The organism is Agromyces sp. CCNWLW213, assembly GCF_037199545.1.
Lineage (GTDB): Bacteria > Actinomycetota > Actinomycetes > Actinomycetales > Microbacteriaceae > Agromyces.
The window spans coordinates 227,426-282,715 of the sequence record NZ_JBBBDX010000002.1 but is presented as its reverse complement, the minus strand read 5'-3'; the positions used below and the strand labels follow the sequence as shown (position 1 = coordinate 282,715).

Here is a 55,290-nt window from a genome sequence, read left to right as displayed (position 1 = left end):
CCACGCCGACGTGCACGCTCGTCGAGGCGAGCGCGGTCTCGGCGCGGCCGTCGAGCACCAGGCGACTGCCGACCCGGAAGCGGTAGAACACGCGCCCGTCGGCGGGTGCGGCGGGGAGCACGACCGAGCTGGCCCAGTTGCGTGACCACGCGAGCGGACCGCCCTGCCGGTTCGGCGGGTCGTAGAGGCTCGCGGTGATCCGGACGGCGCCGTCGGTGCGCGTGGGCGCCGAGCGCAGCGAGCTGTGGCGTTCGCCGTCCGGCGCGACGGTGCGCGCCTGCTCGAACGCGGGCAGGCGCTGGGTGTCCCATTCGCGCAGCCAGGACTGCAGGCGGGCCCGCAGCGCGGCGAAGTCCGGACCGGCCTCCGGCGCGGCGTCGGTGGGCGGGGCCGCGAGCACGGCCGCGAGGTCGCGGGCGGGCAGTGCGCGGTCGGCGGTTCGGGGGGCGTCGAGCATGGTCATGGTGATGGTCCTCCGTCGATGCGGCGCGGGCGCGCCGGGTGACTCGAATGGAGGACACGCTACGAACCGCGGCACCCCGCGGCATCCGCGCACGCCCCGGGACGGCATGGGGGACAACCCTGAACCGGGATGGCGGCGGTCCGCGTCAGACCAGCAGCTGGTGCTCGGCGAGCTCCCGGTAGAGCGGCACCGCCCGGACGAGCTCGTCGTGCGTGCCCTCGCCGATCACGCGGCCCTCGTCGAGCACGATGATGCGGTCGGAGTCGACGACGGTCGACAGCCGGTGCGCGATCACGATGAGCGTCCGGCCCGCCGACACGGCGTCGATCGCCTCGCGCATCATGCGCTCGTTGACGCCGTCGAGGGAGGACGTCGACTCGTCGAGCAGCAGGATCGGCGGCGCCGCGAGCAGGGCGCGCGCGATCGCGAGGCGCTGGCGCTCGCCGCCCGAGAGCATGATGCCGTTCTCGCCGACCTGCGCGTCGAGCCCGGCCGGGTCGCGCTCGAGCACGCCGCCGAGGTTCACGGCGTGCAGCACGTGCACGCACTCGTCGTCGGTCGCGTCGGGGGAGCCGAGCCTGAGGTTGTCGCGGAGGCTGCCGGCCAGCACGGGCGCATCCTGCTCGACGTAGCCGATCTGCGCGCGCAGCTCGGTGCGCTCGATCGAACGGAGGTCGAGTCCGCCCATGCGGATCGTGCCGACGCTCGGGTCGTAGAACCGCTCGATGAGCGACAGGATCGTCGATTTCCCCGCGCCCGACGGGCCCACGAGCGCGATGCGCTGCCCGCGCGGCACCCGGAAGGACACGCCGCGCAGCACCGGCTGGCGGTCGGTCACGTCGGGTTCGGGGAGGTGCTCGTCGGCCGACTCGTTCGCGGGGTCGGCGGGGTCGTTCGGCGTCGTGACCGCGTACGCGAAGTGCACAGCGTCGAATTCGATGGCCGGGGCCTCCGGCAGCAGGCCCTCGTTGGCGGGGCCCACCATGACGGCGCGCGCCGCGATGCGGCGGTCGTGCGCATCCTCGTCGGGGAGGTCGAGGATCTCCTGGATGCGCCCGAGCGCGCCGAGCGCCTGGTTCACCGACGTGATCGCCCCGAACGCCTGCCCGAGCGGGAGGATCATCATGAACAGGAACAGGATGAACGCGACGAGGTCGGCGATGGTGATCGCGCCGGATGCCACGCGGAACCCGCCGACGCCGAGCACGACGAGGAACGACACCTGCATCGCGATGCCCGCGATCGGCACGATGAGCGCGGAGATGCGCGCGACCTGCACGCCCATGCGCCACGCGCCCTCGGCCTGGACTCCGACGTCGGCGACCTCGCGCTCCGTGGCGCCCGCGGCCCGGATGGTGCGCACCGATGAGATCGCGCGCTCGACCGAGGCGGCGACGTCGCCCACCTTCTCCTGCGCGGCGCGCGACGCCTCGCGCACGCGCGCCGAGAGGAGGGTGACGGTCGTGACGGCGATCGCGACCACGAGCACGGTGAGCCCGAGCAGCACGGGGTCGATGACGAGCATCGCGATGATCGCGCCGATGAAGGTGACGGCGCCTCCGATCGCCTCGACGAGGCCCTGCGTGAGGACCGCGCGGAGCATGGTCGTGTCGCTGCCCACCCGCGAGACGAGGTCGCCCGTGCGCCGGGTGTCGAACTCGGCGATGGGCAGGTGGAGGATCTTGGCGACGAGGCGCTTGCGGCTCGAGAGCACGACGCCCTCGCCCGTGCGCTGCAGCAGGTAGTGCTGGTATCCCGTGATGATCGCGCTCAGCACGACGAGCGCGATGAGCGCCCAGACGAGGCCGTCGAGCGGGTCGCCGGCCTCGACGATCGTGATGACCCGGCCGACGAGGAGGGGCTGGGCGAGGCTCGCGATCGCGCCGATGACCGAGAGGACCGCGACGATGATGAGCACCGGTCGGTGCTCGAAGATGAACGGCAGCAGCTGCCGGAAGGTCGCCCGGGGCCCGGGCGGGGTCTCGCCGCGTCGGCCGAAGGGGTCGCGGCGTCCGGCCGGGTCGGCGCGACCACCCTGCGCCTGGTCGGCACCGGCCGCGGACGCGTCCGCGTCGGCATCGGCTCCTGCGGCGCGGCGGCCGGGCAGGGGGATCCCGCCGGTCCGCGCCGAGCGTGCGGCCGCGCGTTCCGCGGCGCGTGCCTCGGCTCGCGTGCCGGGGCGCATCTCGATCTCGCTCATCTCGTCTTCCTGTCGCGTGGGCGCGCGGCGGCGGCATCCGTTCGCGGCGGTCGCGGGCCGCCTTGCAGCATACGGGGGACGGCTGGGAGTTCAGGCGCGCCCGTACTTCTTGTGGACAGCCTGCCTGCTCACCTCGAGTGCGAGCGCGATGAGCTGCCAGCTCGCGCCGGCGGCACGGGCGCGACGCACCGCGGTGGCCTCGGCCCGATCGAGTTCGCGCACGAGTTCGACGCGTGCCGCCCGGATGCGGCGCAGCGCCCGGTAGGGGTCGTCGCCGTCGGCTGCGGCGATCGCGGTCCTGAGCGCTCCGTCGTCCATGGCGTCAACCATAGTTGACGGATGGGCGACAGTCAACCTGTGTTGACGTCTGCGCCGGGCGACGTGATGACGGATGCCGCGGCCGCGAGGTAGCCGGCCGCGAACGCGTCGCCCGCGCCGGTCAGGTCGCGGACGCCGACGACGGGGGCGACGGGCACGCGCGCGACGAGCGCGCCGTCGTCGAACACCTCGGTCGGCTCGGGACCGTGCTTCACGACGAGCCTGCGGCAGACGGACGCCGCGACGGGCCCGCCGCCGGCCACGCCCAGCAGCTCGGCCTCGGTCTCGTTCGCGAGGAGCACGTCGGGCCGCAGCTGCGCGTACCAGGCGAGCACGCGCGCGACGCCGAGGCCGTCGATGAGCCCGGTCGAGGAGGCGTCGATCGACAGGCGGGCACCGAGGTCGCGTCCCCGAGCCGCGAGCCGGCGCACCTCCGAACGCATCGGATCGTGCTCGAACCCGTAGCTCGGCACGTGCAGCCACGCCGCGCCGTCGAGCCAGGCCGGATCGACGCCCTCGAGCCCGGCCGCGGCGGCGCGGTCCGGGAACATGGTCCGCTCCCCGTCCGGCGCCACGATGAGCACGACGGCGCCGGTCCGGCCCGCGCGCTGCACGCGCACGTCGACGCCGGATCCCGCGAGCGCCGCCTCGAGCGTGCGCCCCGCGGCGTCGTCGCCCACCCGGCCGATGAACCGGGTGGGCGTGCGGGCGGCCGCATGCGCCGCGACGTTCGCAGCGCTTCCGCCGCGCGCGCGGAACACGCGCGCGGCCGAGTCGGTCGCGGCGCGGATCGGCTCGGTCGCCCACACCACGACGTCCTCGAGGAGGTCGCCGACGACGACGAGCACGTCGTCGTCGTGCGGCGCGTCAGCCGGCGAGGGCACGTGCGATCTCCGAGCCGAGCCGCGCGTTGCCCCGGTACACGGCGAGGTTCACCTCGAGGCTGCGCCCGCCCGTCGCGCGCTGCACGAAGTCGAGGAGGAAGGGGGTCGTGTCGTGGCCGGTGACGCCCGCGGCATCCGCTGCCGAGAGCGCCTCGGCGAGCACGCGGTCGTGGACTCCGGGGTCGAGCTGCTCGGCCTCCGGGACGGGGTTCGCGATGAGGACGGCCGACGGGAGCCCGAGCCCGTCGCGCGCGCGGGCGAGGTCGGCGGCCTCCGCCGCCGACTCGACGCGTGCCGGGACGGGGAACCCCGAATCGGCCACGTAGAAGCCGGGGTACCGGTCGGTGCGGTACCCGACCACCGTGATGCCGAGCGTCTCGAGCCGCTCGAGGGTCGCCGGGATGTCGAGGATCGACTTCACCCCCGCGCTCACGACCGTGATCGGCGTCGTCGCGAGCGAGGGCAGGTCGGCCGACTCGTCGAACGTGGCGTTCGCGCCGCGGTGCACGCCGCCCAGCCCGCCCGTCGAGAACACGCGGATCCCGGCGCGGTGGGCGAGCCACGCCGTCGCCGCGACGGTCGTGCCGGCGTCGAGTCGTCGTGCCCGCGCGACGGGGAGGTCCCGAGTGCTGGCCTTCACGACGGAGTCGGTGCCGCACAGGCGCTCGATCCCGGCGGCGTCGAGTCCGACCACGGGCACGCCGTCGACCACGCCGATCGTCGCCGGCTCGACCCCCGTCTCGCGCACGAGCGCCTCGGTCTCGAGGCCGACCTCCAGGTTTCGCGGCCTCGGCAGGCCGTGCGTGAGGATCGTCGACTCGAGGGCGAGCACGGGGCGTCCGGCGGCGACGGCGTCGCGCACGCGATCGGCGATGCGGATGCCGGCGGAGGGGGCGGTCTGCATGCGGCTCATGCTATGTCGGCCGCCGGGTCTAGGGTGGTGAACCGTGCCGCAGCCCGTGATCGTCGCCCGAGACCTCGTCAAGCGCTACGGGGACTTCGCCGCCGTCGACGGCCTCACGTTCGAGGTCGCGCCCGGCGAGTCGTTCGGCCTGCTCGGTCCGAACGGCGCCGGCAAGTCGACGACCATGCGCATGATCGGCGCGGTCTCGACGCGCACCGAGGGCGAGCTGTCGATCCTCGGGCTCGACCCCGACCGGCATGGTCCCGACATCCGCTCGCAGCTCGGCGTCGTGCCGCAGGCCGACAACCTCGACATGGAACTGCGCGTGCGCGAGAACCTCCTGGTCTACGGCCGGTACTTCGGGCTGCCGCGCCGGGTGGTCGCCGAGCGCGCCGACGAGCTGCTCGACTTCGCCCAGCTCGCCGATCGCGGCCAGGCGAAGGTCGACGCCCTGTCGGGCGGCATGAAGCGGCGCCTCACGATCGCGCGCGGGCTCATCAACGACCCGCGCATCATCCTGCTCGACGAGCCCACCACGGGCCTCGACCCGCAGGCGCGCCACATCCTGTGGGACCGCCTGTTCCGGCTGAAGGAGCAGGGCAAGACGCTCGTGCTCACGACCCACTACATGGACGAGGCGGAGCAGCTGTGCGACCGGCTCGTGGTCGTCGACCACGGCCGCATCATGGCCGAGGGGTCGCCCGCCGAACTCATCCGGCAGTACTCCTCGCGCGAGGTGCTCGAGCTGCGGTTCGGCTCCGAGCGCAACGAAGAGGTGGCGCGCGCGCTCGAGGGCTCGGGCGACCGCATCGAGGTGCTCCCCGACCGCATCCTCGTCTACACGGCCGACGGCGAGGCCGAGCTCGAGCGCATCTCCGCCGCGGGCCTGCACCCGATCACGAGCCTGGTGCGCAGGTCGAGCCTCGAAGACGTCTTCCTGCGCCTCACCGGACGGACCCTCGTCGAATGAGCGGTTCCCGGTGGTCGAGTCGGAGCGAAGCCCCGCACCGGGACCCGTCGGCGACCGACGAGGCGACGACGGATGACGCGCGCCGGGCGCTCGCCGGCGGCGCGCGCCCGCGCCGGTTCGGGGCGTGGTACGTCGCCGAGCATCGGTTCCGCGTCATGTGGTCCTACGCGCAGACCATCCTCGTCACGGGGTTCGGCGAGCCGATCATCTACCTCTACGCCATGGGCGTCGGGCTCGCGACGCTCGTCGACCAGAACCTCTCGCTCGAGGCGGGCGGGGTCGGCTACCTGGTCTTCGTCGCGCCCGCGCTGCTGTGCAGCGCCGCGCTCACGACCGCGACGATCGAGTTCTCGTATCCGGTCCTGCTCGGCTACAAGTGGAACCCGACGTTCACCGGCATGCACTCGGGCCCCATCAGTCCCGGGCAGATCGTCGACGGGCTCGTCGTCTCGGTGGTGGTGCGGCTCGCGGCGACGGTCGCGATCTACTTCGCGTTCATGCTGTTGTTCGGGGCCGTGCCCTCGCCGGGCGGCTGGCTCGCCATCCCCATCGCGACGCTCACCGGCATGGCGTTCGGCACGCTGCTCATGGCCTACGCGTCGTCGATCCGCGAGGACACCGGGCAGCTCGCGATGGTGCAGCGCCTCGTCGTGCTGCCGCTCACGCTGTTCTCCGGCACCTTCTTCCCGCTCACCCAGCTGCCGTGGTTCCTGCAGTGGATCGGCTGGATCTCGCCGCTGTGGCACGGCACCGAACTGTCGCGGGTGGTCACGTTCGGCTACGCCGAACCAGTCTGGCTCAGCGTGCTGCACGTCGTCGTGCTCGTCGCCATGACCGCCGCCGGCTGGCTGTGGGCCCGCCGGATCGCCGTCCGGAGGCTGGCCGCATGACCCTCGTCGATCACGCCCTCGAGCACCGCGGCGCGGGACGCCGCGGCGTGGGGGCCCTGTACGCGGGCAACTCGCGGGCGGTCATGTACCGCGGCTGGCGCGCGACGCGCTCCACGAACTGGCTCGTGATGGTGAGCGGCCTGTTCGAGCCGGTCTTCTACCTGCTCTCGCTCGGCATCGGCCTCGGCGCACTCGTCGGCACGGTCATGGTCGACGGGCGCGACGTCCCGTACGCCGCGTTCATCGCGCCCGCCCTGCTCGCGGTCGCCGCGATGAACGGCGCGATCTACGACTCCACCTGGAACGTGTTCTTCAAGATCCGCTTCGCCAAGCTCTACGAGGGCATGCTCGCGACGTCGCTCGGCCCGCTCGACGTGGCGCTCGGCGAGATCTCGCTCGCGCTGCTGCGCGGTGCGCTCTACGCAGGCGGCTTCATGCTGGTCATGCAGGTCCTGGGCCTCAACCTGTCGTGGTGGGCGGTGCTCGCGATCCCCGCGGTCCTGCTCATCGCGTTCGGGTTCGCGAGCATCGGCATGGCGGTCACGAGCTACCTGACGACGTTCCAGCAGATGGACTGGATCAACTTCGTCATGCTGCCGATGTTCCTCTTCTCGGCGACGTTCTACCCGCTCACGGTGTATCCCGAGCCGATCCAGTGGGTGATCCAGGCGTTGCCGCTCTGGCACGGCGTCGAGCTCGTGCGCGGTCTCACCACCGGCGTGGTCGGCCCGGCGATGCTCGTGCACGTGGCCTACTACCTCGTCATGGTCGTCATCGGCATGGTCTTCACGACGAAGCGGCTCCGGGCGCTGTTCCTCGACTGAGGTGCCGGTCCGCGAGTGTTTCCGCGTGTGACGGCGCGCGGCGACATCCGCCGGCCGCGCGCGTATCGTCGCCTGCACGCCACCGATCCGCGAGGAGCACCCCATGTCGACCCCGAAGCCGCACGCCGCCGCCGAGTCCCGGCCGGGCCTCGCGATGGGCATGCGCGGCTGCATCGAGGGGCAGGCGTGCTCGAGCCTCCGGCCGGGCCACGACCTGCATCCCATGCAGGAGCGGCTCTCGCGCATCGCCGCGAGCCGGTGGGTCGACGCGGTCGTCGTCGCCGTGCACGGCGACGGATTCGTCGAGCTGGTCGACCTCGACGGCGGCGCCCGCCGGGTGTGGCACCACGAGGGGCTCCGCGGCCGGCTCGGCGCCGGCGACCCCGTCGCGCTCCACGACGTCTACGACGTCCTGGCGCGCGGCGAGGACCGGTTCAGCGTCGCCGCGGCCTGAGGCGGCGTCGCTCGCCTCGGCCGTCGGTCGAGCGGGTCAGCTCGCGGGCATCATCTCCCGCATCGCGCCCATCATCCTCTCCATGGCCGCCACCGCCTGGTCGCACGCCATGGCGCACATGCGGCAGTGCTCGCTCATCTCGGCGTGCTTCGCGCACTCCTCGGAACAGGCGCGGCACATCATGACGCACGTGTCCATCATCGACATCATCACGCGCATGTCGTAGCCGTTCGTGCGGAGCATCATCCGCATCATCGCGTCGCACACGTGGGCGCAGTTGGAGCACATCGCCCCGCAGCGGCCCATGCCATCGGCCGCGTCGGCGTCGGCGCACATCACGCACGCCTGCATGCAGGCCGACAGGGCCTCCATGGCGTCCTGCATCATCGACATGTCCATGTCCTTCATGGGCATGCCCGACCCCGACATCGCGCCCTTCATCATGTCCATCGTCATGTTCATCCGCGTACCTCGCCGTCCGGGGCCGGGCGTCGACGTTGCCGGCTGCGGACCCGGCGACCCTGTCGGGCGTCATGCTACGCCGGGGCCGCAGCCGCCAGTAGGGGGTCGTCGTCAGAGGGACGCGGACTCGGCCTCGCCCTCGGCGACGCGCGCCGCCGGGCGGTCGGCGCCGACGCCCGCGTCGTCGTAGTCGACGTCCTTCGTCTCCTTCGAGAGCAGCAGCGCGACGAGCGTGAGCACGCCCATCGTCGAGAGGTAGATGCCGACCGGCCAGGGCTGGCCGTCGGCGGCCGCCCAGAGCGCCACCGCGATGAGCGGGGCGACGGCCGCGCCGAGGATGGAGGACACGTTGTACGCGACCGCCGAGCCCGTGTAGCGCACGTTGGTCGGGAACAACTCGGGCAGCAGCGCGCCCATGGGCCCGAACGTCGCCCCCATGAGGACGAAGCCGAACACGAGGAACGCCTGCGTGAGCGCGCCCGTGAACTTCGGGTCGAGCTGCGGGAGGAGGAACAGGTTGAAGGTGAGGCCGAAGACGATGATCGCCGCGGTCACCCAGATCAGCAGCCGGCGCCGGCCGATGGTGTCGGCGATGGGACCGGAGAGCAGCGTGAAGATGCCGAAGAAGACGACGCCGATGATCTGCATGGTGACGAAGTCGGCGTAGGCGAAGCCGAGACCGGGGTAGAACTGCGCCGCGAACGCGTTCGCGTCGAACTCGGCGCCGGATGCCGCGGCGGCGGCCTCGGCGGCGGCGGAGGCGGTCTCGAGGTCGGCGGCCTTGGTGCCGTACGACAGGGTGAAGTTCGTCATCAGGTAGAACAGCACGTACGTGGCCAGCATGATGAAGGTGCCGAGGATGAGCTCGCGCCAGTTGTGGCGGAAGGCGGCGCCCAGGGGCAGCTTGCGGATCGCGCCCTTCTCGGCGGCCCTGGTGAAGGTGCTCGACTCGACGAGCCTCAGGCGGACCCAGAGGCCCACGACGACCATGACGGCCGAGAACAGGAACGGCACCCGCCATCCCCACTCGAAGAACCACTCGCGCGACGGGGCGAGCAGGTTGATGGCGAGGAACACGCCGTTGGCGATGATGAACCCGAGCGGCGCCCCGAGCTGCGGGAACGTGCCGTACCAGGCGCGCTTGCCCTTCGGCGCGTTCTCGGTCGCGACGAGCGCGGCGCCCGACCACTCGCCGCCGAGCGCGAAGCCCTGTGCGAGCCGCATGACCAGCAGCAGCAGCGCGGCCCACCAGCCGACCTGGTCGTATGTCGGCAGCAGTCCGATGAGGAACGTCGCGATGCCCATGGTGAGCAACGACGCGACGAGCGTCGCCTTGCGGCCGTGCTTGTCGCCGAAGTGACCGAAGACGATGGCGCCCACGGGCCTGGCCACCATGGCGGCGCCGAACACGGCGAACGAGGCCAGCAGCGCGGTGGTGTCGTCCCCCGTGGGGAAGAACAGGATCGGGAACACGAGCACGGCCGCGGTGGCGTACGCGTAGAAGTCGTAGAACTCGATGGTCGTGCCGACGAGACTCGCGAGGATGACGCGGCCGCGCGAGTTCGCGGGAGCGGCGGGCGACGGCGCCTCCGTCGTCGCGTTCGGGTCGGTGGGGGAGGAGGTTGCGGTCATGGCAGGGCGGGACTCCGGTGCAGGCGATGGGCCGTCGCGGGGCGCCGGGATGGGGCGCGGACCGCGGATCGGGCATGGTCGAACCGCTGCTTGTGGCAACCTGCACACCCTACGGCGCTCGACGGCGGCGAGCGAGCCGGGCGCGACGAGCGGTCGCGGCATGCGACGAACGGCGACGGTGCGCGATTTCGACCGGGGGCGGATGTGACGTAAGGTAAGCCTTACCTGATCTTGCCGATGCTCCGGCGCGACCCCATGAAACGGCCATCCACGTGCGCACGACCCTGACCCGGACCGAGCCCGCCGCGCTCGACCTGCTCGGCGGCGACCCGGACGCGCCCGCACTCGTGACGCCCGCGGCAACCGTCGACTACGGCGAGCTCGCCGATCGCGTCGCCGCCCGGCGGGCCGAGCTCGGCACGGGGCGACGGCTCGTGTTCCTCTCGGGCTCGAACACCGTCGAGACGGTGGTCACCTACCTCGCTGCGCTGGCCGGCGGCCATCCGCTGCTGTTCGTCGCGCCCGACGGCGCCGGCGACGCGAGCCTCGACGCGCTCGCCGGGCGGTACGCCCCCGACGTGGTCGTGACGGCGCGCGGCGGAGGAGACCGCGCCGAGGTCGAGGTCCGGCACTCGGGAGACGGGCGCCGGCACGAGTTCCACCCGGATCTCGCGCTGCTGGCGAGCACGTCGGGATCGACCGGATCACCGAAGCTCGTGCGCCTGTCGCGCGACAACGTGGTCGCCAACGCGCGCAGCATCGCCGAGTACCTGCGGCTCACACCCGCCGATCGCGCCGCGACCACGCTGCCCGTGCAGTACTGCTACGGGCTCTCGGTCGTCAACAGCCACCTCGTCGCGGGCGGCAGCCTGCTGCTCACCGATCGGTCCGTCGTCGAACCGGCGTTCTGGTCCGAGTTCGACGAGCACCGGGCCACGTCGATCGCGGGCGTGCCCTACACCTACGAGCTGCTCGAGTCGACCGACTTCGACCGGCGCTCGCATCCGACGCTCCGCTACATGACCCAGGCGGGCGGTCGGCTCGCGCCCGAGCGGGTGCGCCGCCTCGCCCGGCTCGGCCGAGAACGCGGCTTCGACGTCGTCGTGATGTACGGCCAGACCGAGGCGACCGCGCGCATGGCCTACCTGCCGCCCGAGCTCGCCGAGACCGCCGCGGGCGCCATCGGCGTGCCGATCCCCGGCGGAGCCTTCCGGATCGACGAGGGCGCGGGCGGCGCGGGCCCCGGCGAGGGCGAGCTCGTGTACTCGGGGCCCAACGTGATGATGGGCTACGCGGAGTCGCCGGCCGACCTCGCGCGCGGGCCCGAGCTCGCCGAGCTCCGCACCGGCGACCTCGCCCGGCGGCGCGCGGACGGGCTCTACGAGATCACCGGGCGCCTCAACCGCTTCGTGAAGGCCTTCGGCCTGCGCCTCGACCTCGACCGCATCGAGCGCGGGCTCGCGGACGCCGGCATCGACGCGCGCGCGGTCGGCGTCGACGAGCGGCTCGCCGTGTTCGTCCGCGAGGAGCGGGGCGTCGAGCGTGCTCGGCAGTCGGTCGCGCGGATCACCGGTCTCCCCGCGCACGCCTTCGACGTGCGGACCGTCGCCGAGTTCCCGCGCACGCCGAACGGCAAGCCCGACCATGCGGCGCTCCGTGCGCATGCGGCGCTCCTCCGGTCGACGGATGCCGCGGACGCGCCCTCCGGCGCGACCTCCGCCGACGAGCTCCGCGACGTCTACGCCGAGATGCTGGGCCGTCCCGACGCGACGCCGGACGACAGCTTCGCGAGCCTCGACGGCGACTCCCTCAACTACGTCGAACTGGCGCTGCAGCTGGAGTCACGCGTCGGGGCACTGCCCGCGGACTGGCCGAGCCGCCGGATCCGCGACCTCGCCGAGCCGGTCGCGACGGCGCCCGGGACTGCCGATGCGAGCGCCGACGCCGGGGCGGCGGCGCCGGCGAGGACGCCCCGGCCCCGAAGCGGGAGCGCGCCGGCGCCCCACCGCCGACGCGTCGCGCGCGTCGAGACCTCGGTGGTCCTGCGGGCCCTCGCGATCGTCCTCATCGTGGCGACCCACGCCGACGTCGTCCAGCTGCAGGGCGGGGCGCACCTGCTCCTCGCCGTCGCGGGCTTCAACCTCGCCCGGTTCCGGCTCACGCCGGGTCGCTCGGCGACGGATGCCGCGCCGGGGCGCGCGCGTGCCGCCCGGGCCCTCCGTGTCCGGGGGCTCCTGCGCAGCGTCCGCGCGATCGCCGTGCCCGCGGTGCTCTGGGTGGGCGGCGTCGCCCTCATCGCGCGCACGTACGACCCGGCGACCGTCGCGCTCTCGAACTGGCTCCTCGGCTCCGACGAGGCGTGGAGCGACCAGCGGCACCTCTGGTTCATCGAGGCGCTCGTCTGGGCCGTCCTCGCCATCGCCGCGATCGTCGCCGTTCCGGGGCTGGACGCGCTCGAGCGGCGGCGACCCTACGCGTTCGCCGCCGTCGTGCTGGTCGTGGCGCTCGCGATCCGCTCTGCGGCATCCGGCGGCACCGCCGCCACGTCACCGCTGCACTACGAGCTGCCCGGCGTGGCCTGGCTGATCGCGCTCGGCTGGCTGGTGGCCCGATCGACGAGCGTCCGGCGTCGACTGGTGGCGAGCGCGGTCGTGCTCGCCACCGTGCCGGGCTTCTTCGGCGACCCGCTGCGCGAGGCCGTCGTGGTCGCCGGTCTCGGCCTGCTCGTGTGGGCGACCAGCCTGCCCGTGCCGGCGGTGCTCGCGGGCGGGATCGGCACCGTGGCATCGGCCTCGATGTTCGTCTACCTCACGCACTGGCAGGTGTACCCGCCGATCGAGGAGGTCTCGCCGCCGCTCGCGATCGCGGCCTCGTTCGCCGTCGGGATCGCGGCGTGGTGGGCCTGGACCCGGCTGGGCGGGCGGCTCAGCGCCAGGCGACCGCGACGATCACGTTCAGCAGCGTGAGGCCGCCGATGGCCCAGAGCGCCCACGACGGGGCCGGGTCCTTCTTGCGGAACACGAAGACGAGCACGGTGATGAGGACCGCGACGAGCAGCTTCACCGCGATCTTGATGCTGTCGACGTCGTAGAGGTCGCCCATCTCGGCCACGCCGACGAGCAGGACGCCGGTCACGAGCTGCGTGAGCGCCCCGTGCACCATCGCGACGAGCACCTTCCCCTCGCCGCGCGCGATCGCCTTGGTCTGCACGAGGAACCCCCCGAGCAGCGACGCGAGGCCGACGAAGTGGAGGATGACGAGGATGATGCGGATGACGTCCATGCTCCAGAGCCTACGAGCCGCGCGGCCGCGAGCGACAGCCGAGCGGGTCCGGACACGGCGGATTCGATCGGAAGTCGGGTGCCGAGCGGGACTTTCGGCACATGGGCCCGCCGCCCCGTGCACTTGAATCGTGAGGCGGCGAGTGCCGCGGCATCCTGGGGCAGGGGGAGCGATGGCGGAATTCGAGTACGGGCCGGTCGACATCTACGTGGTGAGCTTCGAGGGGGACCGCCCCGACGACGCGACCCTCTCGGCGCTCGGCGAGCTGATGGTGAGTGACGAGATCAGGTTGCTCGACCTGCTCATCGTCGCGCGCGGCGAGGGCGGGGAGGTGACCGTTCGCGAGTTCGAGGAGTTCCGAGACGAGTACGGTTTCACGGTCGTCGAGCTCGAGGCGACCGGCGTGATCGGCGACGAGGACATCGACGAGCTCGCCGACGCGATCCCGCCCGGCACGGCCGGCGCCGTCATGGCGATCGAGCTGCTGTGGGCGAAGCGGCTCGCCTCGGCGTTCGCGGCGTCCGGCGGCGAGGTCCTCCAAGTGGAGCGGATCCCCGCCTCCGTGGTCAACGAGGTGTTCGCCGCTGCGGCGGCCGAGGAATAGGAGGACGACATGCCACTGGGCAGAGGAGGCCGGCCGGGACTGATCGGCATGGCCGCGCGAACGGCCGTCGTGGCCGGGACGGCGACCGCCGTGAGCGGCAACGTCCAACGGCGCCAGCAGCAGCGCTACGCCGACCAGCAGGCGGAGCAGCAGATGGCGGCGCAGCAGCAGTGGGAGGCGCAGCAGTACCAGGCCCAGCAGGCCGCCGCTGCCGCACCGCCCCCACCGCCTCCGCCGCCGGCCCCGGGCGGGGGCGTCGACGTGGTCGGCGAGCTGCAGAAGCTCGCCGCATTGCGCGAGCAGGGGATCCTCGACGACGCGGAGTTCGCCGCGGCGAAGGCCAAGCTGCTCGGCTGACCCGCTGCCCGTCCGGGCCGGACGACGCGATCGCGTGGTCCACGGGCCGGCCGGGTCCGCATTGCGAGCCGAGCGGGGCGTGCGCGCCGCCGGCGCCGGGAGCGCCCGGGAACGAACGAAAGGGGTTCGGGCATGGACCTGTGGAGCTGGATCTGGTTCTACTTCTGGATGTTCGCCTACGTGGCCTACATCCTGGTGCTCGTCTACATCGTCATCGACGTCTTCCGCGACCACGAGCTGAACGGCTGGATGAAGGCGCTGTGGCTCGTGCTGCTGGTCTTCCTGCCGTGGATCACGGGCCTCGTCTACCTCATCGCGCGCGGCAAGGGCATGGCGGAGCGGTCGGGTCGCAAGCAGGTCGAGTACGAGGAGTACAGCCAGGAGGAGTACCGCCGGATGTCGTTCGCGAACCCCGCCGACGAGATCGCGAAGGCCCAGGCGCTGCGCGACCAGGGCGTGATCACCGACGGGGAGTTCGAGGCGATCAAGGCGAAGGCCCTCGGCTCGAAGTTCTGAGCGCCGGCCGGATGCCGGTGCGGCGTCCGGCCGGCGGGCGCGCCGGGCGGGCGCGCCGACCCCCGTCAGCCGCGCAGGGCGCGCAGCGCGTTCGCGGTGACGATCGCGGCCTCGGCCGCCTCGCGCCCCTTGTCCTCCTTCGAGCCGGGCAGGCCGGCCCGGTCGAGGCCCTGCCGCTCGTCGTCGAGGGTCAGCACGCCGAAGCCGACCGGCTTGCCCGTGTCGAGGGCGACGCGCGTGAGTCCGTCGGTCGCGGCCGACGACACGTACTCGAAGTGCGGCGTGCCGCCGCGGATGATCACGCCGAGCGCCACGACCGCGTCGGCGCCCGCCTCGAGTGCGGCCTTGGACACCACCGGGAGCTCGAAGCTGCCGGGGACCCGGACCAGCTCGAACTCGGCGCCCGCCCGCTCGAGGGTGCCCGTCGCGCCCGCGATGAGGCCGTCGGTGATCTCGTCGTGCCAGCTGCCGGCGACGACGACGACCCGGAGGCCGCGGCCGTCGACGTCGAGTTCGGGGGATCCGGCTCCGCTCATGATGCGTGTCCTCTCAGCAGTGCGTCCGCGGCGGCCTCGGTGAGCTGGCCGTCGTCGATCGAGTGTCCCATGCGGGTGCGCTTGGTCTCGAGGTAGCCCGCGTTCCCGGCCCCCACGCCGACGACGAGGGGCAGGCGATCGGAGACGCGGATGCCGTGCGCCTCGAGCTGGCGCACCTTCTCGGGGTTGTTGGTGAGCAGGCGCACCCGCTCCACGCCCAGGTCGTCGAGGATCGCGCTCGCCGCGGTGAAGTCGCGCGCGTCGATCGGCAGGCCCAGCGCGAGGTTCGCATCGAGGGTGTCGAGCCCGCCCTCCTGCAACCGGTACGCGCGCAGCTTGTTGATGAGCCCGATGCCGCGCCCCTCGTGGCCGCGCAGGTACACGACGACGCCGCCGTGCTCGGCGATCGTGGCGAGCGCCGTGTCGAGCTGTGGGCCGCACTCGCACTTGAGCGAGCCCATGGCCTCGCCGGTCAGGCACTCGGAGTGCACGCGCGCGATGGCGCCCGCCGGGTCGGCGCCGGGGTCGCCCGCGATGATCGCGAGGTGGTCGGCGCCGGTGCTGCGGTCGCGGTAGGCGCGCACACGGAACGTGCCGTGGACGGTGGGCAGGTTCGTCTCGACCTCGAACTGCACGCGCGGCGACTCGGCGATGGGCTCGGGCGCCTCGCCCGCGGCGAGGTCCTCGCCCTCGTGATGCTCGCGGAGCCACGCGATGAGCGCCTCGACCGTCGTGACCGGGAGGCCCTCCTGCTCGGCGAAGGCGATCAGCCTCGGCAGGCGCATCATCTCGCCGTCGTCGTCGACGAGCTCGCCGATGACGCCGACGGGGGAGAGGCCCGCGAGGCGCATGAGGTCGACCGCCGCCTCGGTGTGCCCGGCCCGCTCGCGCACGCCGCCGTCGACGGCGCGCAACGGCAGGATGTGCCCCGGGCGGATGAGCCGGTCGGGGGTCGCCTCGGGGTCGGCGAGGATCCGCAGCGTGTGCGCGCGGTCGGACGCCGAGATGCCCGTCGAGATGCGGTCGGCCGCGTCGACCGAGACCGTGTACGCGGTGCCGCGCGCGTCCTCGTTGCGCTCGACCATGAGCGGCAGGCCGAGGCGGTCGGCCGCGGCGTTCGGCATCGGCGCGCACAGGTAGCCGCTCGTGTGGCGGACCATCCACGCGATCCACTCCTGGGTCGCGAACTCGGCGGCCATGATGGCGTCGCCCTCGTTCTCGCGGCCCTCGTCGTCGGCCACGATCACGGGCTTGCCCGCGCGCAGCGCCTCGAGGACCTCGGGCATCGTCGCGAGGCTCATCGGACGCCCCCGATCGACGGCTCGGCCACCGACGACGGCAGCGCGCGATGGGCGTCGAGTCGAAGCATCCGCTGCACGTGCCGTGCCAGCACGTCGGTCTCGAGGTTGACCCGGTCGCCCGGCGCGAGCCGGCCGAGCGTCGTCGCGGCCAGCGTCTCGGGGATGAGCGAGACCTCGAACCACGAGCCATCGGGCTCGTCGCCGAGCGAACTGACGGTGAGCGAGACGCCGTCGACGGCGATCGACCCCTTGTCGACGACGAGCGCCGCGAGCGCGTCGGGCAGCGAGAACCGGATGACGCGCCACTCGTCGCCCGGACGCACGTCGATCACGTCGGCGGTGCCGTCGACGTGGCCCTGCACGATGTGGCCGCCCAGCCGGTCGCCCACGAGGGCGGCGCGCTCCAGGTTGACGCCCCGTCCTTCCGCGACGTCATCGAGCGTCGACATGCGCAGGGTCTGCGCCATGACGTCGGCCGTGAACGACTCCGCATCGGCGGCGACGACGGTGAGGCAGACGCCCGACACCGCGATGGAGTCGCCGTGACGGACCCCCTCGACGACCTTCGGGCCGCGGACGGTCAGCCGCACGACGTCGGCGTGCGGCTCGACTCGCGCGACGACGCCGAGCTCCTCGATGATTCCGGTGAACATGCTCAGGCCTTCTCTCGGGTGGTGGATTCGGGGTGCGCCGACGTGCGCGGCCGCGCGACGACGAGCAGGTCGTCGCCGAGGCGCACGAGGTCGGCGAAGTCGTAGCGGAGGGCGTCGGCGATGGTCGCGACGCCCACGTCCGCGATGGCGGTCCGGGGGCCGCCGATCACGGCGGGCGCGAGGTACACGAGCAGCTCGTCGGCGAGTCCCGCCGCGACGAACGCGCTCGCGAGCGTCGGTCCGCCCTCGACGAAGAGCGAGCGGACGCCGCGGCGCTGGAGTTCGGCGAGGTCCGCGCCGAGGTCGGCGCCCGGGAACTGCAGGACGTCGTGCGGATGGCGTGCGAGCGCCGCGCCCGCGGGCACCTCGCGCCGGCCGAACACGACGGGGATCGGCTGCGCGTCGAGGAGGGCTCCGTCGGCGTCGCGGGCCGTGAGCGAGGGGTCGTCGGCGAGCACCGTGCCGGTGCCGACGGCGATCGCGTCGGCGGCCGCACGACGCAGGTGCACGTCGGCGCGCGCCTCGGGGCCGGTGATCCAGCGGCTCGACCCGTCGGCCGCCGCGACGCGCCCGTCGAGGCTCGACGCCCACTTGACGGTGATGCGCGGGCGTCGGTGGCGGGCGGCGAAGAGCCAGTCGCCGAGGAACGCCTCGACCTCGTCGGCGAGGAGTCCGCCCTCGACGTCGACGCCCGCGGCGCGGAGCGTTCGGGCGCCGCCCGAGGAGTGGTCGCCCGGATCGTCGACCGCGTACACGACGCGTGCGACGCCCGCGGCGATGAGCGCCTGCGAGCAGGGCCCGGTGCGGCCGGTGTGGTTGCACGGCTCGAGGGTCACGATCGCGGTGGCTCCGCGCGCGTCATCCGGGGCCAGCCGCTCGAGCGCGTCGACCTCGGCGTGCGGGGTGCCTGCGCCGCGGTGCCAGCCCTCGGCGAGGGTTCGGCCGTCGGGTGCGAGGATGACGCAGCCGACGCGGGGGTTCACCCCGCGGGCCGGGCCGCGCTCGGCGAGTTCGAGCGCCCGGCGCATCGCCGCGGCATCCGTCGCCGCTCGCGTGGCCGTGGACATCGGGTGCCTGCCTTCCAGGCTCCGGGGGTCCCGGCGACGCGGGAAACGCCGGTCACGCGCTGCGCGACCGACCCGTGCCGCCTCCCATCCGGACTTTCACCGTCGGTACCGGAGTTCCACCGGTTCAACCGCTCGCGCGCGGCCGGACGGCCACGCGCTCCCGGCTCGCGGACTTTCACCGCCGGTTCGGACTTGCACCGACCCCGGAGCACGTTTCGATTCGATTCTAGGTCAACGCCGTGGGGGCGCCGGTATTCCCGCGGACCGCGGGACCCCGGGCCGCGCGCGCCGTGGTCGGCGTCAGCGGCACGCGGAGGCGGCGGCGATCTGTGCGTCGCTGGGCCGGCCGTAGGCGTCGATGCCCGACCCGGGCACGTCGTAGCCCATGCCGATGGCCCATGCCGTCGCCCAGGCCTCGTGGTCGCCGCCGAACTCCGGCCCGCTGAAGATCTCGTGGCACGCCTCGCGGAGCACCTGCGTGTGGCCGACCTCGTGCACGACCACCGCCTTGGCGTTCTCGTCCCACGACCACGCCTGCTCGATGCTCTCGCTCAGCGAGACGAGCCCCCACCCCTCGCCGTCGTCGAAGAACTCGGCCGTGCCCGAGTACCACCCGTCGCTCGAGTAGCCGCCGACGACGTAGTCCCAGGCGAAGTCGATCTCGACGCCGAAGGCGATCGAGCGCGCGAACGCCTCGATCTCGGCCCGGACGGGGTGGGCCCGACGCCGTTCCTCCTCGGCCGCGTGGGAGTCGCGGACCGCGGTGACCGCCGTCGCGAGGTCGGTGAGCCGCACCGTCGAGCCGGAGCCGCCGGACGAGTCGTCGAGCGCCGCCTCGAGCGCGGCGCGAGTGCGGTACGCGGCCGCGGGGCTGGCGTCGAGCACGGATGCCGCGGTCGCCTCGGCGCCGTCCACGAGCGCGTCGGCGGCATCCGACAGGGCGCGCGTCGCCGCGGCCACGCGGACGGTGGAGTCCTCGATCCGCTCGGCGGCTCGGTGACGGTCGGGGATGAGCTCGGCGAGCTCCCAGAGGTCGGCGTAGCGGTCCCAGGCGGGCGCCGGGTCGTCGGGGGCCGTCAGCGCGGCGATGCCGGTCGCGCCGCCGGACCGGATCGCGACGACCGACGCGGCCTCGGCGACCGCGGCCTCGACCGCGGCGCGGTCGTCCGCGGCGACGAGGTCGCCCGCTGCGACCTCGAGCAGGCCGGTCGCCCGGTCGACCGCGGCCTCGCCGCGGTCGACGGCCGCGGCATGTCCGTCGGTCGCCTCGTCGTACCGGGCGTCGGCGGCCGACCACAGGGGCCACGCCTGCGCGTAGGCGGCGGAGGCGACGAGTTGGTGCCCGGCGAGCGAGACGGCGACGACCGCGACGAGCGCGGCGGTCGCCCGGACGCCGGGGGAGCGGCGCTCGGGACGCCGCGGCGCGGGGGCGGCGCCCGGCTCGTCGGACGGGTGCATGGGGTCCTCTCGTACGCGGCCGTCCGGGGCCGCGAGCCTCACGCTACCGCCCGGCGCCGTCGCCGTGGATCACGATTCCGTCGCGACGCCCCGGACCGCCGGCGGCTCCTCGACGAGGCCCCGCGCGGTCCCCTCGTCCACGATCAGGTCGGTCACGAGCCCCGCCGCGAGCGCGCCCTTCAGGCCGGGCAGCTTCGCGGGCCCGGAGACCACGCAGATCCGCCGGGGCGCGCGGCGCAGCACCGAGAAGTCGGGTCCCGTGGCGCGCGCGTTCAACGCGATGCCGTCGGTCGAGCCGTCGGCCCGGTAGAACACCGTCGCCACGTCGCCGACCACGCCGTCCCGGCTGAGCGCCTCGTAGTCGGCCCGCTCGAGGTAGCCGCCCTGGTAGACGTGGCTCGGCACCTCGGCGAACGGGGAGCCGACGCCGAAGATCGCGACGTCCATGGCCGCCTGGAGGTCGAGCAGCCGGCGCGTGCTCCGCTCGCGCCAGAACGCCTCCTTGGTGGCCGGGTCGTCGAAGAAGGCGGGCACCGGGAACTGCTGCACTCGCGCGCCGAACGCGTCGCCGAACCGGCGCAGCAGCTCGGAGGCGTACAGGATGCCGGTCGTGCGGAGGTTCCCGGCCCCGTTCAGCTGCACGACCTCCGAGTTGTGCGTCGCCTTCGGGGCGAGGTGCCGGCTCATGGCGCTCATGGTCGAGCCCCAGGCGATGCCGATGGTCTGGTTGGAGTCGATGAACCGGTTGAGAATCCGTGCAGCGGTGAGGGCCACGCGCTCGAGTCGGTCGACGTCGCTCGCATGGTCGGGCACCGGCACGACGTGCGCGGAGACCTCGTGCCGCTCGAGGATCTCCTGCTCCAGGCGGCTCGGCAGGTCGAGCGGGGAGTGGATCGAGATCTCCACGAGCCCGGTCGCGCGCGCGTGGCTGAGCAGGCGCGAGACCGACGATCGCGAGGTGTGGAGCTCCTTCGCGATGGCGTCCATCGTCAGGTCCTGGAGGTAGTAGAGGTGCGCCGCGCGCAGCGCGTCGCGGGTCTTCCCGTCGGGGAGGGCGCCGTCCAGTGCGGGCCCCGTCGCATCCGTCACCGTCATCCGAACTCCCTTGCACGTTTGTTCATTCCGGTTGCAAGCATGTGCGCGTGTGCTCACGATGTATTCATCCACAGCCGGGCACCCACCGCAACCCGGCGTGACCAGCTCGAAAGGACAGCGATGTCGCCCACCACGTCGCCGACGACGACCCGCCCCGCCCCCGACCTCCGCTCCGAGATCGCCGAGCTCCTCGCCCGGCCCACCGCCGACGTCGTGATCATCGGCGGGGGCATCAACGGCCTCGCGACGTTCCGCGACCTCGCGCTCCAGGGCGTCGACGTCGTGCTCGTCGAGCGAGACGACTTCGTTTCGGGCGCGTCCTCCGCCTCGAGCCACATGATCCACGGCGGCATCCGCTACCTCGAGAACGGCGAGTTCCGCCTCGTGCAGGAGTCGGTGCAGGAGCGCAACGGGCTGCTGCGCACCGCGCCGCACTACGTCAAGCCGCTGCGCACGACCGTGCCGATCTTCTCGACCTTCTCGGGGATCCTCTCGGCGCCGCTGCGATTCCTGACGCACCGGCAGGGCCGGCCGACCGAGCGCGGCGCGGCGCTCATCAAGACCGGCCTGACGATCTACGACGCGTTCTCGCGTGACGGCGGCAGCGTGCCCCGCCATCGGTTCCTCGGCCGGAAGGCCTCGCTCGCCGAGCTGCCCGCCCTGAATCCCGCCCTGAAGTACACCGCGACCTACTACGACGCGAGCATGCACGACCCCGAGCGCCTCGCGCTCGACGTGCTGCACGACGGCCTCGCCGCCGGCTCCCACGCCCGGGCGGCGAACCACCTCGAGGCCGTCGGATTCGGCCCGCGCGGCGTTCGCGTGCGCGACGCGGTCACGGGTCGCGAGTTCGACCTCGCGGCCGACGTCGTCGTCAACACCTCGGGGCCGTGGACCGACCTGACCAATGCGCAGCTCGGTCGCGAGACGCGCTTCATGGGCGGGACCAAGGGGTCGCACATCGTGCTCGACCATCCGGAGCTGCTCGAGGCGACCGGCGGCCGCGAGATCTTCTTCGAGCACGAGGACGGACGCATCGTGCTCATCTACCCGCTCAAGGGCCGGGTCATGGTCGGCACCACCGACCTCGAGCACGACATGCGCGAGCCGGCCGTCTGCACCGAGGACGAGGTCGACTACTTCTTCGACCTCGTCGCGCACGTTTTCCCAGGCATCGCCGTCGACCGGTCGCAGATCGTCTACCGGTTCTCGGGCGTGCGACCGCTGCCGCGCCACGACGACACGCAGCCCGGCTTCGTCAGTCGCGACTACCGCATCGAGCGGGCGGACGTCGCCGAGCGGCCCGGTACGACCCTGCTGAGCCTCGTCGGCGGCAAGTGGACCACCTTCCGCGCCCTCGCCGAGCACCTCGCGGACGAGGTCCTGGGGCTCCTCGGCCGGGAGCGCGCGCGATCCACCGAAGGCCTGCCGATCGGCGGCGGCGCCGGGTATCCGACGACGGATGACGCGCGGCTCGTGTGGGTCGCCGGCCACGGCGACGGCGTCGGCCGCGAGCGGGCGGAGCAGCTCCTGGAGCGGTACGGCACTCGCGCGGCCGCGCTCATCGCGGAGGTCGAGGGCGGCCCCGAGACGCCGCTCGCCGACCACGACGCGTACAGCCGCGAGGAGATCGCCTGGATCACGCGCCACGAGCGCGTGGTGCACCTCGCCGACGTCGTGTTCCGGCGCACGAGCCTCGCCTTCACCGGCGGGCTCACCCCGCGACTGCTCGACGAGCTCGCCGACGTCGTCGGCGACGAGCTGGGGTGGGACGCGGCCGCGCGCCGGGCCGAGGTCGACGCCACCCGGCGCGTGCTCGCCGAGCGCCACGGCGTCGTGCTCGACGAGCCGGCCTCGCTGGTCGAGTAGCGCCCGGCGGAGCCGCCCGCGTATCGAGACCCCGCGCCGGGCGGTCTCGATCCGCTCCGGCCCCCGGTCGGTGCCACTCGACCAGCACCGTCGAATCTGCACAGACGTGCACGCCGGACCGCCCGATCCGGGCTGGTTCGGCGGGTACGTTTCATCCGGGCCGAGAGGCCCTGCCCCCCGACCGGGGCGCCGACGGCGGCGTTCCGGGTGATTGAAAGAAGGTCAACGTGGACAATCTCGGTGTCGTGTTCCTCTCGGAACTCGTCGGCACGGCCATGCTGCTGCTGCTCGGCTGCGGCGTGGTCGCCAACGTCGCCCTGGCGAAGACGAAGGGCTTCGCCGGCGGCTTCCTCATGGTCAACTTCGGCTGGGGCCTCGCGGTCTTCGCCGGTGTCATCGTCGCCTACGCCTCGGGCGCCCACCTCAATCCGGCGGTCACGCTCGGGCTCGTGGCCAACGGCGCGACCGAGTTCGGACAGGGTGTCCCGGTGAACGCGCTCTCGGTGGCCGCCTACATCGCCGCGCAGCTGATCGGCGCCTTCCTCGGCGCGGTGATCTGCTGGCTCGGCTACAAGCAGCACTTCGACGAGGAGCCCGAGCCCGCCAACAAGCTCGGCGTCTTCTCGACCGGTCCCGCCATCCGCTCGTACGGCTGGAACCTCGTGACCGAGATCATCGGCACGTTCGTGCTGGTGTTCGTCGTGATCGGCTTCGGCCGCAACGGCGACGCGTCGGGCCTGGCAGCCCTCGGCGCCCTTCCCGTCGCCCTCCTCGTGGTCGGCATCGGCGCCTCGCTCGGTGGCCCGACCGGGTACGCGATCAACCCGGCCCGCGACCTCGGGCCGCGCATCGCGCACGCGGTCCTTCCCATCAAGGGCAAGGGCTCGAGCGACTGGTCCTACTCGTGGGTGCCGGTCGTCGGGCCGATCATCGGCGGCGTGCTCGCCGGCCTCGCCGCGATCCCGCTCCTGCCGCTGCTCGGCTGACGCCGCGGCGTCCGATCGCTCCACCCACCCACCACCCCCTGAACACAACGGAGTCCTCAGATGGCTGACCACATCCTCGCGATCGACCAGGGCACGACCTCGTCGCGCGCGATCATCTTCGACAAGTCCGGCTCGATCGTCGCGACCGGGCAGCTCGAGCACGAGCAGATCTTCCCCAAGGCCGGCTGGGTCGAGCACGACCCGATGGAGATCTGGCGCAACACGCGCGAGGTCATCGGGCAGGCGCTCGGCAAGGCCGACCTCACCCGCCACGACATCGCCGCGGTCGGGATCACCAACCAGCGCGAGACCGCGGTGGTGTGGGACAAGAACACGGGCGAGCCGGTCTACAACGCGATCGTCTGGCAGGACACCCGCACGCAGCCCATCGTCGACCGGCTCGCGGCCGACGGCGGCGTCGAGCGCTTCAAGGCCAAGGTCGGCCTGCCGCTCGCGACGTACTTCTCGGGCACGAAGATCGTCTGGATCCTCGAGAACGTCGAGGGCGCGCGCGAGAAGGCCGAGGCCGGCGACCTCCTGTTCGGCACCACCGACACGTGGGTGCTGTGGAACCTCACCGGCGGGGTGGACGGCGGCGTGCACGCGACGGATGTCACGAATGCGAGCCGCACCCTGTTCATGGACCTCGAGACCCTGCAGTGGGACGACGAGATCCTCGGCGTCTTCGGCGTGCCGCGCTCCATGCTCCCCGAGATCAGGTCCTCCTCCGAGGTCTACGGCACGGTCGAGGAGTCGAGCCTGCTGCGCGAGACGCCGATCGCGGGCATACTCGGCGACCAGCAGGCGGCGACGTTCGGCCAGGCGGCCTTCGCGGCCGGCGAGGCGAAGAACACCTACGGCACGGGCAACTTCCTCATCTTCAACACGGGCGAGGAGATCGTCCACTCGAAGAACGGCCTGCTCACGACCGTCGGGTACAAGCTCGGCGACCAGCCCGTGCACTACGCGCTCGAGGGATCGATCGCGGTCACCGGGTCGCTCGTGCAGTGGCTGCGCGACAACCTCGGCCTCATCTCGTCGGCCGCCGAGGTCGAGGAGCTGGCGAAGACGGTGGACGACAACGGCGGCGCCTACTTCGTGCCGGCGTTCTCGGGCCTGTTCGCGCCGTATTGGCGGCCGGACGCGCGCGGCGCGCTCGTCGGCCTCACGCGCTACGTGAACAAGGGGCACATCGCGCGGGCCGCACTCGAGGCGATCGCGTTCCAGACGCGCGACGTCGTGGAGGCGGTCAACGCCGACGCGGGCATCGACCTGACCGAGCTGCGCGTCGACGGCGGCGCGACCGCCAACGACACCCTGCTGCAGTTCCAGGCCGACATCCTCGGCGTGCCGGTCGTGCGGCCGGTCGTCGCGGAGACCACCGCGCTCGGTGCCGCCTACGCGGCGGGCCTCGCGGTCGGGTTCTGGTCGGGCCTGGACGACCTCGCGAAGAACTGGCAGGAGGACCGTCGCTGGACTCCCTCGATGGACGAGAGCGAGCGCGGCCGCCTCGTGCGCAACTGGAAGAAGGCCGTCACGAAGACCCTCGACTGGGTCGACGACGACGTGCGCTGACCCCGGCGCGGGTCGAGGAGCGGGCGCAGCCCGTGTCTCGAGACCGGGTCGGTCCCACCGGCGAGGTCTCGAGACGCCGCTCAGCGGCTCCTCGACCCGCGGGGGCGTCTCCGCCTCCGGCAGGCGCTACTCGACCACCAGACGGTGCGCGAGCAGGTCGGGCAGCTCGGCGAGCGTTCGGATCTCGAGCACGCCCGCGGCCGCGGCCTCCGTCCCCTCGGTCCCGGTCGGCCGGACGCCCGGCCGGTTGAGCCACACGCCGACCAGCCCCGCTCGGGCCGCGCCGATCGCGTCGGTCCGAAGACGGTCGCCGACGTAGGCCGCACGCGAGACCGGCGCCCCGGCCGCGAACCGGTCGAGCGCGACCTCGAAGATGCGACGGTCGGGCTTCGTCACGCCCTCGGCGCCGGATGCCACGAGGTGCTCGATGCGACCCGGGTGGCCGACCTCGAGCCCGAGCCGGACGAGCTTGGCCAGCTGGAACTCCGGCTCGCCGTTCGTGATGATGCCGAAGCGCACGCCCGGCAGTGCCGCCTCGAGCGCGTCGAGCGCGGGCTCGACGTCATCGTGCAGGGACCACGAGTCGCGGTAGCGCTCGAAGTAGCGTGCGAACCAGTCGCCGGCTGCCTGGTCGTCGATCTCGTCGCCGTGGGCGAGCGCGAAGTCGGCGGCCCGGGCGCGACGCTGCCCCTCGAAGGTCAGCTCGCCCGCGAGGTAGGCGTGGTAGTGCCGCTCCTCGAGCTCGTGCCAGAGCGCCTGCCCGGCTGCGACGTCGTCCCCGTACTCCCGCTCGCGCAGGTGCAGCTCGATGCCCCTCGCGACCGCCTCGCGGTGCGCCATCAGCGTGTCGTCGAGGTCGAACAGCACCACCGGTCGCGCGCCGCCCGCGCCGCGGGCGACCGGCGAGGGCGGGCCCGCGCTCACCGCCGCCGCAGGAAGCCGACGCGGTCGTAGACCGTCGCCAGCGTGCGCTCGGCGCGCTCGGACGCCTTGTCGGCCCCGATCGCGAGCAGCCGGTCGAGTTCGCCCGGGTCCTCCATGAGCTCGAGCGTGCGCTCGCGCATCGGCGAGATGCGCTCGACCACGACCTCGGCCAGGTCCTTCTTCAGGTCGCCGTAGCCGCGACCCTCGTAGTCGGCCTCGAGCTCGGCGATCGACCGGCCGGTGATCGTCGCGTAGATGTCGAGCAGGTTCGCGATCCCGGGCTTCGACTGCGGGTCGTAGCGGACCTCGCGCTCGGTGTCGGTGACCGCGCTCCTGATGCGCTTGGCGATGACCTTGGGATCGTCCATGAGGTTGATGAGACCGTTGGGGCTCGCCGCCGACTTCGACATCTTGGCGGTCGGTTCCTGCAGGTCGTAGATCCGCGCCGACTCCTTCGGGATCATCGCCTCGGGCACGACGAACGTGTCGCCGTAGCGCGAGTTGAAGCGGCCCGCGAGGTCGCGGGTGAGTTCGAGGTGCTGGCGCTGGTCGTCGCCGACCGGCACGAGATGGGTGCCGTACAGGAGGATGTCGGCCGCCATCAGCACGGGGTAGGTGAAGAGCCCGACGGTCGTGGCGTCCGCGCCGTACCGCGCGGACTTGTCCTTGAACTGCGTCATCCGGCTCGCCTCGCCGAAGCCCGTGAGGGTGCCGAGCACCCACGCGAGCTCGGTGTGCGCGGCCACGTGCGACTGCACGAACAGCGTCGAGCGGCCCGGGTCGACGCCCGCGGCCAGGTACTGCGCCGCGGTCCGGCGCGTGGCGTCGCGCAGGACCGCCGGGTCCTGCTGGACGGTGATCGCGTGCAGGTCGACGACGCAGTAGATGGGGTCGTGGTCCTCCTGCAGGGCGACCCAGTTCACGAGCGCGCCGAGGTAGTTGCCGAGGTGGAGGGAGTCGCCCGACGGCTGCATGCCGGAGAAGACGACGGGACGTGCGGTGTTCATGGGTTCAGGAGTCCTCTGGGGTCGGAATGGCGTAGTCGACGACGACGGGAGCGTGGTCGGACCATCGCTCGTCGTAGGCGTCGGCCCGGTCGACCGAGTACGCCTGCACCAGCCCGGCGAGCGCCGGGGTCGCGAGCTGGTAGTCGATGCGCCAGCCGCTGTCGTTGTCGAACGCCTTGCCGCGCCACGACCACCACGTGTAGGGGCCCGGAACCTCGCCGGCCACGCGGCGGCCGACGTCGACCCAGCCGAGGCCCGCGCCCGCGTTGTACCGCTCGTCGCCTTCGGCACCGAGGAACCGGTCGAAGTAGGCGCGCTCCTCGGGAAGGAAGCCCGCGCGCTTGACGTTGCCCTTCCAGTTCTTGATGTCGAGCGTGCGGTGGCCGACGTTCAGGTCGCCGACGACGACGGCCAGCTCGTGCCCGGCGAGCTGCGTCATCCGCTCGGTCATCGCATCGAGGAACCGGTACTTCTCGACCTGCTTGGGGGAGTCGGCCACGCCCGACGGCACGTAGCAGCTCACCACCGTCACGATGCGACCGCCGACCTCGTAGTCGGCCTCGAGCCAGCGGCCCGCGGTGTCGTGGTCGGTCTCGCCGAGCTCGACCCGATGGATGTGGGCGTCGGCGCGGCTCGCGATCGCGACTCCCGCGCGGCCCTTGGCGCTCGCCGGGTCGTGGAGGAGGTTCCACTCGTCGCCGAGCAGCGCCGCGAGGTCGTCGGTCGAGGCGCGCACCTCCTGCAGCGCGAGGATGTCGACGTCGCGAGCGGCGAGCCACTGGACCATGCCGCGCCGGAACGCCGCCCGGACCCCGTTCACGTTGGCAGTGGCGACGCGGAGCAGGGAGGCGGGGGGCATGCCTTCGATCCTAGGCGAGCCCCCCGACGTCGCGGGGCCGCCGTCGGCGCCGCCGGCGCTGCGCCCGCGCCTCGGCCGACGCGAGGTCGAGCGCGCGCTCCGCATCGGCGACCGCGAGCTCGGCGTCGGCCAGGTCGAGCTCGGCGCGCGTGAGCCGGCGGCGCCCCCGGAGCCACCCGAACCAGCCGGCCTCCTCCATCGCGTCGCGGACGGCGCGCACCTCGCGGCGCCGCTCCGCCGCGTCCGCCCGCCGCTGGGCGAGCAGCGCCTCGGCCGCCCGCTGGTCGGCGGTCACGGGCCGGAGGGTGTCGTTCGCGTCGGCCGTCTCGATCGCGATCCATGCGGCGGCGACGAGGATCACGATGCTCGCGATGCGGAACCACAGCAGGAGCCCGATGAAGACCGTGAACGTGGCCAGGAGCGGGTTGTTCGTCGTGGCCGTCACGAGCACGCCGCCCAGCACGTGCAGCACGCTCAGCGCCGCCGATCCGAGCAGCGAGCCGATCCACATCCGCCGCCACGGCACCGCCGCACCCGAGAGGAACCGGAACAGCACGGCCAGGGCGACGGTGTCGATGACGAACACCACGGCGAGCGAGCCGAACCGCAGCCCGCCGGCCATCACGGGCGAGGCCGCCTCGTCGGTGAGCCCGAGCACGTCGAGGAACGCGTCGAGCAGCGTGGTCGCGACGATGGAGAGCAGGGCGGCCACGACCAGCGCGAGCCCGAACCCGAGCGACGCGAGGAAGTCCCGCGTCTTCAGCAGGACGTACGGCCGGTCGTCGCGCGGCAGGCCGAACGTGCTCCGGACGGCGAGCCGGGTGTAGGTGATCCAGCTGATCGCGGTCCATACCAGGCCGGCGAGCGCGACCGCGCCCGTGAGGCCGAACAGGCTCGTGCTCGCCTCGGTCACCTCCACGAGGTCGGCGGTCGTGATGAGCCCCTCCGGTCCGATCAGGCCGGGCGCGTAGGTGTTGATCAGCGTGACGAGTGCGTTCAGGGTGTCGGGGCTCGACACGAGCCAGAGCCCGGCGATCGCGAACGCCACGTAGATCGCGGCGAAGGTCGCGAACAGCGCCTGGTAGCTCATGCCCGCCGACAGCAGGAAGCCGTTCCGCTGCAGGAAGTGCCGCCAGACCCGCACGGGGAAGAACTCCATCGTGCGGCGCGTGAGGTCGGTCACGCGCGCGATCGGCTCGTCGAGCCGCAGCCGCAGGTCGCGGCCGTTCGCCGCCGGCTCGCCACGCCCCGCGGCCGCCGAGGCGTGCGCGTCGGCGTCCCGTCCTTCCGGCACGCGTCGTCCCACGCGATCACCCTAGCCAGTGCGCGCCGCCGGACACGACGACGGGGCCGGCGTCCACGACGCCGACCCCGTCCGCAGCGGGCTGCGCCCTAGGGCTTGCCGCGCATGATGGCCTGCTTGACCTCGGCGATCGCCTTGGTCACCTCGATGCCGCGGGGGCACGCGTCGGTGCAGTTGAAGGTCGTGCGGCAGCGCCACACGCCCTCCTTGTCGTTCAGGATGTCGAGGCGCACCTTGGCCTCGTCGTCGCGCGAGTCGAAGATGAACCGGTGGGCGTTCACGATCGCGGCCGGGCCGAAGTACTGCCCGTCGGTCCAGAACACCGGGCACGACGACGTGCACGCGGCGCACAGGATGCACTTGGTCGTGTCGTCGAATCGCGCGCGCTCGGCCACGTTCTGGATGCGCTCCTTGCCGGGCTCCGGCGTGGTGCGGGCCTGCAGGAACGGCTGCACCTCGCGGTAGCTCGCGAAGAACGGCTCCATGTCGACGACGAGGTCCTTCTCGAGCGGCAGGCCCTTGATGGCCTCGACGTAGATCGGCTTCGAGATGTCGAGGTCCTTGATCAGCGTCTTGCACGCGAGGCGGTTGCGCCCGTTGATGCGCATCGCGTCGGAGCCGCAGATGCCGTGCGCGCACGACCGGCGGAAGGTCAGCGAGCCGTCCTGCTCCCACTTGATCTTGTGGAGCGCGTCGAGCACGCGGTCGGTCGCGTACATCTCGACGTCGAAGTCCTGCCAGCGCGGCTCGGCGTCGACCTCGGGGTCGAACCGGCGGATCAGCAGCGTGACCGTGAACGACTGCGCGGCGGCATCCGTGCCGGTCGACGACTTCTCGAGCGTGGCGGTCGTCACGTCAGTACTTCCTCTCCATGGGCTGGTATCGGGTGATCGTCACCGGCTTCCAGTCGAGCCGGATGTGATCGGTGACGACCGACGAGTGGGCGTCGCCCGACAGGTAGGCCATCGTGTGCTGCATGAACTTCTCGTCGTCGCGGTCCGGGAAGTCGTCGCGCATGTGCCCGCCGCGGCTCTCCTCGCGGTTCGCGGCCGACGCGACGACGACCTCGGCGAGGTCGAGCAGGAAGCCGAGCTCGACGGCCTCGAGCAGGTCGGTGTTGAACCGCCTGCCCTTGTCTTGCACGGCGATGTTGCGGTACCGCTCGCGGAGCGCGGCGATGACGGATGCCACGTGCGCGAGCGACTCGGCGGTGCGGAACACCTGCGCGCCCTTGTCCATCTCGTCCTGGAGCTCCTTGCGGATCGCGGCGATCCGCTCCGTGCCGTCGGACTCGCGCAGCATCTCGAGCATGCGGCGCACGTCGCCGGCCGGGTCGGCCGGAAGGGGCGTGAAGTCGACGCCCGAGTTGACGTACTCGACGGCGTTGCGGCCCGCGCGCTTGCCGAAGACGTTGATGTCGAGCAGCGAGTTGGTGCCCAGGCGGTTCGAGCCGTGCACCGACACGCACGCGCACTCGCCGGCCGCGTAGAGGCCCGGCACGACGGTGGTGTTGTCGCGGAGCACCTCGGCGTTCACGTTCGTCGGGATGCCGCCCATCGCGTAGTGCGCGGTCGGCATCACCGGGACGGGCTCGTAGACCGGGTCGACGCCGAGGTAGGTGCGGGCGAACTCGGTGATGTCGGGCAGCTTGGTCTCGAGGACCTCGGCGCCGAGGTGCGTGCAGTCGAGCAGCACGTAGTCCTTGTTCGGCCCGGCGCCGCGTCCCTCGGCGACCTCCTGGACCATGCACCGGGCGACGATGTCGCGAGGGGCGAGGTCCTTGATCGTCGGGGCGTAGCGCTCCATGAACCGTTCGCCCGAGGCGTTGCGGAGGATCGCGCCCTCGCCGCGGGCGCCCTCGGTGAGGAGGATGCCGAGCCCGGCGAGCCCGGTGGGGTGGAACTGGAAGAACTCCATGTCCTCCAGCGGGAGGCCCTTGCGCCAGATGATGCCGACCCCGTCGCCCGTGAGCGTGTGGGCGTTCGACGTCGTCTTGTAGATCTTGCCGAACCCGCCGGTCGCGAAGATCACGGCCTTGGCCTGGAACACGTGCAGCTCGCCCGTCGCGAGCTCGTACGCCACGACCCCGGACGGCTGCGGCACGCCGTCGACGTCGGTCATGACGAGGTCGAGCGCGTAGAACTCGTTGTAGAACTCGATGCCGAGCTTGACGCAGTTCTGGAACAGCGTCTGGAGGATCATGTGGCCCGTGCGGTCGGCCGCGTAGCACGAGCGACGGACGGGCGCCTTGCCGTGGTCGCGGGTGTGGCCGCCGAACCGGCGCTGGTCGATCTTGCCGTCGGGCGTGCGGTTGAAGGGCAGGCCCATGTTCTCGAGGTCGATGACCGCGTCGATGGCCTCCTTCGCGAGGATCTCGGCCGCGTCCTGGTCGACCAGGTAGTCACCGCCCTTGACGGTGTCGAACGTGTGCCACTCCCAGCTGTCCTCCTCGACGTTCGCGAGCGCGGCGGCCATGCCGCCCTGCGCCGCGCCGGTGTGCGAGCGCGTCGGGTAGAGCTTCGAGATGACGGCGGTGCGCGCGCCGGGGCCGGCCTCGATCGCGGCGCGCATGCCGGCGCCGCCGGCGCCCACGATGACGATGTCGAACTGGTGGTGGTGCACGCCGTCGACGACCGTCGACTCGGCGCTGGCGTTCTGGGGGTTCACGTGACTCCTATGCGGCGGGGCAGAACGAGGGGAGCAGGTCGGCGGGGGATCCGGCGGGGCACGGGTCGAACGTGAACACGACGAGGGTCCCGAGCACGATGAGCACGGCGGCGGATGCCACCAGCGCGAGCTTCAGGAGCTTCTGCACGGGCCCCGGGGCGGTGTAGTCGTTCACGAGGGTCCGCATGCCGTTGGCGCCGTGGATGAGCGCGAGCCAGAGCATCAGGACGTCCCACCACTGCCAGAAGGGCGAGGCCCACTTGCCGGCGACGAAGCCGAAGTCGATCGCCTTGACGCCCTCGCCGACCATGAGGTTGGCGATCAGGTGGCCGAAGATCAGCACGAGGAGGATCACGCCGGAGGCGCGCATGTAGATCCAGCCCCACTTCTCGACGTTCACGCCGCGCCGGGGCGCGGGACGGGCGGGGGTGCGCGGGGATTCGATGACGGTCATCTCGGCGCTCCTAGTGGCTGAAGACGTTGATCAGGTGCCGCGGGGTGAAGGCGAGCATGGTCAGCACCCACAGGCCGATGACGACGTAGAAGAGGACCCTCTGGTTGCGCGTGGCCCAGGACCAGAAGTCGACCAGGATGACGCGCAGTCCGTTGAAGGCGTGGAAGACGATCGCGCCGACCAGGGCGACCTCGCCGAGGCCCATGATCGGAGTCTGGTAGGCGGCGATCACCGCGTTGTACGCCTCGGGGCTGATCCGCACGAGGGACGTGTCGAGGATGTGCACGAGGAGGAAGAAGAAGATCGCGACCCCCGTGATGCGGTGCAGCACCCACGACCACATTCCCTCGCGGCCGCGGTAGAGCGTGCCGCCCGGCTTCTCGGTCGCCGGCTTCTCGGGTGCGGTCGGGGTCCGTGTCGTCGTTGTTGACATGGACAACCCTCCTGGCGGTGTGCGTCGCCCGACTGTGGGCGTGACGGGACCGATGGCCCGGGTCGAGTCTAATCCCGCCGGACGGGTGCTCCGGTCGCCGCCGTGTCCAGCCGACGCCCCGCCGCTATCCTGAGCGGATGCGACAGGCACCCCTCGACCGCTTCTACAGCGTCATCCCCGCGGGCGGGGTCGGCTCCCGGCTCTGGCCGCTCTCGCGCGCCGACGCCCCCAAGTTCCTGCACGACCTCACCGGCTCCGGCCAGACGCTGCTGCGCGACACCTGGGATCGGCTCGCCCCGATCTCGGGCGAGCAGCGCATCATGGTGGTCACGGGCCGTGCGCATCGCGCCGCGGTCGAGGCGCAGCTGCCCGAGCTGGTCGACGAGAACATCGTGCTCGAGAGCGAGCCGCGCGACTCGACCGCCGCGATCGGACTCGCCGCCGCGATCCTCGAGCGGCGCGAGCCGGGCGTCATCATCGGGTCGTTCGCGGCCGACCACGTCATCTCGGGCGCGGCGCTCTTCCGCGAGGCGGTGACGGCCGCCGTCGCGGTGGCCGACGCCGGTTACATCGCGACGATCGGCATCACGCCCACCGAGCCCGCCGTCGGCTTCGGCTACATCGAGTGCGGCGAGCCTCTGGAGCTGGGCGGCCACCAGCACGTGTCGGCCGTCTCGAGCTTCGTCGAGAAGCCCGACCTGGAGACCGCGAAGCGCTACCTCTCCGGCGGGCGCCACCTCTGGAACGCCGGCATGTTCATCGCTCGCGCCGACCTCCTCCTCGCCGAGATCGCGCGATCGAAGCCCGAGTTGCACGCTGGACTCGTCGAGCTCGCCGAGGCGTGGGACGACCCGGCGACGCGCGGCCCCGCGGTCGACCGCATCTGGCCGACGCTCGAGAAGATCGCGATCGACTACTCGGTCGCCGAGCCGGCCGCCGCGGCCGGCCGGATGGCGGTCATCCGCGGCCACTTCCAGTGGGACGACGTGGGCGACTTCGCCTCACTGGCCAAGCTCAACACGGCGGGGCGCTCGGGCGAGCTCGCGATCCTCGGCGAGCACGCGCGCGTTCTGGCCGACGCGTCGAGCGGCATCGTCGTGAGCCGCACCGACCGGGTGATCAGCCTCATCGGCGTCCGCGATATCGTCGTGGTGGACACGCCCGACGCGCTCCTCGTCACCACGAGCGAGCATGCGCAGCGGGTGAAGGCGGTCGTCGACGCGATGCGGCTCGGCGGCTCGAACGACGTGCTGTAGGCACGGGAAGGCGGTCGACGGATGCGCGTGCGCAGGTCCCTCTGGTTCGGAGCCGCCCTCGTCGCGGCATCCGTCGCCCTCGCGGGCTGCGCGCCCGCGCCCGAGTCGGACGACGGCGAGGCCGCCGCCGACGGCTGCGTCCGGATGGTGACGAACTCGGGCGGACTCGAGGACCGCTCGTTCAACCAGTCGAGCTGGGAGGGCCTGCAGCAGGCCGAGGAGGAGCACGGCGTCGAGGCCGAGGCGCTCGTGTCCACGAGCGAGACCGACCTCGCGCCGAACGTGCAGCAGGCCGTCGACTCCGGCTGCGGGCTCGTCGTGACCGTCGGGTACGAGCTCGCCGACGCGACGCTCGACCAGGCCGGCCGCAATCCCGACATCGCCTTCGCCATCGTCGACGAGTCGGTCGAGGCCGACAACGTCAAGCCGGTCGTGTTCGACACGGCGCAGGCGTCGTTCCTCGCCGGATACCTGGCGGCCGGCGTCACGAAGACGGGCGTGGTGGCCACGTTCGGCGGTGGCAACCAGCCTCCCGTGACGCTCTTCATGGACGGATTCGTCGACGGCGTCGCGCGCTACAACGAGGTGCACGGCACCGACGTGCGCGCGCTCGGCTGGAACAAGGACGCGCAGGACGGCTCGTTCACCGGGGACTTCGAGGACATCAACAAGGGCAAGGTGCTCACCGAGGGCTTCATCGACCAGGGTGCCGACGTGATCCTCCCCGTCGCGGGCCAGGTCGGCGAGGGCGCCGCGGCCGCGGCGGTCGAGCGCGAGGGCGTCTCGGTCATCTGGGTCGACAGCGACGGGTACGAGACGCTCCCCGCCGAGTTCCGCCCGGTCCTCCTCACGAGCGTGCTCAAGAACACGCAGCAGGCCATGGTCGAGATCGTGGGCGACGTGCAGGCCGGCGAGTTCGGCAACGAGCCGTACGTCGGCACCCTCGAGAACGGCGGCGTCGACCTCGCGCCGTTCCACGACCTCGAGTCGCTCGTCCCGCCCGAGCTGCAGGGCGAGCTCGAGGGGATCCGGCAGGCGATCATCGCGGGCGAGCTCGTGGTGGAGTCGCCCTCCACGCCCTGAGCGGATGCCGCGACCCCCGCTCGGGGGTGAGTCCACGCTGCTCATATGAGCAGAAGGTCGCGGCTTCATAACCATTGCCCGTGGTCCGCCGGGGGACCCGTCGCGCCCGGCGCAACTTTGGGTAACGTGACCTCACGGTCCCCGAGACCCGTTCGGGGTGCGTCTTTTGGAGGACACAGTGACGTTCACGTTCAAGAAGGCCGCGGTCAGCGGCCTGGCGACGCTCGGCGCGGTCGCGCTGCTCGCCGGTTGCGCTTCGGCACCCGAGGAGTCGGAGGAGGCCGGTGGCGGCGAGGAGCTCGACTACCTGCCCTGCATGGTCTCCGACGCGGGCGGCTTCGACGACAAGTCGTTCAACCAGCTCGGGCTCGAGGGCATGCAGCGCGCGGCCGAGGAGCTCGGGACCGAGTACATCGAGGTCGAGTCCGCCGCCGAGACCGACTACCCCTCGAACCTGCAGAACCTCGTCGACCAGGGCTGCAACACGATCGTGACCGTCGGCTTCCTGCTCGCGCCGGCCGCCCTCGAGTCCGCGACCGCCAACCCCGACCTCGAGTACGTCTCGATCGACGACACCGTCGACCAGGACTTCGACGGCACGACCGACGCCGAGAACATCAAGCCGGTCATCTTCGACACCGCCCAGGCCGCGTTCCTCGCGGGCTACCTCTCGGCCGGCATGTCCGAGACCGGCGCCGTCGGCACCTTCGGCGGCATCAACATCCCGACCGTGTCGATCTTCATGGACGGCTTCGCCCAGGGCGTCGAGTACCACAACGAGCAGAAGGGCACCGACGTCCAGGTCATCGGCTGGGACCGCGCCGCGCAGGACGGCTCCTTCACCGGCGGCTTCGAGGCGAACGACACCGCCCGCCAGGTCGCGCAGGGACTCATCGACCAGAACGTCGACGTGCTCCTTCCCGTCGGCGGCCCGATCTACCAGAGCGCCGCGGCCGCCATCCGCGACGCCGGTCGTGACATCGCCCTGATCGGCGTCGACGCCGACGTGTTCGAGACCGACCCGTCGGTCGGCGACCTCCTCCTCACCTCGATCCGCAAGGGCATCGACGTGGGCGTCTACGAGGCGCTCGTCGCCGCGGGCAACGGCGAGTTCTCGGCCGAGCCGTTCATCGGCACGCTCGAGAACGAGGGCGTCGGACTCGCGCCGTTCCACGACTTCGAGGACGCCGTCTCCGACGAGCTCAAGACCGAGCTCGAGGACCTGCAGGAGCAGATCATCGCCGGCGACATCGTCGTCGAGTCGTACCTGTCCGCGCAGGAATAGGGACACCGCACGGAGGGGGGTCGGCGCTGCCGGCCTCCCTCCGTCGTTTCCACGCGGATGCGCGACATCCGCAACATCTGAGCGGCCCCGGCCGCGCATCCGCGCACTTCGGCGCACGACCGCGGCGAATCGCGGTCCGAGAACCTAGGATCGGTGGCATGAAACTCGAACTCCGAGGAATCACGAAGAAGTTCGGTTCCCTGGTGGCGAACGACCACATCGACCTCACCGTCGAGGCGGGGGAGATCCACTGCCTGCTCGGAGAGAACGGCGCCGGCAAGTCCACGCTGATGAACGTGCTGTACGGCCTGTACCAGGCCGACGAGGGCGAGATCCTGCTCGACGGCGAGGTCCGGCAGTTCGCCGGTCCCGGCGACGCCATGCGCGCCGGCATCGGCATGGTGCACCAGCACTTCATGCTCATCCCCGTGTTCACGGTCGCCGAGAACGTCATGCTCGGCCACGAGCAGACGAAGGCGGCGGGCGTCCTCGACCTCCAGGCGGCTCGCGCCAAGGTGCGCGAGATCAGCGAGCGCTTCGGCTTCGACGTCGACCCCGACGCCCTCGTCGACGACCTGCCGGTCGGCGTGCAGCAGCGCGTCGAGATCATCAAGGCGCTGTCGCGCGACGCGCGCGTGCTCGTCTTCGACGAGCCGACCGCCGTGCTCACGCCGCAGGAGACCGACGAGCTCATGGGCATCATGCGCCAGCTCAAGGAGTCCGGCGCCTCGATCGTCTTCATCACCCACAAGCTCCGCGAGGTCCGCGAGGTCGCGGACCGCATCACGGTCATCCGGCTCGGCAAGGTCGTCGGCGAGGCGTCGCCCGTGGCATCCAACGCCGAGCTCGCCTCGCTCATGGTGGGTCGCTCCGTCGAGCTCACCGTCCAGAAGGAGGAACCGCAGCTCGGCGACGAGGCGCTCACGGTCGAGCACCTGAGCGTGGTCGACCCGATCGGCCAGCTCGTGGTCAACGACGTGAGCTTCAGCGTGCGCCGCGGCGAGGTGCTCGCCGTCGCCGGCGTCCAGGGCAACGGCCAGACCGAGCTCACCGAGGCGCTCGTCGGCCTCCAGCCGCGCGTGCAGGGCACCATCCGGCTCGACGGCGACGACATCACGAAGCACCCCGTCCGCCGCATCCTCGACGCGGGCGTCGGATTCGTCCCCGAGGACCGCAAGGAGGACGGCCTCGTCGGCGAGTTCACCGTGGCCGAGAACCTCATGCTCGATCGCGCCGAGGGGGCGCCGTTCGTCAAGGGCGGCAACGTGCAGCGCGGCTTCCTGGCCGAGTTCGCCCGGCAGAAGGTCGAGGAGTTCGACATCCGCACGCCGGCCATCGACACCCTGGCCGGCCGGCTCTCCGGCGGAAACCAGCAGAAGGTCGTGCTCGCCCGCGAGCTGAGCCGCGACCTTCGCCTCCTGGTCGCCGCGCAGCCGACCCGAGGGGTCGACGTCGGCTCCATCGAGTTCATCCACAAGCGGATCATCGAGACGCGCGACTCCGGCGTGCCGGTCGTCGTGGTCTCCACCGAGCTCGACGAGGTCACCGCGCTCGCCGATCGGATCATGGTCATGTACCGGGGCCGCGTCGTGGGCATCGTCCCGGGCGACACGCCCCGCGACGTGCTCGGCCTGATGATGGCCGGAGAGGCGCCGCCCTCCGCGCCCGCCCCGAACCCCGAAGGAGCCGTCGCATGAGCAACGCCCACGACCCCGACGTGGCCCTCGAGACGGGCACGAAGGTCCCGCCCGGCGAGCCCGTGCGCGAACCCGAGCCCGACGTCGAGCCGACCTCGCGCTGGCACGAGGCGTTCCAGCGCGTCACGACCGGCAACGCGATCATCTCCGTCCTCGCGGTCCTCCTGGCGCTCATCGTCGGCGCGATCATGATCGCGTTCACCGACGAGCGCGTGCAGGCGGCGTCCGGGTACTTCTTCGCTCGGCCGACCGACACCTTCGTCGCGATCTGGGATGCGGTGGGCGGCGCGTACGCGGCGTTCTTCCAGGGCTCCATCTACAACTTCCGGCGCGACGACTTCATCGCGGGTATCCGCCCGCTCACCGAGACGCTGAAGTTCTCGGCTCCGCTCATCGCCGCCGGCCTCGGCGTGGGCCTCGCCTTCCGCGTCGGCATGTTCAACATCGGCGGCCGCGGGCAGATGCTCCTCGCCGCGGCGGGCGCGGGCTGGGTCGCGTTCTCCTTCGACCTCCCGTGGGGCCTCCACATGGCGGTCGCGGTCATCGTCGGCATCCTCGCCGGAGCCCTCTGGGCCGGGATCGCGGGCCTGCTGAAGGCGCGCACCGGCGCGCACGAGGTCATCGTGACGATCATGCTCAACTACGTCGCGCTCTACCTCGTGTCGTGGATGCTGCGCACGCCCGGTCTCCTCCAGGCCCCGGGGTCGAACAACCCGAAGACGCCGCCCATGAAGGAGACGGCGATCTTCCCCGACCTGCTCCCCGGGCCGCAGCTGAACCTGCACTTCGGATTCCTGCTGTCGATCGCGGCCGTGTTCCTCGTCTGGTGGATCCTCGACCGCTCGAGCCTCGGCTTCAAGTTCCGCGCGGTCGGCCTCAATCCGAACGCCGCGCGCGTGGCGGGCATCAACGTCAGGTCGATGTACGTCTACGCGATGCTGATCTCCGGCGCGCTCATCGGCCTCGCCGGAGTCCACCAGGTCCTCGGCACGGTCACCACGGGCTTCTCGTCCGGCATCGACGCGGGCATCGGCTTCGACGCGATCACCGTCGCGCTGCTCGGCCGATCGACGCCGTTCGGCATCCTCGCGGCCGGGTTGCTCTTCGGCGCGTTCAAGGCCGGCGGCTTCGCGATGCAGGCCGCCGAGGGCGTCCCGATCGACATCGTGCTCGTCGTGCAGTCCCTGATCGTCCTCTTCATCGCGGCGCCGCCGCTCGTGCGGGCGATCTTCCGACTGCCGCAGCCCGGCGCCAAGCCGAAGCCCAAGCGAACGCGGACCCCCAAGGAGGAGGTGGCGGCGAAGTGACCGCTCCCACGCAGCACCACGCCACGACGTCCGCACCCGGACTCGACACGACCGTCGTCGTGAGCTGGAAGGCGCCCATCGCCTTCGCCGCCGTGACGGTCCTGCTCGCCATCCTGTTCATCGCGGCGCCGCACTCGGGCGACGCCACGTTCCGCCTCTCGACGGGCACCGACGTCATCCAGCTGCCCGAGCTGGTGCTCAACGGCATCGTCTTCACGTGGATCAGCGTCGCGGTGCTCGCGGCGATCACGATCGCCGCGGCCGCGCTCGTGCGAGCCCGCCGACGCGTGCCGCTGTGGCTGCTCGTGGTCTTCGCCGTGATCGCGCTCATGGCGTTCCTCACGTGGGCCGCCGCGGGCGCGCGCACCCCGATCATCCCCATGCCGGGCCTCCTGGCGGGTGCGCTGAGCCTGTCGGTGCCGCTCATCTTCGGCGCCCTCTGCGGCGTCATCTCCGAGCGCGTCGGCGTCATCAACATCGCCATCGAGGGCCAGCTGCTCGCGGGCGCCTTCACCTCGGCCGTCGTGGCGTCGGTGATCGGCCAGCAGTTCCTCGGACCGCTCGTCGGCCTCGCGGCCGCCGCCGTGGCGGGCGTGCTCGTCTCGTTCGTCCTCGCGGCGTTCGCGATCAAGTACTTCGTCGACCAGGTCATCGTCGGCGTCGTCCTGAACGTGCTCGTCATCGGACTCACGAGCTTCCTGTTCTCCCAGGTCCTCGCGCCGAACGCGAGCCTCCTGAACTCGCCGCCGCGCCTCGAGCGCCTGCCGATCCCGATCCTCAGCGAGATCCCCCTCATCGGCCCGATGTTCTTCCGCCAGACGATCATCGTCTACGTGATGTACGCCATCGTCGCGCTGGTGTACTTCGGGCTGTTCCACACCAAGTGGGGCCTCCGGGTCCGCTCGGTGGGCGAGCACCCGCAGGCGGCCGACACGGTCGGCATCAACGTCCCCCGCACGCGGTTCTGGAACGTCTCGCTCGCGGGCGCGATCGCCGGACTCGGCGGCGCGTTCTTCACGCTCGGCGCGGTGGGCGCGTTCAACAAGGAGATGACCGCGGGCGCGGGCTTCATCGCCCTCGCGGCCGTCATCTTCGGGCAGTGGGACCCGATCAAGGCCACGCTCGCGGCGCTCCTGTTCGGCTTCGCGTCGAACCTGCAGAACACGCTGTCGGTCATGGGCTCGCCCGTGCCGAGCGAGTTCATGCTCATGCTGCCCTACGTGGTGACGATCCTCGCCGTGGCCGGCTTCGTCGGCAAGGTGCGCGGTCCCGCCGCGGCCGGCAAGCCGTACATCAAGTCCTGACGACGGGAGCACCATGACCGCCCAGCACGCGATCGACTGGGACCACCTCCGCGAGATCGCCCGCGAGGCGATGGCGAAGGCCTACGTCCCCTACTCCCAGTTCCCCGTCGGGGCGGCGGCCGTCGCCGACGACGGCCGGGTCGTGAGCGGATGCAACGTCGAGAACGCCTCGTACGGCGTCACCCTGTGCGCCGAGTGCTCGCTCGTCTCGGCGCTCGTGATGTCGGGCGGCGGCAAGCTCACGGCCTTCACGTGCGTGGACGGGCACGGCAACGTGCTCATGCCGTGCGGCCGCTGCCGCCAGCTGCTCTACGAGCACTCGGCCGAGGGGATGTTGCTCGAGACCGTCTCGGGCGTGAAGACCATCGACCAGGTGCTGCCCGACGCGTTCGGACCCCGCCAGCTCGCCGAGTTCCGAGGAGAGACCGAATGACCGCAGTCGAGGCCTTCGACGCCGTCGACCTGATCCGCACCAAGCGCGACCGCGGCGAGCTCTCGACCGCGCAGATCGACTGGCTCGTCGACGCCTACACGCGCGGCTACGTGGCCGACGAGCAGATGTCGGCGATGACGATGGCGATCTTCCTCAACGGCATGACCCGCCGCGAGATCCGCGACCTGACGATGGCGATGATCGCCTCGGGCGAGCGGATGGACTTCTCGGGCCTCGGCAAGCCGACCTCCGACAAGCACTCCACGGGCGGCGTCGGCGACAAGATCACGCTGCCGCTCATGCCCCTCGTGGCGACCTTCGGCGTCGCCGTCCCGCAGCTCTCCGGCCGGGGCCTCGGGCACACCGGCGGCACGCTCGACAAGCTCGAGTCCATCCCGGGGTGGCGCGCCGACCTCTCGAACGACGAGATGTTCGCGCAGCTCCGCGACGTGGGCGGGGTCATCTGCGCCGCGGGCGCGGGCCTCGCCCCGGCCGACAAGAAGCTCTACGCGCTCCGCGACATCACCGGCACCGTCGAGGCGATCCCGCTCATCGCGTCGTCGATCATGTCGAAGAAGATCGCCGAGGGCACCGGCGCGCTCGTGCTCGACGTGAAGTTCGGCTCGGGCGCCTTCCTCCAGGACATCGAGCGCTCGCGCGAGCTCGCGCGCACCATGGTCGAGCTCGGCGAGGACGCGGGCGTCGCGACGAGCGCACTCCTGACGAACATGAACGTGCCGCTCGGCCTGACGATCGGCAACGCGAACGAGGTGCGCGAGTCCGTCGAGGTGCTCGCCGGGGGCGGACCGGCCGACGTCCGCGAGCTCACCGTCGCGCTCGCGCGAGAGATGCTCGCACTGGCGGGGCGTCCCGACGCGGACGTCGAGGCGGCGCTCGACGACGGCCGCGCCATGGACACGTGGCGCGCGGCGATCCGCGCGCAGGGGGGCGACCCCGACGCCGACCTCCCGGTCGCGAGGGAGCAGCACGTGGTCACCGCCGACCGCGACGGCGTGCTCGTGCGGCAGGAGGCGCTCCCGTTCGGCATCGCCGCGTGGCGCCTCGGCGCGGGCCGCGCCCGCAAGGAGGATCCGGTGCAGCACGCCGCGGGCATCGACCTGCACGCCAAGCCCGGCGACTCGGTCCGACGCGGTGAGCCGCTCTTCACGCTCCACGCGGACGAGCCCGCACGGTTCGCCCGCGCGCTGGAGGCGGTCGAGGGCGCCTGGTCCATCGGCGACCCGGGCGACGCGGTGCAGGACGGCGGTCCCCTCATCGCCGATCGCGTCGGGCGCTGACGCTTGCGGAAATCCCTCGCGTCCTCGGCGGCTTCCGCCGGTATCGTGATGGGGTGGATACGCATGCGACCGACTACCGGCTCGAGGGGGACGGCACCGACATCCGGTCGCTGCCCAAGATCTCGTTGCACGATCACCTCGACGGCGGGCTGCGGCCGCAGACGCTGATCGAGCTCGCCGACGAGATCGGGCTCGAACTCCCCGCCGCCGATGCGGACTCGCTCGCGACGTGGTTCTCCGACCAGTCGAACTCCGGTTCGCTCGTCGAGTACCTCACGACCTTCGACCTCACCACGGCCGTCATGCAGACGAGCGACGGCCTCGCCCGCGTCGCGCGCGAATTCGTGCACGACCTCGTCGCCGACGGGGTGATCTACGGCGAGGTGCGCTGGGCGCCCGAGCAGCACCTGACGCGAGGGCTCACGCTCGACGAGGCCGTCGAGGCCGTGCAGGCCGGCCTCGACGAGGGCGTGGAGGACGCGCGACGCCAGGGCAGCCGCATCCGGGTGGGCCAGCTCGTGACCGCCATGCGCCACGCCGATCGCGGTCTCGAGATCGCCGAGCTCGCCGTGCGCCACCGCGACCACGGCGTCGTGGGCTTCGACATCGCCGGCGCCGAGGCCGGATTCCCGCCGAGCCGCCATCGCACCGCGTTCGACTTCCTCGCAGGCCGGTTCATGCCCGTCACGGTGCACGCGGGCGAGGCCGACGGTCTCGAGTCCATCCGCAGCGCGCTGTTCGACGGGCGTGCGCTGCGGCTCGGCCACGGCGTCCGCCTGGCCGAGGACCTCACGATCGAGCGCCAGGACGACGAGAACACCTACGTCTCCCTCGGGCCGGTCGCGCAGTGGGTGCGCGACCGCGAGATCGCGCTCGAGACCAGCCCGTCGTCGAACCTGCAGACGGGCGCGATCGCGGCGTGGGGCGACGAGCTCGTCGACCACCCCTTCGACCTGCTCTACCAGCTCGGGTTCCGCGTCACGGTGAACACCGACAACCGGCTGCAGTCGGGCACGTCGCTGACCCGCGAGCTCGCGCTCCTCTCCGACGCGTTCGGCTACGACGTCGACGACTTCGAGATCTTCCAGCTCAACGCCGCCGCCGCCGCCTTCCTCCCGCTCGACGAGCGGGAGGACCTCGCCGAGCAGATCCAGGACGGCTTCGACGAGGCCTGACCCGGCACGCTGCCACCGGCACCGCACCACCCCGAACGGACCCCGATGACCCTTCCGCCGCTTCCCGACTCCGCGATCGTCCTTCGCGACGACGCGACCGAGTGGCGCGCCGCCGTGCGCGCGGCCGGCCGCGCGCTCACCCGGTCCGGGGCCACGCGCGAGGCGTACACCGACCGGATGATCGGCGTGCTCGAGGAGTTCGGCGCCTATGTGGTGATCGCGCCGGGACTCGCGCTCGCGCACGCCCGACCCGGACCCGACGTGGTCCGCAACGGCCTCGCGGTGGTGACCCTCGCCGAGCCCGTTCCCTTCGGGCACCCCCACAACGATCCGGTGCGCGTGGTCGTCGGACTCGCCGTCACGGGGGCCGACGAGCACGTCGCGAGCGTCGCCGGACTCGCGAACGTGTTCAACGAGCGGTCCGCCATCGAGCGGCTCGCGTCGGCGGCGACGATCGCCGATGTGCGCGACGTCCTCGACGGCGCGGACCGGACCGCCCCGTCCAGCGAGGCGACGGGAGACCCCGCATGAGGATCGTGGCGGTGTGCGGGCTCGGCGTCGGCACCTCGGCGATCCTCAAGGCCAACGCCGAGCGCGCCCTCGACCGCCTCGGGTTGACCGCGGACGTCGATGCGAGCGACCTCGCGGGCATCGCGTCGGCCGCCGCCGACGCGCAGGTCGTCCTCACCTCGACCGAGCTCGCCGCGCGCGTGCGCGAGGCCCTCGGTCGCACCTGGGCCGAGATCATCGAGGTCGAGAACTACTTCGACGTCGACGAGATCGGCCGCAAGCTCGACGCGTCGCTCGGCTGAGCGGCCGGCCGGCAGGGCGTCAGGCGACGAGCCCGCGCATCCCCGCCTCGACGCGGCGCACCACGTCGGATGCCGCGGCACGCCGCTCGGCGACCGGACCCTCGGTGGCGGCGGCGTCGATGTAGACCTTGAGCTTCGGCTCGGTGCCGCTCGGCCGCACCATGACGCGGGCGCCGCCGTCGAGGCGGATGCGGAGCACGTCCGACGGCGGAAGCCCGTCGAGTCCGAGCGCGAGGTCGTCGACGGCGCTCACCCGGATGCCGCCGACCTCGGCCGGCGGCTGGGCCCGCAGCCGCGCCATGACCTCGGCGATGCGCGACAGGTCGGTCACGCGGATCGACACCTGCGCCGACGCGAAGGAGCCGAAGCGCGCCACGAAGTCGTCCAGGTGGTCGGCGACCGTGCGGCCCTCGGCGGCGAGCCCGGCGGCGAGCGAGAGGAACGCGACCGCCGCCGAGATGCCGTCCTTGTCGCGCACGGTCTCGGGGTTCACGAGGTAGCCGAGCGCCTCCTCGAAGCCGAAGACCAGCCCGGGAGCCCGGGAGATCCACTTGAACCCGGTGAGGGTCGCCCGGAAGTCGAGCCCGTGCGCACGCGCGACGGCGTCGAGTCCGGGGGAGGAGACGATCGAGCACGCCAGCGTGCCGCCCGCGCCGGACGCCGCGACCTGCTCGGCGACCTGCCACCCGAGCAGCAGGCCGACCTCGTTGCCGCTGAGGCGGCGCCATCCGTCGGGCTCGGCCGGGTCGGGGATCGCGATCGCGAGGCGGTCGGCGTCGGGGTCGTTGGCCACGACCAGGTCGGCGCCGGACTCGCGCGCCGCCTCGAACGAGAGGTCCATGGCGCCCGGCTCCTCGGGGTTCGGGAACGCCACCGTCGGGAAGCGGCCGTCGGGCTCGATCTGCTCGCCGACGAGGGTCGGGGCCTCGAAGCCCGCCGTCTCGAGGACGCGGCGGAGCGTCTGCCAGCCGACCCCGTGCATGGCGGTGTAGACGACGCGCGGCTGCGCCCGCGGAACGGCGGCCACGGCCGCGGTGGCCCGCACGTAGGCGTCGACGACCGACTCCGGGGCGATCTCGACCCCGCCCCGGGGCAGCTCGGGCACGCGCGCCGTCTCGGCGACCCGAAGGATGTGCGCGGCGATCTCGGCGTCGGCCGGGGCGACGATCTGCGTGCCCTCGTCGTCGCCGCCGAGGTACACCTTCATGCCGTTGTCGTTCGGCGGGTTGTGCGACGCCGTCACCATGACGCCCGCCGACGTGGTGAGGTGCCGCACCGCGAACGCGAGCACGGGCGTGGGCAGCATCCGGGGGAGCAGGATGGCGCGGACGCCCGCGCCGGCCATGATCTCGGCGACGTCGTTCGCGAACACCTCGGAGTTGCGACGACCGTCGTAGCCCACGACGACCGAGGCGGCCGCGGCATCCGTCGCCCGTTCGAGCAGGTAGGCGGCGAGCCCCGCGGCGCCCTGCGACACGAGGACGCGGTTCATGCGGTTCGGACCGGCCGCGATCTCGCCGCGCAGCCCGGCCGTGCCGAAGGCGAGCCGCGTGTCGAACCGGTCGGCGAGGTCGGCGGACGCCGCGGCGTCGCCCTCGCGGACGGCGGCGAGGATCGCGGCGAGCTCGTCGCGCGTCTCGGGGTCGGGGTCCTGGGCGATCCACGCCTCGGCGAGCGCGATGCGCTCGTCGTCGGTGAGCTGCGGCATCCGGTGCCTTCTCTCTCGAGTGCGGGCGCCGCGCCGGGCGCCGGGGACGGTGGAGCGGGAGCAGGTGCGGCTAGACCGTCGCGACGATCTTCGCCAGCAGGTCGGAGATGCGCGCCTCGGCCGCGCGGCCGGCCTCGATGACCTCGTCGTGGCTCAGCGGTGTCGACTGGATGCCCGCCGCGAGGTTGGTGATGAGCGACATGCCGAGCACCTCCATGCCCGCCTGCCGGGCGGCGATCGCCTCGAGCGCGGTGGACATGCCGACGATGTGGCCGCCGATGGCCCTGGCCATCCGGACCTCGGCGGGGGTCTCGTAGTGCGGCCCGCGGAACTGCACGTACACGCCCTCGTCGAGCGAGGGGTCGACCTCGTGCGCGAGCGCGCGCAGTCGCGCGGAGTACAGGTCGGTCAGGTCGATGAACGTCGCGCCCTCGAGCGGCGAGTCGGCCGTGAGGTTGATGTGGTCGCTGATCAGCACGGGCGTGCCCGGCGACCAGGTCTCGCGGATGCCGCCCGCCCCGTTCGTGAGGATCATCGTCGTCGCGCCGGTCGCGGCGGCGGTGCGCACCGAGTGCACGACCCGGCGGACCCCGTGGCCCTCGTAGTAGTGCGTGCGCGCGCCGATGACGAGGGCGCGGCGACCGTCGGGCAGTGCGACCGAGCGCAGCGTGCCGACGTGCCCCTCGAGCGCCGGCTTGGAGAAGCCGGGCACGTCGTCGGCGGGGATCGTGTGGGTCGTCTCGCCGATGAGCTCGGCGGCGGCGCCCCAGCCCGAACCGAGCGTGAGGGCGAGGTCGTGGCGCTCCACGCCGGTGAGCTCCGCGATGCGGGCGGCCGCGTCGCGCGCGACGGCGAACGGGTCGGCGGCGGGGTCGTCGAGCGGGTTCTGCTGCTGCATCCCCTCATGGTACGCAAGCGACGGATGCCGCGGCGCGGCGTGAGCGGCCCGGTGCTCGCCTGCGCGCGGCGTGCGCCGGCCCGCCCGCGTTCGCGCGCCCGCGCCTGCGTGGGAGGATGGACGCCATGCACACCACCTTCGAGCGCACGCAACGGATCGCGGTCCTCGGGGGCGGACCCGGCGGGTACGAGGCGGCGCTCGCCGCCGCGCAGCTCGGCGCCGAGGTCACGCTCGTCGAGCGCGCCGGCGTCGGCGGCTCGGCCGTCCTCACCGACGTCGTCCCGTCGAAGTCGCTCATCGCGACCGCCGAGGCGTCCAACGCCGTGAAGGAGGCCGCCGACCTCGGCGTGCAGTTCTTCGCCAAGGGCGCGAACGACAAGGCCGTGAAGCCCGACGTGGCCATCAACCTGCAGGCCGTGAACAAGCGCCTGCTCGGACTGGCCGCCCAGCAGTCGGAGGACATGCGCTCCAACCTGCTCGAGGCGGGCGTGAACCTCGTGCAGGGCGAGGGCCGGCTCGACGGCGCCAACGCCCTCATCGTCGCGACGGCCAAGGGCGGCACCGACTTCGACCGCATCGAGGCCGACACGCTCGTGATCTCGACCGGCGCGACGCCGCGCGTGCTGCCGACGGCGGTGCCCGACGGCGAGCGCATCCTGACCTGGACGCAGCTGTACCACCTCGCGCAGGTGCCCGAGCACCTCATCGTCGTCGGGTCGGGCGTGACGGGCGCCGAGTTCGCGTCGGCGTACCGTGCGCTCGGGGCGAAGGTGACCCTCATCTCGAGCCGCGAGCAGGTGCTTCCGGGCGAGGACGCCGATGCGGCATCCGTCATCGAGAAGGTCTTCAAGCGCAACGGCATGAAGGTGCTGTCGAAGTCGCGCGCCGAGTCGGTCGTGGTCGACGGCGACGGCGTCCTCGCGACGCTCTTCGACGGGCGCGAGGTGCGGGGCAGCCACTGCCTCATGGCGGTCGGTTCGGTGCCGAACACGGCCGACCTCGGTCTCGAGGAGGCGGGCGTCCAGCTCGCCGAGTCGGGGCACATCCGCGTCAACCGCGTCGCGCGCACGTCGATGCCGAACATCTACGCCGCGGGCGACTGCACGACCTTCCTCCCGCTGGCCTCCGTGGCCTCCATGCAGGGCCGCACGGCCGTGTTCCACGCGATGGGCGACATCGTGAACCCGCCCGAGAACCGCAACATCACCTCGAACATCTTCACGCAGCCCGAGATCGCGACCGTGGGCTGGACCGAGAAGGAGATCGACGAGGGCGTCGTGCCCGGCACGGTCTACAAGCTGCCGCTGTCGTCGAACCCGCGCGCCAAGATGATGGGCATCCGCGACGGCTTCGTGAAGTTGTTCGCATCGGCCGGCTCGGGCGCCATCATCGGCGGCGTGATCGTGGCGCCCAAGGCGTCCGAGCTCATCTTCCCGCTCGCGCTCGCCGTGGAGCACCGCCTCACGGTCGACCAGTTCGCCGAGGCGTTCCCGGTCTACCCGTCGCTGACGGGCTCGTTGACGGATGCCGCGAGGGCCATGCACGTCGTACGCTGACCCTGCGCCTGCGCGACGCGACGGCGCGTTCGGAGCGTGGCACCGTCCGGTGCCGGGAGGGGGAGGCTCATGGACTGGCGGGTGAAGTCCGTCGAGGCGACGATCGCCGATTCGGCCGACGTGGAGCGCAGCCTGAAGCGGTCGCTCGGCACCTGGGACCTGGCCCTGATGGGCATCGCGGTCGCCGTCGGCGCCGGCATCTTCTCGGTCGGCGCGCAGGCGGCGGCGAACTTCGCCGGGCCGAGCGTGATCGTCTCGTTCATCCTCGCCGCGATCACGTGCGGCCTCGCGATCATGTGCTACGCCGAGTTCGCCTCGACGGTGCCGGTCGCCGGCAGCGCGTACACGTTCACGTACGCGACCATGGGCGAGCTGCTCGCGTGGATCATCGGCTGGGACCTGATCCTCGAGATGTTCACGGGCGCGGCCGTCATCGCGAAGTACTGGGGCGTCTACCTCGGAGAGGCGCTGCTCGCGTTCGGGCTGCCGTTCCCGGCGACGCTCACGCTGGGCGGTATCGAGGTGAGCTGGCCCGCCTTCCTCATCGTCGCGGTCTTCACGGCGCTCCTCGTCGCCGGCACCAAGCTGACGGCTCGGGTGGGCTCGGTCTTCACGATCATCAAGGTCGCGATCGTGCTGTTCGTCATCGTCGTCGGCTTCGCCTTCGTCGACGCGGCCAACTTCACGCCGTTCATCCCCGAGGCGGTGCCCACCGAGGGCGGCGACGCCGACGTGTGGACGCAGTCGCTCTTCTCGTGGGCGACCGGCGCCGCTCCGGCGCAGTACGGCGTCTTCGGCATGCTCTCGGCCGCGTCGCTCGTGTTCTTCGCGTTCATCGGGTTCGACGTCGTGGCCACGAGCGCCGAGGAGGTGCGGGACCCGCAGAAGCGGCTGCCGCGCGGCATCTTCCTCGGGCTCGGCATCGTGACGGCGCTCTACGTGCTGGTGTCGATCGTCATGACCGGGATGGTCTCGTACCGGGACCTCGCGGCCGAGGAGGCGCCGTCGCTCGCGACCGCGTTCCGGCTCGTCGACCAGGACTGGGCCTCGGCGGTCATCTCGGTCGGCGCGCTGGCGGGGCTCACGACGGTGATCATGGTGCTCCTGCTCGGGCTCTCGCGGATCGTGTTCGCCCTGAGCCGCGACGGGCTGCTCCCTCGGTGGCTCTCCAAGACGACCGAGCACACCAAGACCCCGGCGCGCATCCAGATCATCGGCGGCACGGTCGTGGCGCTCGTCGCCGCGTTCACCGACGTCGGGCTGCTCGAGGAGATGATCAACATCGGCACGCTCTCGGCCTTCGTGCTCGTGAGCCTCGGGATCGTCGTGCTCCGTCGCACCCGCCCCGACCTGCCGCGCGGCTTCCGCGTGCCGTGGTCGCCGGTGCTGCCGATCCTCTCGGCCGTGCTGTGCCTCTGGCTCATGCTGAACCTCACGACGCTCACGTGGGTGCGGTTCCTCGTGTGGCTCGCGATCGGCGTGGTGATCTACCTCATCTACGGACGCCGTCGGTCGCGCCTGATGGGCGAGCAGGTCAGCGAGGTCGAGCTGCCCTCGCCGCAGGGCACCCCGCCCATGTGAATGCGTCGCGAGCGGGCCGGGGGCGGACCCCGGCCCGCGTCGACGCGCGCGTGCGGCTCCGGACCGGACCGGGGCCGCGGGTCAGGCCGCGGGCGCGTCGGTGATCGCGAGCAGCAGGTGGCCGCTGGAGACGGTGACGCCGGGCTCGGCGTTGACGAGGCCGATCACGCCGTCCTTGTGGGCCAGGATGGGCTGCTCCATCTTCATGGCCTCGAGCACCAGGACCAGGTCGCCCTTGACGACTTTGTCGCCCTCGGCGACGGCGACCTTGACGACCGTGGCCTGCATGGGCGCCTTCACGGCGTCGCCCGTCGAGGTGTCGACCGAGTGGTGCAGCGCGCGGCGTCGCGGAGCGGGACCGGCGGTCGCGGAGGACGAGCCGCGCGCGCCCGCGAGCCGCCGGGGCAGCGACACCTCGACGCGACGCCCGTCGACCTCGACCACGACGCTCGTGCGCGCGGCCGGGCCCTTGGCCTCCTCGAGTTCGCCCGTCCAGGGCTCGAGGGTGTTGTCGTACTCGGTCTCGATCCAGCGCGTGTAGACCGTGAACGGCTCGTCGCCGGCGGGCGCGAACGCCTCGTGGCCGACGATGTCGCGGTGGAAGGGCAGCACGGTCGGCAGACCGGCGACCTCGAACTCGTCGAGCGCCCGCCGCGCGCGCTCGAGCGCGTCCTTGCGCGTCGCGCCCGTGACGATGAGCTTCGCGAGCAGCGAATCGAACGCGCCCGAGATCTCGTCGCCGCTCGTGACGCCCGAGTCGACGCGGACGCCGGGGCCGCCGGGGAACCGGAGCTGGTGGATCGGACCGGGAGCAGGGAGGAAGTTGCGGCCCGGGTCCTCGCCGTTGATGCGGAACTCGATCGAGTGGCCCGTCGCCTCGGGGTCGGGGTAGTCGAGCACGCCGCCCTCGGCGAGGCGGAACTGCTCGCGCACGAGGTCGAGGCCCGTGACCTCCTCGGAGACGGGGTGCTCGACCTGGAGGCGCGTGTTCACCTCGAGGAACGAGACGGTGCCGTCCTGTCCGATGAGGAACTCGCACGTGCCGGCGCCGACGTAGCAGACCTCCTTGAGGATGGCCTTCGAGGCGTCGTACAGCAGCCGGTTCTGCTCCTCGGTCAGGAACGGCGCGGGCGCCTCCTCCACGAGCTTCTGGTGGCGGCGCTGGAGCGAGCAGTCGCGCGTCGACACGACGACGACGTTGCCGTGCTCGTCGGCGAGGCACTGGGTCTCGACGTGGCGCGGCTTGTCGAGGTACTTCTCCACGAAGCACTCGCCGCGGCCGAACGCGGCGACGGCCTCGCGCGTGGCGGAGTCGAACAGCTCGGGGACCTCCTCGCGCGTGCGCGCGACCTTGAGGCCGCGCCCGCCGCCGCCGAACGCCGCCTTGATGGCGACGGGCAGGCCGTGCTGGTCGACGAACTCGAGCACCTCCGCGGCATCCGCGACGGGGTTCAGGGTGCCGGGCGCGAGCGGAGCGCCCACCTTCTCGGCGACGTGGCGTGCCGAGACCTTATCGCCGAGGCGCTCGATCGCCTCGGGTGACGGGCCGATCCAGATGAGGCCCGCCGCGATCACCGCGCGCGCGAAGTCGGGGTTCTCGGCGAGGAAGCCGTAGCCGGGGTGCACGGCGTCGGCGCCCGAGCGGCGCGCGACCGAGAGCAGCTTGTCGATCACCAGGTACGTCTCGGCGCTCGTGGTGCCGTCGAGGGCGTACGCCTCGTCGGCGAGCTTCACGTGGCGCGCATCGCGGTCCTGGTCGGCGTAGACCGCGACCGAGCCGATCCCGGCGTCGCGGGCGGCCCGGATGACGCGGACGGCGATCTCTCCACGGTTGGCGATGAGGACCTTGCTGATGCGGCGCATGACTCCCAAGCCTATTGGCGGATGCACGCCGCACTTTGGGTGCGGTCGACAAAAAAGAGCGGGACGTGTTTCGGTGCTCGACAAGTCCGTGGGATCAGTGCAGGTCCCACAGGTCGGTCCACGTCGCGCCGAGCTCCCGCACCAGCTCACGGAGCGTGGAGAGGGAGAGCCCGACGACCGTCGACGGGTCGCCGGTCACGGACCGGATGAATGGCCCGCCCAGGCTGTCGACCGTGAAGGCCCCGGCGACCGAGAGCGGCTCGCCCGTGGCGATGTACGCGTCCACCTCCGCGTCGTCCAGGCGGGCGAACTCCACGAGCGCCGAGGCCGGACGACCGGCGGCCGCCCGCGGCGCCCCGCCGCGATGGTCGATCACCCAGTGCCCGGACCAGAGCACGCCCGACCGTCCGTTCTGGCGATCCCACCGCGACCGTGCCACCTCCGGGCGATGCGGCTTGCCGAACAGCTCGCCGTCGACGAGGAACGCGGAGTCGCCGCCGAGCACGAGTCCGTCGATCGCGTTTCCGTCGACCGTGCGACCCACGATGGCCTCGGCCTTCAGGCGTGCCAGGAGCTGCACCAGGTCCTCGGGCGCGAGCGGGCCGTGCTTCGCCTCGTGTGCCGCGACGGCCGCCTCCTCGTCGACGCCGGGAGCGAGGAGGACGGGTTCGATGCCGGCCTGCCGCAGCAGCTGGAGCCTGGCGGGCGAGGTCGAGGCGAGGTACAGGCGCATGGCGTCCATCCTGCCCCGGGGACCGCGCCTCTGGCTCGGCGCGTGCGGTGTGGGATGCTCGGATGATGGCAGCCCCACGTCGTCGACGCCCGACCCGCGCGGCGGGGAACCCGCCCCGCCCGCGTCCGAGCGAGCCCGGTCCCGTGCTCGAGCTCGAGGTCGAGCGCATCGCGCACGGCGGCGTCGCGGTCGCCCACCACGAGGGCCGGGTGGTCTTCGTCGCCGACGCCGTACCCGGCGAGCTCGTCCGCGCGCGCGTGGTCGACGCCGCCCGTGAGCGCTTCTGGCGCGCCGAGACCGTCGAGGTCCTCCGCGCGTCGTCCGATCGCCGCGAGCACGTCTGGCCCGAGGCCGCCCTCGACCGTTCGCCCGAGGCGAGGGCCGGCGGGGCCGAGTTCGGCCACATCCGGATGGCGCGGCAGCGCGCGCTCAAGGGCGAGGTCCTGCGCGACGCGCTGGCCCGGTTCGGCGGCGTCGAGGTCGACGTCGAGGTCGACGCGGTGGATGCCGCGCTCGCGCCCGGCGTCGACGCGGAGGCGGGCACGGGCTGGCGCACCCGCGTGCGACTGCACGTCGCGCCGGACGGCGCCGTGGGCCCGTACGCGGCGCGGAGCCACACGGTCGTGCCGGTGGCGTCGCTGCCGCTCGCCGTGCCCGAGCTCGCCGGACTCGCGCCGCTCGACCGCTCGTTCCCCGGGGCCGCGTGGATCGACCTCGTGGCGCCGTCGGACGGTGCACCCGAGGTCGTCGTCCGGGACGCGGAGCCGCACCCCGGCCGCGGCGGCCGCGGCGGGCGCGCCCAGCGGTCCGACGCGGCGCGCCCCGTCGTCGCGGAGCTCGTCGGCGCGCGGCGCTTCGCCGTCGACCGCGACGGGTTCTGGCAGGTGCACCGCGGCGCGGCCGCGACGCTCACCCGAGCCGTGCAGGAGCTCGTCGACCCCGACCGCTTCGATGCCGCGGCCGAGCACCACGACCTGTACGGCGGCGTCGGTCTGCTCGCGGCGGCGATCGGCGACCGATTCGGCCCGTCGGTCCGGATCACGACCGTCGAGGCCGACGCCCGCGCGACGCTCCATGCCGGGGAGAACCTCGCCGAGTGGGTCGGGGCGCGTGCGGTGACCGCGCGCGTCGACCGGTACCTCGACGAGCTCGCGGGGGTGTCGGACGGCGCGCGGCCCGCCCTCCGCGGCGCGACGGTCGTGCTCGACCCGCCGCGCTCCGGAGCCGGACGCGACGTCGTCGAGCGCATCGCGGCACTCGCCCCGGCCCAGGTGGTCTACGTCGCGTGCGACCCGGTCGCGCTCGCCCGCGACGTCGGGCTCTTCCGGGAGCGCGGCTTCGAGCTGGAGGCGGTCCGGGCCTACGACCTGTTCCCGAACACCCACCACGTCGAGGCCGTCGCGCGACTGGGCGCCGCTAGGGTGTGATTCGACCGTGGAGCCGAGTGAGGGGGGCGCAGTGAGCGCGGATGCCGCAACCGTGCCGTCGCGCACGACGGTCGCGATCGTCGACGACCGCGAGGCCGTCCGCCTGGGCCTGCGCGCCGCGTGCCGCGACGCGGGTTACGACGTGGTCGCCGAGGCCGCCGACGTGGCCACGCTGCTCGCCGGGTTCCGCGACCCCGAGTCCGAGCCGCCGCGGGTCGTGCTGCTCGACCTCTCGCTGGGCGACGGCTCGAGCGTGACCGACAACGTCCGCGCGGTGCTCGCCTCCGGCAGCATGGTGCTCGTGCACAGCATCGCCGACCGGGTCGCCGCGGTGCGCGAGGCGCTCGCGGCCGGCGCCGCCGGCGTCATCCCGAAGTCGTCGCCGACCTCGGCCGTGATCGCGGCGATCGCGACGGTCGCTCGCGGCGAGGCGCTGAACAACGTCGAATGGGCGAGCGCGATCGAGGCCGACCAGGACTTCGCGAAGGCGCAGCTCGGCCGTCGCGAGCGCGACGTCCTGCACCTGTACGCGTCCGGGCTCCCGCTGAAGCTCGTCGCCGAACGGCTCGGGATCGCGCATTCGACCGCGCGCGAGTACCTCGACCGGATCCGTGCGAAGTACGTCGAGGTCGGCCGGCCGGCGCCGACGAAGGTCGACCTGCTGCGTCGTGCGGTCGAGGACGGCATCCTCCCCGGACTCGATCCGGAAGGCGGGGATGGCCGGCGCTGACTGGCGCGCGGCCCGGCTCGTCCCGCGTCGCGCGGCGATCAGCCGGGCGCAGGTCGAGACCGTCTCCGGACGGGCGCTCGGCGTCTTCGGACTCGTGTTCGGCGGCCAGACGGTGCCCTTGGCGGTGACGCAGTCGTCCGCGCTGGTCGACGGCGCCGGCACCGCGATGATGGCCGTGCTGTACGGCGCGCTGGCGG

The 55,290-nt window shown here is 72.4% G+C and carries 53 protein-coding genes and 1 riboswitch (2 of these 54 only partly in view); of the genes, 27 read left to right on the top strand and 26 right to left on the bottom strand.

Annotated elements, in window-relative coordinates:
- From WBQ80_RS05600 to WBQ80_RS05580, 5 genes are all read right to left on the bottom strand, one after another.
- Nucleotides 1-463, bottom strand: partial view of a hypothetical protein gene (locus WBQ80_RS05600; RefSeq protein WP_337282485.1) — the 5' portion only. The gene continues 326 nt to the left of window position 1, outside the view; the window shows 463 of its 789 coding nt (coding positions 1-463); its start codon is at nucleotides 461-463; its stop codon lies off the left edge, out of view.
- A 145-nt stretch (nucleotides 464-608) separates the two neighbouring features.
- Nucleotides 609-2,663, bottom strand: coding sequence for an ABC transporter ATP-binding protein (locus WBQ80_RS05595; RefSeq protein ID WP_336572930.1), 2,055 nt, complete (start codon nucleotides 2,661-2,663; stop codon nucleotides 609-611).
- A gap of 90 nt (nucleotides 2,664-2,753) precedes the next feature.
- Nucleotides 2,754-2,981: a hypothetical protein gene (locus WBQ80_RS05590; protein ID WP_336572929.1), complete on the bottom strand. Its 228-nt coding sequence runs from the start codon at nucleotides 2,979-2,981 to the stop codon at nucleotides 2,754-2,756.
- A 32-nt stretch (nucleotides 2,982-3,013) separates the two neighbouring features.
- A complete protein-coding gene (locus WBQ80_RS05585) occupies nucleotides 3,014-3,865 on the bottom strand; it encodes a carbohydrate kinase family protein (RefSeq protein WP_337282484.1) in 852 nt (283 codons plus the stop codon).
- Nucleotides 3,849-4,769 (bottom strand): pseudouridine-5'-phosphate glycosidase, encoded by a 921-nt coding sequence (locus WBQ80_RS05580; protein WP_336572927.1) that lies wholly within the window; start codon nucleotides 4,767-4,769, stop codon nucleotides 3,849-3,851. Before WBQ80_RS05580 ends, WBQ80_RS05585 begins: the two co-directional genes overlap by 17 nt.
- Nucleotides 4,770-4,812: 43 nt before the next feature.
- Between WBQ80_RS05580 and WBQ80_RS05575 the strand changes: the two genes are divergently transcribed.
- The 4 genes from WBQ80_RS05575 to WBQ80_RS05560 all read left to right on the top strand — a co-directional run bounded on the left by WBQ80_RS05575 (nucleotide 4,813) and on the right by WBQ80_RS05560 (nucleotide 7,907).
- Entirely contained in the window at nucleotides 4,813-5,739 is a 927-nt protein-coding gene (locus WBQ80_RS05575; protein ID WP_336572926.1) for an ABC transporter ATP-binding protein, read from the top strand.
- On the top strand, nucleotides 5,736-6,629 hold the full coding sequence (locus WBQ80_RS05570; protein WP_336572925.1) for an ABC transporter permease: 894 nt from the start codon (nucleotides 5,736-5,738) through the stop codon (nucleotides 6,627-6,629). Before WBQ80_RS05575 ends, WBQ80_RS05570 begins: the two co-directional genes overlap by 4 nt.
- A complete protein-coding gene (locus WBQ80_RS05565) occupies nucleotides 6,626-7,453 on the top strand; it encodes an ABC transporter permease (protein WP_336572924.1) in 828 nt (275 codons plus the stop codon). Before WBQ80_RS05570 ends, WBQ80_RS05565 begins: the two co-directional genes overlap by 4 nt.
- Before the next feature lie 103 nt (nucleotides 7,454-7,556).
- Nucleotides 7,557-7,907, top strand: a complete 351-nt coding sequence (locus WBQ80_RS05560; RefSeq protein ID WP_336572923.1) for a hypothetical protein — start codon at nucleotides 7,557-7,559, stop codon at nucleotides 7,905-7,907.
- Between the two features lie 36 nt (nucleotides 7,908-7,943).
- On the opposite strand, the gene WBQ80_RS05555 is transcribed toward WBQ80_RS05560, so the two are convergent.
- Complete coding sequence (locus WBQ80_RS05555; RefSeq protein WP_336572922.1) at nucleotides 7,944-8,351, bottom strand: hypothetical protein; 408 nt, start codon at nucleotides 8,349-8,351, stop codon at nucleotides 7,944-7,946.
- Between the two features lie 129 nt (nucleotides 8,352-8,480).
- The gene (locus WBQ80_RS05550; protein WP_336572921.1) at nucleotides 8,481-10,001 is read right to left on the bottom strand and encodes an MFS transporter; all 1,521 of its coding nucleotides are present in this window, start codon (nucleotides 9,999-10,001) and stop codon (nucleotides 8,481-8,483) included.
- Nucleotides 10,002-10,273: 272 nt separating this feature from the next.
- Between WBQ80_RS05550 and WBQ80_RS05545 the strand changes: the two genes are divergently transcribed.
- Nucleotides 10,274-12,967 carry an AMP-binding protein gene (locus WBQ80_RS05545; protein ID WP_336572920.1) on the top strand — a complete coding sequence of 898 codons (2,694 nt, stop codon included), beginning with the start codon at nucleotides 10,274-10,276 and terminating at the stop codon, nucleotides 12,965-12,967.
- Here WBQ80_RS05545 and WBQ80_RS05540 read toward each other — a convergent pair.
- The gene (locus WBQ80_RS05540) at nucleotides 12,927-13,283 is read right to left on the bottom strand and encodes a hypothetical protein (RefSeq protein WP_336572919.1); all 357 of its coding nucleotides are present in this window, start codon (nucleotides 13,281-13,283) and stop codon (nucleotides 12,927-12,929) included. The genes WBQ80_RS05545 and WBQ80_RS05540 overlap by 41 nt on opposite strands.
- A 172-nt stretch (nucleotides 13,284-13,455) precedes the next feature.
- Here WBQ80_RS05540 and WBQ80_RS05535 point away from each other — a divergent pair, with 172 nt between their 5' ends.
- From WBQ80_RS05535 to WBQ80_RS05525, 3 genes are all read left to right on the top strand, one after another.
- Nucleotides 13,456-13,887: a DUF6325 family protein gene (locus WBQ80_RS05535; RefSeq protein ID WP_336572918.1), complete on the top strand. Its 432-nt coding sequence runs from the start codon at nucleotides 13,456-13,458 to the stop codon at nucleotides 13,885-13,887.
- Between the two features lie 9 nt (nucleotides 13,888-13,896).
- A complete protein-coding gene (locus WBQ80_RS05530; protein WP_336572917.1) occupies nucleotides 13,897-14,244 on the top strand; it encodes an SHOCT domain-containing protein in 348 nt (115 codons plus the stop codon).
- Between the two features lie 132 nt (nucleotides 14,245-14,376).
- Nucleotides 14,377-14,760: an SHOCT domain-containing protein gene (locus tag WBQ80_RS05525; protein ID WP_336572916.1), complete on the top strand. Its 384-nt coding sequence runs from the start codon at nucleotides 14,377-14,379 to the stop codon at nucleotides 14,758-14,760.
- A gap of 65 nt (nucleotides 14,761-14,825) precedes the next feature.
- On the opposite strand, the gene ribH is transcribed toward WBQ80_RS05525, so the two are convergent.
- From ribH to WBQ80_RS05495, 6 genes are all read right to left on the bottom strand, one after another.
- Nucleotides 14,826-15,296 (bottom strand): 6,7-dimethyl-8-ribityllumazine synthase, encoded by a 471-nt coding sequence (ribH, locus tag WBQ80_RS05520; protein ID WP_336572915.1) that lies wholly within the window; start codon nucleotides 15,294-15,296, stop codon nucleotides 14,826-14,828.
- Entirely contained in the window at nucleotides 15,293-16,597 is a 1,305-nt protein-coding gene (ribB, locus tag WBQ80_RS05515) for a 3,4-dihydroxy-2-butanone-4-phosphate synthase (RefSeq protein ID WP_336572914.1), read from the bottom strand. The genes ribH and ribB overlap by 4 nt, the downstream gene beginning before the upstream one ends.
- The gene (locus WBQ80_RS05510) at nucleotides 16,594-17,250 is read right to left on the bottom strand and encodes a riboflavin synthase (protein WP_336572913.1); all 657 of its coding nucleotides are present in this window, start codon (nucleotides 17,248-17,250) and stop codon (nucleotides 16,594-16,596) included. Before WBQ80_RS05510 ends, ribB begins: the two co-directional genes overlap by 4 nt.
- A gap of 2 nt (nucleotides 17,251-17,252) precedes the next feature.
- The gene (gene ribD, locus WBQ80_RS05505; protein WP_336572912.1) at nucleotides 17,253-18,317 is read right to left on the bottom strand and encodes a bifunctional diaminohydroxyphosphoribosylaminopyrimidine deaminase/5-amino-6-(5-phosphoribosylamino)uracil reductase RibD; all 1,065 of its coding nucleotides are present in this window, start codon (nucleotides 18,315-18,317) and stop codon (nucleotides 17,253-17,255) included.
- A gap of 70 nt (nucleotides 18,318-18,387) precedes the next feature.
- Nucleotides 18,388-18,533, bottom strand: a riboswitch (FMN riboswitch).
- 84 nt (nucleotides 18,534-18,617) lie between these two features.
- On the bottom strand, nucleotides 18,618-19,775 hold the full coding sequence (locus tag WBQ80_RS05500) for a hypothetical protein (RefSeq protein ID WP_336572911.1): 1,158 nt from the start codon (nucleotides 19,773-19,775) through the stop codon (nucleotides 18,618-18,620).
- Between the two features lie 69 nt (nucleotides 19,776-19,844).
- Nucleotides 19,845-20,870, bottom strand: a complete 1,026-nt coding sequence (locus WBQ80_RS05495) for a sugar-binding transcriptional regulator (protein WP_336572910.1) — start codon at nucleotides 20,868-20,870, stop codon at nucleotides 19,845-19,847.
- Between the two features lie 120 nt (nucleotides 20,871-20,990).
- Here WBQ80_RS05495 and WBQ80_RS05490 point away from each other — a divergent pair, with 120 nt between their 5' ends.
- The 3 genes from WBQ80_RS05490 (at nucleotide 20,991) to glpK (ending at nucleotide 25,300) form a co-directional block, all read left to right on the top strand.
- A complete protein-coding gene (locus tag WBQ80_RS05490) occupies nucleotides 20,991-22,739 on the top strand; it encodes a glycerol-3-phosphate dehydrogenase/oxidase (protein ID WP_337282483.1) in 1,749 nt (582 codons plus the stop codon).
- A 275-nt stretch (nucleotides 22,740-23,014) separates the two neighbouring features.
- Nucleotides 23,015-23,725: an MIP/aquaporin family protein gene (locus WBQ80_RS05485; RefSeq protein WP_442893185.1), complete on the top strand. Its 711-nt coding sequence runs from the start codon at nucleotides 23,015-23,017 to the stop codon at nucleotides 23,723-23,725.
- A 60-nt stretch (nucleotides 23,726-23,785) separates the two neighbouring features.
- Nucleotides 23,786-25,300: a glycerol kinase GlpK gene (gene glpK / locus WBQ80_RS05480; protein WP_337282481.1), complete on the top strand. Its 1,515-nt coding sequence runs from the start codon at nucleotides 23,786-23,788 to the stop codon at nucleotides 25,298-25,300.
- A 126-nt stretch (nucleotides 25,301-25,426) separates the two neighbouring features.
- On the opposite strand, the gene WBQ80_RS05475 is transcribed toward glpK, so the two are convergent.
- The 8 genes from WBQ80_RS05475 to sdhC form a co-directional block, all read right to left on the bottom strand.
- The gene (locus WBQ80_RS05475) at nucleotides 25,427-26,224 is read right to left on the bottom strand and encodes an HAD family hydrolase (RefSeq protein WP_336573156.1); all 798 of its coding nucleotides are present in this window, start codon (nucleotides 26,222-26,224) and stop codon (nucleotides 25,427-25,429) included.
- Nucleotides 26,221-27,231: a tryptophan--tRNA ligase gene (gene trpS, locus WBQ80_RS05470; protein WP_336573157.1), complete on the bottom strand. Its 1,011-nt coding sequence runs from the start codon at nucleotides 27,229-27,231 to the stop codon at nucleotides 26,221-26,223. Before trpS ends, WBQ80_RS05475 begins: the two co-directional genes overlap by 4 nt.
- Nucleotides 27,232-27,235: 4 nt before the next feature.
- Nucleotides 27,236-28,090: an exodeoxyribonuclease III gene (locus WBQ80_RS05465; RefSeq protein WP_336573158.1), complete on the bottom strand. Its 855-nt coding sequence runs from the start codon at nucleotides 28,088-28,090 to the stop codon at nucleotides 27,236-27,238.
- Between the two features lie 10 nt (nucleotides 28,091-28,100).
- Complete coding sequence (locus WBQ80_RS05460; RefSeq protein WP_336573160.1) at nucleotides 28,101-29,396, bottom strand: YihY/virulence factor BrkB family protein; 1,296 nt, start codon at nucleotides 29,394-29,396, stop codon at nucleotides 28,101-28,103.
- An 86-nt stretch (nucleotides 29,397-29,482) separates the two neighbouring features.
- A complete protein-coding gene (locus WBQ80_RS05455; RefSeq protein ID WP_336573161.1) occupies nucleotides 29,483-30,247 on the bottom strand; it encodes a succinate dehydrogenase iron-sulfur subunit in 765 nt (254 codons plus the stop codon).
- Between the two features lies 1 nt (nucleotide 30,248).
- Entirely contained in the window at nucleotides 30,249-32,060 is a 1,812-nt protein-coding gene (gene sdhA / locus WBQ80_RS05450; RefSeq protein WP_336573162.1) for a succinate dehydrogenase flavoprotein subunit, read from the bottom strand.
- Nucleotides 32,061-32,067: 7 nt separating this feature from the next.
- Nucleotides 32,068-32,514 carry a succinate dehydrogenase hydrophobic membrane anchor subunit gene (locus WBQ80_RS05445; protein ID WP_336573163.1) on the bottom strand — a complete coding sequence of 149 codons (447 nt, stop codon included), beginning with the start codon at nucleotides 32,512-32,514 and terminating at the stop codon, nucleotides 32,068-32,070.
- A 10-nt stretch (nucleotides 32,515-32,524) separates the two neighbouring features.
- Nucleotides 32,525-32,947, bottom strand: a complete 423-nt coding sequence (gene sdhC / locus WBQ80_RS05440) for a succinate dehydrogenase, cytochrome b556 subunit (RefSeq protein WP_336573164.1) — start codon at nucleotides 32,945-32,947, stop codon at nucleotides 32,525-32,527.
- Between the two features lie 137 nt (nucleotides 32,948-33,084).
- Here sdhC and WBQ80_RS05435 point away from each other — a divergent pair, with 137 nt between their 5' ends.
- The 11 genes from WBQ80_RS05435 (at nucleotide 33,085) to WBQ80_RS05385 (ending at nucleotide 44,597) form a co-directional block, all read left to right on the top strand.
- Complete coding sequence (locus WBQ80_RS05435; RefSeq protein ID WP_336573166.1) at nucleotides 33,085-34,203, top strand: mannose-1-phosphate guanylyltransferase; 1,119 nt, start codon at nucleotides 33,085-33,087, stop codon at nucleotides 34,201-34,203.
- A 21-nt stretch (nucleotides 34,204-34,224) separates the two neighbouring features.
- Nucleotides 34,225-35,286: a BMP family lipoprotein gene (locus tag WBQ80_RS05430; protein WP_336573168.1), complete on the top strand. Its 1,062-nt coding sequence runs from the start codon at nucleotides 34,225-34,227 to the stop codon at nucleotides 35,284-35,286.
- 178 nt (nucleotides 35,287-35,464) lie between these two features.
- Nucleotides 35,465-36,571: a BMP family lipoprotein gene (locus WBQ80_RS05425; protein WP_336573170.1), complete on the top strand. Its 1,107-nt coding sequence runs from the start codon at nucleotides 35,465-35,467 to the stop codon at nucleotides 36,569-36,571.
- Nucleotides 36,572-36,729: 158 nt separating this feature from the next.
- Nucleotides 36,730-38,268, top strand: coding sequence for an ABC transporter ATP-binding protein (locus tag WBQ80_RS05420; protein ID WP_336573171.1), 1,539 nt, complete (start codon nucleotides 36,730-36,732; stop codon nucleotides 38,266-38,268).
- Nucleotides 38,265-39,575 carry an ABC transporter permease gene (locus WBQ80_RS05415; RefSeq protein WP_336573172.1) on the top strand — a complete coding sequence of 437 codons (1,311 nt, stop codon included), beginning with the start codon at nucleotides 38,265-38,267 and terminating at the stop codon, nucleotides 39,573-39,575. The genes WBQ80_RS05420 and WBQ80_RS05415 overlap by 4 nt, the downstream gene beginning before the upstream one ends.
- Nucleotides 39,572-40,879: an ABC transporter permease gene (locus WBQ80_RS05410; protein WP_442892726.1), complete on the top strand. Its 1,308-nt coding sequence runs from the start codon at nucleotides 39,572-39,574 to the stop codon at nucleotides 40,877-40,879. The genes WBQ80_RS05415 and WBQ80_RS05410 overlap by 4 nt, the downstream gene beginning before the upstream one ends.
- Before the next feature lie 13 nt (nucleotides 40,880-40,892).
- Nucleotides 40,893-41,312 (top strand): cytidine deaminase, encoded by a 420-nt coding sequence (locus WBQ80_RS05405; protein ID WP_336573173.1) that lies wholly within the window; start codon nucleotides 40,893-40,895, stop codon nucleotides 41,310-41,312.
- On the top strand, nucleotides 41,309-42,610 hold the full coding sequence (locus WBQ80_RS05400; protein WP_336573175.1) for a thymidine phosphorylase: 1,302 nt from the start codon (nucleotides 41,309-41,311) through the stop codon (nucleotides 42,608-42,610). Before WBQ80_RS05405 ends, WBQ80_RS05400 begins: the two co-directional genes overlap by 4 nt.
- Before the next feature lie 53 nt (nucleotides 42,611-42,663).
- Nucleotides 42,664-43,785 (top strand): adenosine deaminase, encoded by a 1,122-nt coding sequence (locus WBQ80_RS05395; protein ID WP_336573176.1) that lies wholly within the window; start codon nucleotides 42,664-42,666, stop codon nucleotides 43,783-43,785.
- Nucleotides 43,786-43,830: 45 nt separating this feature from the next.
- Nucleotides 43,831-44,316, top strand: a complete 486-nt coding sequence (locus WBQ80_RS05390; RefSeq protein WP_336573177.1) for a PTS sugar transporter subunit IIA — start codon at nucleotides 43,831-43,833, stop codon at nucleotides 44,314-44,316.
- Nucleotides 44,313-44,597 carry a PTS sugar transporter subunit IIB gene (locus WBQ80_RS05385; RefSeq protein ID WP_336573178.1) on the top strand — a complete coding sequence of 95 codons (285 nt, stop codon included), beginning with the start codon at nucleotides 44,313-44,315 and terminating at the stop codon, nucleotides 44,595-44,597. The genes WBQ80_RS05390 and WBQ80_RS05385 overlap by 4 nt, the downstream gene beginning before the upstream one ends.
- 19 nt (nucleotides 44,598-44,616) lie before the next feature.
- Here the strand turns inward: WBQ80_RS05385 and WBQ80_RS05380 are convergent, their stop codons facing one another.
- Nucleotides 44,617-46,305 carry a phospho-sugar mutase gene (locus WBQ80_RS05380; protein WP_336573179.1) on the bottom strand — a complete coding sequence of 563 codons (1,689 nt, stop codon included), beginning with the start codon at nucleotides 46,303-46,305 and terminating at the stop codon, nucleotides 44,617-44,619.
- 70 nt (nucleotides 46,306-46,375) lie between these two features.
- A complete protein-coding gene (locus WBQ80_RS05375; protein ID WP_336573180.1) occupies nucleotides 46,376-47,203 on the bottom strand; it encodes a purine-nucleoside phosphorylase in 828 nt (275 codons plus the stop codon).
- A 125-nt stretch (nucleotides 47,204-47,328) separates the two neighbouring features.
- Here WBQ80_RS05375 and WBQ80_RS05370 point away from each other — a divergent pair, with 125 nt between their 5' ends.
- A complete protein-coding gene (locus WBQ80_RS05370; protein ID WP_336573181.1) occupies nucleotides 47,329-48,759 on the top strand; it encodes an NAD(P)H-quinone dehydrogenase in 1,431 nt (476 codons plus the stop codon).
- Between the two features lie 69 nt (nucleotides 48,760-48,828).
- The gene (locus WBQ80_RS05365) at nucleotides 48,829-50,340 is read left to right on the top strand and encodes an APC family permease (protein WP_336573182.1); all 1,512 of its coding nucleotides are present in this window, start codon (nucleotides 48,829-48,831) and stop codon (nucleotides 50,338-50,340) included.
- A gap of 81 nt (nucleotides 50,341-50,421) precedes the next feature.
- On the opposite strand, the gene WBQ80_RS05360 is transcribed toward WBQ80_RS05365, so the two are convergent.
- Both WBQ80_RS05360 and WBQ80_RS05355 read right to left on the bottom strand, forming a co-directional pair.
- A complete protein-coding gene (locus WBQ80_RS05360; protein WP_336573183.1) occupies nucleotides 50,422-52,203 on the bottom strand; it encodes an acetyl/propionyl/methylcrotonyl-CoA carboxylase subunit alpha in 1,782 nt (593 codons plus the stop codon).
- 94 nt (nucleotides 52,204-52,297) lie between these two features.
- Nucleotides 52,298-52,936: a Maf family protein gene (locus WBQ80_RS05355; protein ID WP_336573184.1), complete on the bottom strand. Its 639-nt coding sequence runs from the start codon at nucleotides 52,934-52,936 to the stop codon at nucleotides 52,298-52,300.
- Between the two features lie 65 nt (nucleotides 52,937-53,001).
- Here WBQ80_RS05355 and WBQ80_RS05350 point away from each other — a divergent pair, with 65 nt between their 5' ends.
- The 3 genes in view from WBQ80_RS05350 to WBQ80_RS05340 are tightly spaced (at most 31 nt apart) and all read left to right on the top strand, a layout consistent with a single transcriptional unit that may run on beyond the window.
- Nucleotides 53,002-54,363 (top strand): class I SAM-dependent RNA methyltransferase, encoded by a 1,362-nt coding sequence (locus WBQ80_RS05350; RefSeq protein ID WP_442893184.1) that lies wholly within the window; start codon nucleotides 53,002-53,004, stop codon nucleotides 54,361-54,363.
- A 31-nt stretch (nucleotides 54,364-54,394) separates the two neighbouring features.
- Complete coding sequence (locus tag WBQ80_RS05345; RefSeq protein ID WP_336572982.1) at nucleotides 54,395-55,093, top strand: response regulator transcription factor; 699 nt, start codon at nucleotides 54,395-54,397, stop codon at nucleotides 55,091-55,093.
- Nucleotides 55,080-55,290, top strand: partial view of a sensor histidine kinase gene (locus tag WBQ80_RS05340; RefSeq protein ID WP_337282480.1) — the 5' end (the start) only. It continues 1,025 nt past the right edge of the window; the window shows 211 of its 1,236 coding nt (coding positions 1-211); it begins with the start codon at nucleotides 55,080-55,082; its stop codon lies off the right edge, out of view. The genes WBQ80_RS05345 and WBQ80_RS05340 overlap by 14 nt, the downstream gene beginning before the upstream one ends.

Bases quoted from the DNA above. Each gene is read 5' to 3' on its own strand.
- WBQ80_RS05595 (WP_336572930.1), bottom strand. From the start codon at position 2,663: ATGAGCGAGATCGAGATGCGCCCCGGCACGCGAGCCGAGGCACGCGCC.
- WBQ80_RS05590 (WP_336572929.1), bottom strand. From the start codon at position 2,981: ATGGACGACGGAGCGCTCAGGACCGCGATCGCCGCAGCCGACGGCGAC.
- WBQ80_RS05580 (WP_336572927.1), bottom strand. From the start codon at position 4,769: ATGCAGACCGCCCCCTCCGCCGGCATCCGCATCGCCGATCGCGTGCGC.
- WBQ80_RS05570 (WP_336572925.1), top strand. From the start codon at position 5,736: ATGAGCGGTTCCCGGTGGTCGAGTCGGAGCGAAGCCCCGCACCGGGAC.
- WBQ80_RS05565 (WP_336572924.1), top strand. From the start codon at position 6,626: ATGACCCTCGTCGATCACGCCCTCGAGCACCGCGGCGCGGGACGCCGC.
- WBQ80_RS05560 (WP_336572923.1), top strand. From the start codon at position 7,557: ATGTCGACCCCGAAGCCGCACGCCGCCGCCGAGTCCCGGCCGGGCCTC.
- WBQ80_RS05555 (WP_336572922.1), bottom strand. From the start codon at position 8,351: ATGATGAAGGGCGCGATGTCGGGGTCGGGCATGCCCATGAAGGACATG.
- WBQ80_RS05550 (WP_336572921.1), bottom strand. From the start codon at position 10,001: ATGACCGCAACCTCCTCCCCCACCGACCCGAACGCGACGACGGAGGCG.
- WBQ80_RS05540 (WP_336572919.1), bottom strand. From the start codon at position 13,283: ATGGACGTCATCCGCATCATCCTCGTCATCCTCCACTTCGTCGGCCTC.
- WBQ80_RS05535 (WP_336572918.1), top strand. From the start codon at position 13,456: ATGGCGGAATTCGAGTACGGGCCGGTCGACATCTACGTGGTGAGCTTC.
- WBQ80_RS05530 (WP_336572917.1), top strand. From the start codon at position 13,897: ATGCCACTGGGCAGAGGAGGCCGGCCGGGACTGATCGGCATGGCCGCG.
- WBQ80_RS05525 (WP_336572916.1), top strand. From the start codon at position 14,377: ATGGACCTGTGGAGCTGGATCTGGTTCTACTTCTGGATGTTCGCCTAC.
- ribH (WP_336572915.1), bottom strand. From the start codon at position 15,296: ATGAGCGGAGCCGGATCCCCCGAACTCGACGTCGACGGCCGCGGCCTC.
- ribB (WP_336572914.1), bottom strand. From the start codon at position 16,597: ATGAGCCTCGCGACGATGCCCGAGGTCCTCGAGGCGCTGCGCGCGGGC.
- WBQ80_RS05510 (WP_336572913.1), bottom strand. From the start codon at position 17,250: ATGTTCACCGGAATCATCGAGGAGCTCGGCGTCGTCGCGCGAGTCGAG.
- ribD (WP_336572912.1), bottom strand. From the start codon at position 18,317: ATGTCCACGGCCACGCGAGCGGCGACGGATGCCGCGGCGATGCGCCGG.
- WBQ80_RS05500 (WP_336572911.1), bottom strand. From the start codon at position 19,775: ATGCACCCGTCCGACGAGCCGGGCGCCGCCCCCGCGCCGCGGCGTCCC.
- WBQ80_RS05495 (WP_336572910.1), bottom strand. From the start codon at position 20,870: ATGACGGTGACGGATGCGACGGGGCCCGCACTGGACGGCGCCCTCCCC.
- WBQ80_RS05490 (WP_337282483.1), top strand. From the start codon at position 20,991: ATGTCGCCCACCACGTCGCCGACGACGACCCGCCCCGCCCCCGACCTC.
- WBQ80_RS05485 (WP_442893185.1), top strand. From the start codon at position 23,015: ATGCTGCTGCTGCTCGGCTGCGGCGTGGTCGCCAACGTCGCCCTGGCG.
- glpK (WP_337282481.1), top strand. From the start codon at position 23,786: ATGGCTGACCACATCCTCGCGATCGACCAGGGCACGACCTCGTCGCGC.
- trpS (WP_336573157.1), bottom strand. From the start codon at position 27,231: ATGAACACCGCACGTCCCGTCGTCTTCTCCGGCATGCAGCCGTCGGGC.
- WBQ80_RS05465 (WP_336573158.1), bottom strand. From the start codon at position 28,090: ATGCCCCCCGCCTCCCTGCTCCGCGTCGCCACTGCCAACGTGAACGGG.
- WBQ80_RS05445 (WP_336573163.1), bottom strand. From the start codon at position 32,514: ATGACCGTCATCGAATCCCCGCGCACCCCCGCCCGTCCCGCGCCCCGG.
- sdhC (WP_336573164.1), bottom strand. From the start codon at position 32,947: ATGTCAACAACGACGACACGGACCCCGACCGCACCCGAGAAGCCGGCG.
- WBQ80_RS05435 (WP_336573166.1), top strand. From the start codon at position 33,085: ATGCGACAGGCACCCCTCGACCGCTTCTACAGCGTCATCCCCGCGGGC.
- WBQ80_RS05430 (WP_336573168.1), top strand. From the start codon at position 34,225: ATGCGCGTGCGCAGGTCCCTCTGGTTCGGAGCCGCCCTCGTCGCGGCA.
- WBQ80_RS05420 (WP_336573171.1), top strand. From the start codon at position 36,730: ATGAAACTCGAACTCCGAGGAATCACGAAGAAGTTCGGTTCCCTGGTG.
- WBQ80_RS05415 (WP_336573172.1), top strand. From the start codon at position 38,265: ATGAGCAACGCCCACGACCCCGACGTGGCCCTCGAGACGGGCACGAAG.
- WBQ80_RS05405 (WP_336573173.1), top strand. From the start codon at position 40,893: ATGACCGCCCAGCACGCGATCGACTGGGACCACCTCCGCGAGATCGCC.
- WBQ80_RS05400 (WP_336573175.1), top strand. From the start codon at position 41,309: ATGACCGCAGTCGAGGCCTTCGACGCCGTCGACCTGATCCGCACCAAG.
- WBQ80_RS05390 (WP_336573177.1), top strand. From the start codon at position 43,831: ATGACCCTTCCGCCGCTTCCCGACTCCGCGATCGTCCTTCGCGACGAC.
- WBQ80_RS05385 (WP_336573178.1), top strand. From the start codon at position 44,313: ATGAGGATCGTGGCGGTGTGCGGGCTCGGCGTCGGCACCTCGGCGATC.
- WBQ80_RS05380 (WP_336573179.1), bottom strand. From the start codon at position 46,305: ATGCCGCAGCTCACCGACGACGAGCGCATCGCGCTCGCCGAGGCGTGG.
- WBQ80_RS05375 (WP_336573180.1), bottom strand. From the start codon at position 47,203: ATGCAGCAGCAGAACCCGCTCGACGACCCCGCCGCCGACCCGTTCGCC.
- WBQ80_RS05370 (WP_336573181.1), top strand. From the start codon at position 47,329: ATGCACACCACCTTCGAGCGCACGCAACGGATCGCGGTCCTCGGGGGC.
- WBQ80_RS05365 (WP_336573182.1), top strand. From the start codon at position 48,829: ATGGACTGGCGGGTGAAGTCCGTCGAGGCGACGATCGCCGATTCGGCC.
- WBQ80_RS05360 (WP_336573183.1), bottom strand. From the start codon at position 52,203: ATGCGCCGCATCAGCAAGGTCCTCATCGCCAACCGTGGAGAGATCGCC.
- WBQ80_RS05355 (WP_336573184.1), bottom strand. From the start codon at position 52,936: ATGCGCCTGTACCTCGCCTCGACCTCGCCCGCCAGGCTCCAGCTGCTG.
- WBQ80_RS05350 (WP_442893184.1), top strand. From the start codon at position 53,002: ATGGCAGCCCCACGTCGTCGACGCCCGACCCGCGCGGCGGGGAACCCG.